We start from the raw sequence: 56,912 nt of genomic DNA on the forward strand, positions 1-56,912 counted from the left end.
TGGCGCTGCCGCTGGCGGACGCGGACGGCTGGGTGGTCGACACCCCGGGCGTACGGTCCTTCGGGCTCGCCCACGTCGATCCGTCCCGTGTGATCCACGCCTTCCCCGATCTGGAGCCGGGCACGGCGGGCTGCCCGCGCGCGTGCAGCCACGACGAGCCGGACTGCGCCCTGGACCAGTGGGTGGCCGATGGCCACGCCGATCCGGCGCGGCTGTACTCGCTGCGCCGGCTGCTGGCCACGCGGGAGCGCGCGGAAGGCGACTGAGGTTCGCGTTGTTTGCCCTCCCCAGGGGCAGGTAAGTGCATAATCGCACCGAGCCGGATCCGGGGCCCGACCAGAGTCTGACGAAGTGGTCACAGAACGTCGCAATGCCGACACGGGGACACAGGAGGACGACACATGGCGTGGCTGCTGGTCGTAGTGGCCGGGTTGCTGGAGACGGGCTTCGCCGTGTGCCTGAAGCTGTCGCACGGCTTCACCCGGCTGTGGCCCACGATCGCCTTCGCGGCCTTCGCCCTGGGCAGCTTCGGCCTGCTGACGCTCTCCCTGAAGAAGCTCGACGTCGGCCCGGCCTACGCGGTGTGGACCGGCATCGGCGCGGCGGGCACCGCCATCTACGGGATGGTGTTCCTGGGTGATCTGGTCTCCACCCTCAAGATCGTCTCGATCAGCCTGGTGATCATCGGCGTGATCGGCCTTCAGCTGTCGGGCTCGGCGCACTAGTGCCGCGGCAGCAACACTAGCGATCCGGGACTGGCCGCCTCACGGCGCCAGCTGCCGCGCGAGGGCGTCCCGTACGAGGCCGGCCACGCCGCCTTCGGCGGGCGGTGCCGCGATGCAGGAGACGGCGAGCCGGACGGCGAGTTCGCAGGCGCGGCCCAGGTCGGCGGTGTCCGGCCGCGCCGCGCCCGGCTGGGACAGGGCGGCCACGGCACGGTCCCGCACGAGGGCCACGAAGTCGCCGGGCGAGGGCAGTCCACCCTCCGCCCGGCGCTGTGCCGGTAAGACGGACGCGGACGGCACCGCTCTCGGCGCGGGCACGGGCAGCCGCTCGTTCCAGCAGCCGGTGAGCATGGCCCGCACCAGCGCGTTCTCACGGGCCGCCGAGGCCGTCCACTCGGCGGTCGCGGTGAGCCGGTCGCGGGGGTCGCTGGGGCCGGCGAGCGCGCGGTCGACGCCGGCGAGGTAGCCGTCGGCCTCCCTGCGGACGAGCGCCCGGGCGAGCCCGTCCTTGCCGCCGAACTCGTTGTACAGCGTCTGCCGGGAGAACCCGGCGGACGCGGCGACGTCCACCATCCGCACGGCGGACCACGGCCGGCGTGCCAGTGCCGCGTAGGCGGCGTCGAGCAGGGCCTTGCGGGCTGCGGACATCATCGCCTCCCTCGGGGCGAGGGGCTCTCGGCCCAGGTTTGACGCGCCCCGGTGCACTGTCAAGGGTTCGCGGAGAGGTGCGGGGCGGCTCCCCAGGAGTCCGGCCATTGAACAATCCGTTTACAACAGTGGGTTGACGCCAGGTCGTGCGTCACGCACCCTGATCCCATGCCGACGCCTCCCGAGCACACCGATCCCTTCACACCCCCTCAGCCCGAACAGGCGCGGGCCCAGCGGGTGTACGCCTCCCTGTTCCGCATCGCCGAGCGCCACGCGGCCACCGATGAGCAGCGCCGGAGGCAGACCCACCCTTCGGTCCTCGCGCCGCACGAGGCCGTCCGCCTCGTGTCGTTCCTGCTGAGCGGCGCCGCCCAGCGGGAGGAGGGCGAACCGGAGGTGGACCAGGCCGACATCACGGCCGCGCTGACCCTCGTCCCGCTGGTCCGCGGCGAGCTCGACGAACTGGAGACCGGGCTGCTCCGGATGGCCCGGGGGCGTGGCATGACATGGCACGAGATCGCTTTCGGGCTGGGCCTGGGCACTCCGCAGGCCGCCCGGCAGCGATACGAACGGCTGGCCAGCCGGGCCGCGACCGACCCGGAGAAGGCCGAGGGCACCGGGGAGGCGAAGGTCACGGAGGGCCCGGAGCGGCAGGACCCGGAGCGGTAGGCCCCCGAGCCCCGGACCATGACCGGCGCGGACGACGCGGACGACGGGGAGGAGCGGACACCACCGGTGACGCGGACGACGCGGACACCCCGGTGACGGGTGCGACACGGACGCCGCGCATCACGCGGGACCGGCCTAACGGGGCCGTCCGGCCCCCGCTGGCCCCGTACCGGCCGTGGCGGATACCGTTCGGTGCATGCCCGACTACCTCGACGACCTCCGCCTCGCCCACGTCCTCGCCGACGCGGCCGACGCGGCGACCATGGACCGCTTCAAGGCTCTGGACCTGAAGGTCGAGACCAAGCCGGACATGACACCGGTGAGCGAGGCGGACAAGGCGGCCGAAGAACTCATCCGCGGCCAGCTCCAGCGCGCCCGCCCCCGCGACGCGATCCTGGGCGAGGAGTACGGCGTCGAGGGCACCGGCCCCCGCCGCTGGGTGGTCGACCCCATCGACGGCACCAAGAACTATGTGCGCGGCGTCCCCGTCTGGGCCACGCTGATCGCGCTGATGGAGGCCGGCGAGGGCGGTTACCAGCCCGTCGTGGGCGTCGTCTCCGCGCCCGCCCTCGGCCGCCGCTGGTGGGCCGCGAAGGGTCACGGCGCCTTCTCCGGCCGCAGCCTCACCTCGGCCTCCCGGCTTCAGGTCTCCCGCGTCTCCCGGCTCGCCGACGCCTCCTTCGCGTACTCCTCGCTCAGCGGCTGGGAGGAACAGGGCCGGCTGGACGGCTTCCTGGACCTGACCCGCGCGGTGTGGCGCACGCGCGCGTACGGCGATTTCTGGCCGTACATGATGGTCGCCGAGGGTTCGGTCGACTTCTGCGCCGAGCCGGAGCTGTCCCTGTGGGACATGGCCGCAAATGCGATCATCGTGACGGAGGCGGGCGGCACCTTCACCGGCCTCGACGGCCGCCCCGGCCCGCACGGCGGCAACGCGGCGGCGTCGAACGGCCTGCTGCACGACGAGTTGCTGGGGTATCTCAACCAGCGCTACTGAGGCGCACGGGATGCGCGTCCGCCCTCGGCGGGCTGCGCGCGCCCTCTTGTTGACCCCCGCTTCACCTGCAACTCTGAGAGTCCCCCCACTTGTGAACTTGTGAATCCGTGAACTATCCCATGGATTCGGCAGGAGGTGGCTCCACCCATGCTCGTTCGCGACGCCATGAGCACGGTCGTCCTCACCATCGGCCCCGCCCACACCCTCCGGCAGGCCGCCGCCCTGATGTCCGCCCGGCGGGTCGGCGCGGCCGTGGTCCACGACCCCGACGCCGGCGGAATCGGCATCCTCACCGAACGCGACATCCTCGACTCCGTCGGCCTGGGCCAGGACCCGGACACCGAGCACGCGCACGCCCACACCACCACCGACGTCGTCTTCGCCACCCCGTCGTGGTCGCTGGAAGAGGCGGCGCACGCGATGGCCAACGGCGGCTTCCGCCACCTCATCGTCCTGGACCGCGGCGAGCCGGCCGGCATCGTCTCGGTCCGCGACGTCATCCGCTGCTGGGTCACGGGCCGGCCCGAGCTCCGGCCGCAAGCGCGGCGCGTACCGGTCTGAGCGACCGGACGGACCCCTCGGGAACACGGACGGGCCGGACCCCCGGCAGGGAGATCCGGCCCGTCCGCCGCGACAAGCGGTCCAGCGCTGGAAGGCGTCAGCCGCGCAGGGCCTGGACCGCGGCCTCCAGACGCTTGCCGTAGTCGGCGTCCGCCTGACGGAAGTTGTTGATCGCGCGCTCGATGATGTCCTCGCGCGAGACCTTCGAGATGAAGCCCGCCAGGTTGTTGATCAGGCGCTCCTTCTCCTCGTCCGACATGAGGCGGTAGAGGTTGCCCGCCTGCACGAAGTCGTTGTCCTCGGCGTGGACCGGGGCCTCCTGGTCGCCGGTGACACCGGTGACCGGAACCGGCTGCCACAGCGGACGGTTCGTCTGGAACGGGCCGCCGAAGCTGTTCGGCTCGTAGTTCTTCGCACCGCCGTGGCGGCCGTCGTACAGGAAGCCGTCCCGGCCGTGCGACCGCGCCTCGGTGGCGTGCGGACGGTTCACCGGCAGGTGGTCGGCGTTGATGCCGACGCGGTAGCGGTGGGCGTCGCCGTAGGCGAACAGGCGGCCCTGGAGCATCTTGTCCGGGGACGGGCCGATGCCGGGCACGAAGTGCGCCGGGGAGAAGATCGACTGCTCGACCTCGGCGAAGATGTTCTGCGGGTTGCGGTTGAGCTCCAGCTTGCCGATCTCGATGACCGGGTAGTCCGCGTGCGGCCACACCTTGGTCAGGTCGAACGGGTTGAAGCGGTAGGTCGCCGCCTCGGCCGCCGGCATGATCTGCACGCCCACGGTCCAGGTCGGGTACTCGCCGCGCTCGATGGCCTCGCGCAGGTCACGCTGGTGGGAGTCGGGGTCCTCACCGGCGAGCTTGTTGGCCTCTTCCTGCGTCAGGCACTTGATGCCCTGGTCGGTCTTGAAGTGGTACTTGACCCAGAAGACCTCGCCGGCCTCGTTGTTCCACTGGAAGGTGTGCGAGCCGAAGCCGTCCATGTGGCGGTAGGACGCCGGGATGCCGCGGTCGCCGAACAGCCAGGTCACCTGGTGGGTCGACTCCGGCGACAGGCTCCAGAAGTCCCAGACGTTGTCCGCCTCCTGCGAGCCGGTGTAGGGGTCGCGCTTCTGGGTGTGGATGAAGTCGGGGAACTTGATGGCGTCCTTGATGAAGAACACCGGGGTGTTGTTGCCGACGAGGTCGTAGTTGCCCTCTTCGGTGTAGAACTTCAGCGCGAAGCCACGCGGGTCGCGGACGGCGTCCGCCGCGCCCAGGTTGCCGGCCACCGTCGAGAAGCGGAGGAAGACCTCGGTCTCCTTGCCGACCTCGGAGAGGAACTTGGCACGCGTGTACTTGGTGACATCGGCGGTGACCGTGAAGGTGCCGTAGGCACCGGCACCGCGGGCGTGCACCACACGCTCCGGGATGCGCTCACGGTTGAAGTGGGCCAGCTTCTCCAGAAGGAGCTGGTCCTGAACGAGCACGGGGCCGCCGACGCCCGCGGTCTCGCTGTTCTGGTTGTCGGCTACCGGAGCACCGGCCTCCGTAGTGAGCGGTCCCTGAGTCACGTGGGCCTCCTGCGCCATTCCTGCTTGTCCTGTCCCTTGGCTAATGCCGAAGGCGATCCTACAATGGACATTGTCTAAGTCAAGTAAAGCTCCAAAGTCACACCGGTTCGGGACCTGGTCCCCTTGCTGTTAGGCTGGTTCGTATGAGTGACCTACTGGAACGGCTGCGCGGACGCGGATGGCGCATGACCGCGCAGCGGCGCGTCGTGGCCGAGGTCCTCGACGGCGAACACGTCCACCTGACGGCCGACGAGGTGCACGCCCGAGCCGTCGCCAAGCTCCCCGAGATCTCCCGGGCGACCGTGTACAACACGCTCGGCGAACTGGTCACACTCGGCGAGGTGATCGAGGTCGCCACCGACAAGCGCGCCAAGCGGTACGACCCCAACGCCCACCGTCCGCACCACCACCTGGTGTGCGCCCAGTGCGGCGCGATTCGTGACGTGCACCCGACGGGCAACCCGCTGGCCGACCTCCCCGACTCGGAGCGCTTCGGCTTCACCGTCTCGGACGTCGAGGTCACCTACCGCGGCGTCTGCCCGAACTGCGTGTCGGCGTAGCGACCACGACTACGCGTCGAGGCCCCGGCACCGATGGTGCCGGGGCTTCGCTCGCTCTGCCCGCGTGCCGCCCCGCCGTACGGCCGCCCGCCGCGCCGGTGCGGCCGCCTCACGATCCGCCCGGAAAGACCCGCCGGAAACCACCGGCCGGAAAACGACCGTCCAACGAAACGACCGAGGGCCGGAACCCTTTCGGATTCCGGCCCTCGGCCTTCAGTAGCGGGGACAGGATTTGAACCTGCGACCTCTGGGTTATGAGCCCAGCGAGCTACCGAGCTGCTCCACCCCGCGTCGGTGAACCCAACGTTACGTCAACCCCCGAGACAAAAGCAAATCACCCCTGCGAGCACGGCCGGGCACGACCGGGTGCGGCCGGGGTCTCCTGCGGCCGGCCACGGCGGCCTCACGCCGACAGCTCCTGCCGCAGCGCGTCCCGCAGCCGGGCGGCCCGCTCCGCCACCTCCGCCGGTCCCAGCTCCACCGCGCGGTCCGCCCACCGCTGCCCTTCGTCCAGCTCACCCCGTCGCGCGTAGACGAGGGCGAGCCGCAGCGCCGCCCGGCCGTGCCCGGCGTCGGCGGCCCGGGCCCACCACACGGCGGCCTCCGGCTCACTGCCCTCCCGGGCGAGCAGCAGCCCCAGGTTGAAGGCCCCGTTGCGGGAGCCGGCCTCCGCCGCCTCGCGGTACCACCGCGCCGCCTCCACCACGTCACCGCGCGCGGCGGCCAGCATCCCGACCCGGACCTGGGCCCGCCGGTGCCCCTGCGAGGCGGCCCGCTCGTACCACTCCTCGCACTCCGTCTTGCGGTGCGCCGACTCGCCCAGCCCGTGCGCGGGCTCCGGCGGCAGGCGCGCGTCGAGCACGGTGGCCAGCCGGTACGCCGCCTCGGCGCTGCCGCCCCCGGCCGCACACCGCAGGTACCGCTCGGCCTCGCGCTCGTCCCCGTCGCGCAGCCGGGCGATCCCGACCTGGAGGGCGGCCTCCGTGTGCCCGGCGGCGGCGGCACGCTCGTACCACCGCAGGGCGGACTCCGTCTCGCCGCGCCCGGCGTACAGGATCCCGAGGTTGAAGGCGGCGTCGACGCTGCCGGCCTCCGCGGCCTTGGAGAACCAGGGCTCGGCCCCCGTCTCGTCCCCGCCGTGCAGCAGCAGGATGGCGAGCGCGTTCGCCGCCTCGCGGTGCCCGGCGTAGGCCGCGCGGCGGTACCACTGCTCGGCCTGCGCGGTCCGCCCCTGTTCGGCGCAGAGCAGGCCCAGGTTGTAGGCGCCGTTGTCGTCCCCCGCGTCCAGCGCGGCCCGGTACCACCGCTCGGCGGTCTGGGTCTCCCCGCGCTCGGCGTGCAGCGCGCCCAGCGCGTTGGCGGCGTTGCCGTCGCCCTCCTGGGCGGCGCGCAGCCACCACACGGCGGCGCTCTCGGAGTCCCCGGCGTCCCGCAGCAGGAATCCCAGCGCGCAGGCGGCGCGCGGCTCCCCGTCCTTGGCGGAGGTCAGGTACCAGCGCCCGGCCTCTTGCAGCTCGCCCCGCCGCTCCAGGATGGTCCCCAGGTGCAGCGCGGCCCGCCGGTGGCCGCGCGCCGCGGCCTGCCGGTACCACTGCTCGGCCTCGTCGGCGGCCTCCGTGCCGCCGTCGGCGCCGGATCTCCGCGCGGCCCGCCCCTCCAGCGCTCGCGCCAGCCGGTAGGCGGCCTCCCGGTGCCCGCGTTCCGCCGCGGACCGCATCCACCGCTCGGCGCCGGAGTCGCCGCGGTGCTCCAGCAGGTCCGCGAGCGCGTAGGCGCCCAGGACGTGGCCCTGCTCGGCGGACTGCCGCAGCCAGTACTCGGCGGCGGGCTCGTCGCCCCGCTCGCGGTGGTACCGGCCCAGCGCGTGGGCGGCCGGGGGGGAGCCCGCGACGGCGGCGACGCGCCACCAGCCGGCGGCCTCGTCGGCGTACCCGCGCTGGTGGAGGAGGACGCCCAGGTTGTTGGCGGCGGCGCGGTCGCCCGCAGCGGTCGCGGCACGCAGATGGGGTTCGGCTCCGTCGAGATCGCCGCGGCGCAGCAGCATCGCCCCGAGGACGCTCATCGCCTCCACATCACCGGATTCCGCCGCGAGGCGCCGGCGCACCTCCTCGGCCGCCTCGTCCGCGGCCTCGCCGGCCTCGTCTCCGGTCTCGTCCAGATCGGACGGCTGCACAAATCGCCCTGTCCCGAACAGATCTGCCTTGTCCCCCATAACGTCCATCGTCGCACCACCTGCAACCTGGGTACACCTGGTATACCGCAGCCAGTGAGGTCACTTCAGCGTTTTGTCGACATGCCCACAGAGAGACAAGTCAAACACAGATCGCCCAACTCGCCCCGTCGGCGCGGCCGTCGACGGCGCCACGCCGATCAGCGCGCCGACACAACACGAAGGCCCGGATCCCTTTCGGGACCCGGGCCTTGCCGTCGTTCGCGTGCCGCGTCCGACTCCAGTAGCGGGGACAGGATTTGAACCTGCGACCTCTGGGTTATGAGCCCAGCGAGCTACCGAGCTGCTCCACCCCGCGCCGTTGTGTTGTCAACCGTACCACGGCGCGGGGCGGGGTGAGTGACCGGCCGGGTCACCCGCCGTCCGAGCCGCCGCCCGCGCTGCCGCTCGGTCGTGGCGTGGGACTGGCCTTGTCCTGCCCGTTCTTCTCGCCGCCGGCGCTCCGGCCGGCCCGGGCCTGGGCCTCCTCGGCCCGGCGCAGCGCGTCCTCCAGGTCCTTCTGCGCCTCGCCGTACGCCGCCCAGTCGTTCTTCTGCAGGGCTTCCTGCCCCGCTTCGAACGCCTTCTGCGCGTCGTTCAGCGCGTCCTGGACCGTCGGGTCGCCCGTCGACGGCGGCGGAGTGGTGCCTTCGTCCCGGTCCTCGTCCGGCGGCTCGGGGGCCGAACCCTCCGCACCGAAGACCTTGTTGAGGGCCTCCTCCAGCGTGTTCTCGAAGGCGGTGTTGCCGCCGTAGGTGACCAGCACCTTGCGCAGCAGCGGGTACTTGAGTCCACCACCGCGTACGTAGACCGGCTCCACGTACAGCAGTCCTCCGTCGAGCGGCACCGTCAGCAGGTTGCCGTACTCGACCTCGGAGTCACCGCCTCTGAGCAGCCTGATGGACTCGGCGATGTCCTGTTCGGAGTTGAACTGGCTCTGCACCTGCTTGGGGCCGTCGACGGTCGTGCTCGTCGGCACCTTCAGGATTCTGATCTTGCCGTAGCCGCTGGTGCCCGCCTCGGCGTCCACCGCCATGAACGCGCTGAGGTTGTCGCGCCCGTTGGGCGTGAACGTCGTCGTCAGCGAGAACGCCTGTTCCTTCTGGTCGGGCATCTTCATGCTCAGGTAGTACGGCGGCACCGCGTCGCCCGACTTGTTGGTCGGGTCGTCCGGCACCTGCCACACCTCGCTGCCGCTGAGGAACGTGTCGGCGTCCTTCACGTGGTAGCGGGTGAGCAGTTCGCGCTGCACCTTGAACAGGTCCTGCGGGTAGCGCAGATGCGCCATCAGGTCGCCGGAGATCTCGCTCTTGGGCTGCACCGTGTGCGGGAACGCCTTCATCCAGGTCTGCAGGACCGGGTCCTCGGTGTCCCACTGGTAGAGCTTGACGTCGCCGGTGTACGCGTCGACGGTCGCCTTCACCGAGTTGCGGATGTAGTTGACCTGGTTCTGCTGGGCCACCACCGCGCGGTTGTCGTTGGCCGCGGTCAGCGAGTCGGCCGTGGTGTCGCCCAGCGTGGTGCGGGAGGCGTACGGGTAGCCGTTGGTGGTCGTGTACGCGTCGACGATCCACTGGATGCGGTCGCCCACCACCGCCGGGTAGGCGTCGCCGTCGATGGTCAGCCACGGGGCGACCGCCTCGACGCGCTCCTTCGGGGTGCGGTTGTACAGGATGCGCGAACCGTCGCCGATCGCGCCCGAGTACAGGATCTGCGGCTCGTTGAACGCCACCGCGTACGCGGCCCGGTTGACCGGGTTGGCGAGGTTGACGCCGCCGCCGCCCTTGTAGCTGGTGGTCTTCTCGCCGCTGTCGTCGGAGTAGTCGATCTCCTTCTGGGGACCGCCGACGATCGAGTACGTGGTGGTCTTCTCGCCGTAGTAGATCCGCTGCTCGTACGTGCCGAGGTCGCCCTTGGAGGGCAGGTCGGACTCCGTGAACACCGGGCGGCCCTCGGAGTCGACCTCGGTGCCCCTGGCCGCGACCACGCCGTAGCCGTGGGTGTAGCGGAAGTGGTTGTTGATCCAGTTCTTCTTGGGGATGCCGGCCAGGTTCAGCTCGCGCAGGCCGACGACCGTGTCCTGGTCCTTGCCGTCCTTCGCGTAGCGGTCGACGTCCAGGTTGGTCGGGAACGCGTAGTAGTTCCGCATCTGCTGGAGCTGCTGGAACGTCGGCGAGACGATGTTCGGGTCCATGATCCGGATGCTCGCCGCGGCGTCGGCGTCGTCGCGGAGCCGGGACTTGTCCTCGGTCTGGCTCCGGCCCGGGTACTCGGTGACCTCGGTGCCGTCGATGCCGTACGCCTCACGCGTCGCGCTGAGGTTCTTCTCGACGTACGGGGCTTCCTTGGCCTGCTCGTTGGGCTGGACCTGGAACTTCTGCACGATCGCCGGGTAGAGGCCGCCGATGAGGATGGCGGACAGCACCATCAGGCCGAAGCCGATCACGGGCAGCTGCCAGGTGCGCCGCCACAGCGTGGCGAAGAACAGCAGCGCGCAGATGACGGCGATGCAGAACAGGATCGTCTTGGCCGGCAGATAGGCGTTGGCGTCGACGTACCTCAGGCCCGTCCAGTTGTCGGTGGCCTTGAAGTCGCTGGACTTGACCGCGAGCCCGTAGCGGTCGAGCCAGTAGGCGACCGCCTTGAAGGCGACGAAGACACCGAGGAGCACCGACAGATGCCCGGTGGCCGCGGCCGTGGCACGGGCGCCGGGGCTGGTCAGGCGCAGTCCGCCGTACAGGTAGTGGGTGATCGCGGCCGCGATCACCGAAATGATCACGGCGGCGAAGCCGAAGCCGAGCAGGAACCGGTACCAGGGCAGGTCGAAGGCGAAGAAGGCGACGTCCAGTTTGAACTGCGGGTCCTTCTTCCCGAAGGAGACGCCGTTGACCCACATCAGCCAGGTCCGCCACTGGCCGGCGGCGGAGGCGCCGGCGATCAGGCCCACCAGGGCGGTGATGCCGAACAGCAGCCACTTTTTGAACGGGGCGATGCCCATCCGGTAGCGGTCGAGGTTCTGCTGCTCCGTCGACATCGCGCTCAGCGGCGGGCGCAGCCGGTGGGCCAGCCAGATGTTGAATCCGACGGCCAGCGCCATCAGCAGGCCGAAGACGAAGAAGAGACCGATCTTGGTCCACAGAGTCGTCGTGAACACCGACGAGTACTTGACCGACCGGTACCACAGCCAGTCCGTCCAGAAGCCCGCGAACATGGTGAACGCCATGCCCAGGACGGCCAGGACGCCCAGTGTCATGAGCAGGGTCCGGGCACGCCGGGACGGGCGGCCCACTCTGATCCGCGGCCCTGTCGGGCCTCCGCCGCGGTCCGGCATCTGGAAAGCCAAGGTGCGCACCTCGAAGTTCGCTGTTGATCCGTCAGGCCCTCGGGTTCGTGGACCTCCCGTGCGCCCTCCTGATCGTGGGCCCACACCTATGCAACTTACTCACCGTTTACTCGGTTCCCGATTCCGGGCCGGAACGAGGCAGGATTGTGACCATGTCCAACACTCCCATGGCGGCGAGCCCGCTCACCCGGGCCGTACTCGAGATCGACGAGTACGTCTCCGGCCTCGGCTGGGACCAGCCCGCCCGCCTCTTCGCCCTCGTCGACACCGCGCGTCTGCGCGCCGAGCAGCCCTCGCTCGCGGACCGGCTCGGTCTCGCCGAGGGGGAGGCCGCCCCCGGCCTCACCCCGATCGAACAGGAGGAGGTCCCGGCGGACCGGCCGCTGGACGAGTTCCTCGCCACCATCGCCTGGCCGGACTCCGTGGCCGGCTGCGCGCTCACGGTGGAGCGACTGATGCTGCCGCCGTCCGCCGAGGCACAGGTCCCCCAGGGCCTGGACGAGGCGAAGCTGGCGCAGTGGGTGGCGGAGCACCCGGAGCGCCAGGAGGTCCGCATGACGGTCGCGGTGCTGCGCGACGGCGCCCGCGAGTCGGCGCTGCGGCTGCGGGAGAAGGACTCCCCCACCGAGGTCCTCACCGGCTCCGGCCTGGTGCCGGGCCTGGCGGAAGCGCTCGCGGCGACCTTCGAGGAGTAGTCGCGCGGACCAGCCGCTAGCGCGCCGTGCAGCGCGGCAGGCCGGCGGTCTTCCCGGAGCGGATGTCCGCGAGCGCGTCCAGGGCGTCGCCGATGGAGCCCACCTTGACGAGGGTGAGCCCCTTCGGGGTGTCCCTGGCGGCCGCGGCGCAGTTGTCGGCGGGCGTCAGGAAGTACCGCGCGCCCTTGCCGCTCGCGCCAACGATCTTCATCTCGATGCCGCCGATCGGCCCGACCCTGCCCTCGTCGTCGATGGTGCCGGTGCCGGCGACGAACGCGCCGCCGGTCAGGCTGCCCGGGGTGAGCTTGTCGTAGATGCCGAGCGCGAACATCAGGCCGGCGCTGGGGCCGCCGACGTCGGCGAGCTTGATGTCGATGGCGAACGGGAAGGTGTGGTCGGTCCCGGCGGAGATGCCGACGATGGCGCGCTTCTCGCCGCCGTCGTCGGATGCCTCGGTGGTGATCGTCACCTTCTCGGTCTTCGTCGCCGTGCGGTTCTCCTTCTCGGCGGCGGCCTGCTCCTTGGCGGGCACGATCGTGAAGACGACGTCTTGGCCGGGCCGGTGCCGGGTGACCAGCTTCGCCACGTCCGCGGGCTGCTTCACCGCCGTGCCGTCGACGGCCTTGATCACATCACCGGCGTGCAGCCTGCCCTGCGCCGGGGATCCCTTGACGACCGTGGAGACGACCACCCAGGACCTCACCGGGATGCCCAGCTCCTTCAGGGCGGCGACCTTTGCGCTCTCCTGGGACTGGCTGAACTCCTCGGCGGTCTCCTGGGAGGACTCCTCCTCGGTCTTGCCGTTCGGGTAGAGCGTGTCGTGCGGTACGACCTTGTTGTCGTGCGCGAGCCAGCCGTAGACGGCCTCCACCAGGTTCATCTTGTAGTCGGCCCTGGTGACCCTGACCGTGGTCATGTTGAGGTGCCCGTCGGCCGGGTAGGTCTTGCGCCCGGTGACGTGCAGCACCGGCTCGCCGTCGTGCTCCCCGAGCGTGTTCACCGTCGGCCCCGGGGTCATCTCCGCGTACGGCACGGGGAGGAACACCCCCGCGCACAGAAGCGCGATCAGCATCAGGGTGGAGGCGAGCATCGTCGCGGTGCGGCGTGGCATGTCACGACAGTAAGGGACGCTTCTGTCGGCGCACTGTCAGGGCCGTCCGCTCAGGTGCGGGAGTGGGACTTCTCCATGGCCGCGCAGAAGCGGGCATATCCGTCGAGCTCCGGACCGTCACCGCGTACCTTCCGGGTGCGGTTGGCCCAGCTGCCCCACAGACCCGCGCCGATCGCGGCCACGAGCGGAATCAGCAACCAGGCAAGCGCCGCCATGCCGACCTCCCAACCCCGATGAGCGTCCGCCACTGACTGATCAGCAGATTAACCCCCCGCAGTGACAACGCTCACGTCCGGGGTGCGGTTACGCAACCCGGGGTGCGGGGAAAGGCTCATGCGGCTCCCGTGACGGCGGGGGTGTCCGGCGCGGACACGCCCGGGGCCGTCAGCAGGCGCCCACCCATTCCTCGGTGCCGTCGGAGAACCGCTGGTGCTTCCAGATCGGCACCTCGTGCTTCAGATCGTCGATCAGCTTGCGGCAGGCGTCGAACGCCTCGCCGCGGTGGGGGCAGGAGACCGCGACGACGACGGCGAGGTCCCCGACCCTGAGGTCTCCCACCCGGTGCACGGCGGCCAGCGCCCGCACGGGGTACTCGGCGGCGACCTTCTCGGCGACGCGCCGCATCTCGGCCTCGGCGCCGGGATGGCAGGAGTAGCCGAGCCCGTCGACCTCCGCGCCCCCGTCGTGGTCGCGCACGGTCCCCACGAACAGCGCGGTCCCTCCGGCCGCGTCGTCCCCGACCGCCCGGAAGACCTCGTCCACGGACAGGGGCGTCTCACGGATGCCGATCAGCTTGACGGGGTCCTGTGCGGCCAGCTCACCGGGGTGGTCGTTCGTGGATGCCATGAGCCCATCGTGCCCCACCGCGGCGGCGGCGCGGAATAGCGTGATCGCCCGGCACGCGCGCGTACGCGTTTGGAGCCTCCTCCAGGGGTACGGCCGGAAGCCTCCCGCGGAGCGAGGGCGGCGCGCGCGGTCCCGCCTCAGATGCGCCGCCGGGCCTTGCGCGCCCGCCGCACCACCGCCGCGGCGCCCAGCAGGGCCACCGTCGCGCCCGCGGCCCCCGCCGCCGTGGCGTCCTTGCGGCCCAGGCGCCGGCCGGCCACCGTGTGCCGCCCGGACACCTCCTCCAGCAGCTCGGCGAGCACCTCCTCGTTGGTGTACTTGGGCCGCCACCCGGCGTCGTGCAGGCGGCTGCCGCTCACCACCCAGGGGTACATCGTGTAGGCCAGGTCCCCGGCCGGGGAGGGTGTGAGCCCGATCCGGTGCAGCCGGGCCGCCGCCCCCAGGGCGACCGCCGACGGCAGCTCCATGCGGCGGATGCCGCTGAGCTCCTCGACCTCCTCCTGCTCCAGCCAGCCCTCGCAGCCGACGGCCAGCTCCCCGTCGACCTTCTCCAGCACGGCGTACTCCAGGGCGCCGCACAGGTCCTCGACGTGGCAGAACTGCCAGGCGGGACGCGACCCGGCCACGACCAGCAGCCGGGGCGACTCGAAGTACCTGGTCAGCGCGGTGTCCGTGCCGCCGATCAGGATGGCCGGCCGGACGACGGTGACGTTGAGCCCGGGGTGGGCGCGCGGGGCCCGGCGGGCCAGCCGCTCGATCTCCAGCAGGTCCCCGACGCCGGTGGCCTCGGCCGTGGCGCGCAGCTCGGCGTCCTCCGACAGCGGCAGCTCGTTGTCGGGCAGCGCGCCGTAGACCATCGCCGAGGTGCACAGCACGACCCGGTGGACGCCGGCCGCCGCCGCGGCGGTGAGCACGGTCTGCGTCCCCCGGACGTTGTAGGCCGTCCGGGCGGCGGCGTCGGTCTCCAGGTCGAGGTCGAGCGCCAGATGCACGACCACGTCCGCACCCCGCAGTCTGTCCGCGATGGCCGGGTCCCGTACGTCCAGCACGTGCCACTGCGCGGCCTCGCACTCGCCGCGCCGCTCGTCGATGGCGACGACCCGCCTGACCTCGGCGGACGCGGCCAGTCGTGCGGTGAGCAGCGCACCGACGCCGGACGCGGCACCGGTGACCGCGACGACGGGCCCGCGTGCGCTCGGGCCGGCGGGACTGGTTGACTGGTTTCGCGCTGCGCGAACCTGCGGATCTGGGGAACTCACCGGGCGTCTCCAGCGGTTGTCTTCTGTACGGGCGCGGGTGACGCGTACGTACCAGGTGGCATCCATCCTGCCGCAGGCCGCCGGCCGGCCAAGCACCGAGGCCCGACGCGCCCCGGGTGTCTACGCTGGGTGGTGTTGTCGGGCAGCCGTGCCGCCGGAAAGAACCGGTGGCCTTACCAGCCGAGGAACCCCGTGAGTGACACCCCATTCGGATTCGGCCTTCCGCCGGAGGAGCCGGACGACGGCGACGAAGGCAAGAAGAAGGACCAGCAGAGCGGCGGTGGGCAGGGACCGGCCAATCCATTCGGTTTCGGGTCGCTGCCCGGCGCCGGAGGCCTGGGTGGCCCCGGAGCGGACAATCCGTTCGCCGCCATGTTCGGTTCGCTGAACCCCACCGATCTGGGCGCCGCGTTCCAGCAGCTGGGCCAGATGCTCTCCTACGAGGGCGGCCCGGTGAACTGGGACATGGCCAAGCAGATCGCCCGCCAGACGGTCGCCCAGGGCGCCCCGGACGGCACCAAGGACGCGAGCGTCGGCCCCGCCGAGCGCTCGGCGGTCCAGGAGGCCGTGCGCCTGGCCGACCTGTGGCTGGACGACGTGACCGCCCTGCCCTCCGGGGCCGGCTCCGCGGTGGCGTGGAGCCGCGCGGAGTGGGTCGAGTCGACCCTGCCCGCCTGGCGGGAGCTGGTCGACCCGGTCGCCGAGCGCGTCGGCACCGCCATGGGCGACGTGCTGCCCGAGGAGATGCAGGCCATGGCCGGCCCGCTGATCGGCATGATGCGGTCGATGGGCGGCGCCATGTTCGGCACGCAGATCGGGCAGGCCGTCGGCGTGCTCGCCGGCGAGGTCGTCGGCTCGTCCGACATCGGCCTGCCGCTCGGCCCGGCCGGCAAGGCCGCGCTGCTGCCGGCGAACATCGAGACGTTCGGCAAGGACCTGGGCGTGCCGAAGGACGAGGTGCGGCTGTACCTCGCCCTGCGCGAAGCCGCCCATCAGCGCCTGTTCGCGCACGTGCCGTGGCTGCGCTCACACCTGTTCGGCGCCGTCGACGGCTACGCCCGCGGCATCAAGGTGGACACCGCCAAGCTGGAGGACGTGGTCGGCCAGTTCGACCCGCAGAACCCCGAGCAGTTGCAGGAAGCCCTCCAGCAGGGCATGTTCCAGCCGGAGGACACGCCGGAGCAGAAGGCGGCCCTGGCCCGCCTGGAGACGGCGCTGGCACTGGTCGAGGGCTGGGTGGACGCGGTGGTGCACGCCGCCGCCAAGCCCCGCCTGGGCTCCGCCGACGCGCTGCGCGAGACGCTGCGCCGCCGCCGTGCCTCGGGCGGCCCGGCCGAGCAGACCTTCGCCACGCTGATCGGCCTGGAGCTGCGCCCGCGCCGGCTGCGCGACGCCTCGCGCCTGTGGGCGTCCCTGACGGACGCGCGCGGGATCGACGGCCGGGACGGCCTGTGGGCCCACCCGGACATGCTGCCGACGGCGACCGACCTGGACGACCCGGACGGCTTCGTCCACCGCGAGCAGCTGGACTTCTCCGAGCTGGACAAGATGCTCGGCGAGGCGGCCGGCAGGAAGCCCGACCTCAAGAAGAAGCCGGACGAGGGCGAGACCAAGGGCGGCGAGGGCGAGACCAAGGGCGACGCCGCCGAGTGAGCCTGCACGACGACGCGGCCCTCGTACTGAAGGCGTACGAGGGCCAGCAGGAGCTGCGGCGGGCCTATCTGGACCACTTGGCGGCCCATCCGGACGGCATGTGGAAGTCCTGTGCGGACGGGCACATCACGGCGAGCGCCCTGGTCGTGGACGCCGAACGCGGGCGGGTGCTGCTCACCCTGCACCGCAAGCTGCGCATGTGGCTCCAGATGGGCGGCCACTGCGAGCCCGGTGACGCGAGCCTGGCGGCGGCCGCCCTGCGGGAGGCGACCGAGGAGTCCGGCGTCGCCGGGCTGACCCTGCTGCCCGGCGGCCCGGCGCGGCTGGACCGCCATCACACGCCCTGTGCCTGGCACCTGGACGTGCAGTACGCGGCGCTGGCGCCGGCCGGGGCCGTGGAGGCGATCAGCGACGAGTCCCTGGACCTTCGCTGGTTCCCGTACGCGCGGGTCGCGGACGTGGCCGACGAGTCGGTCGTACGGCTGGTGGAGGCGACGCGCGAGAAGCTCGGTCACTGACCGGACACGGACGGGGCCGAGGCGCCGGGTAAGGGGCGATCGCAAGGGCGGTCGCCCCTTACCCGTCCGCCCGCGCGGGCGCGTACCGCGCGGAGGGACGTACCTCCGTGGGGCGGAGCGCTCGCGCGGGCGGGTGACCCGGGGTGGTGGTCAGCTGCGGCTGCCGCCGAGCGAGTTCCCGCTGAGTCCGCCGGACCCCATGCCGAACTGGCCGAGCAGCCCCGAGCCGCGCAGGTGCTGCGGCGGCAGCAGCTCGCTCGGCTGCACGAGGACGTACCCGTTGCCCGAGAACTGCATCTCCCACCCCTCACCGGTGGAACCGCGGCGGCGCCACACGGCGGACGTGGAGGTGGGCGCCTGGAGCTGGGTCCGCAGGGACGTGGACCAGGCGATGACCGCGTCGGCGTCGCAGCAGACGTTCTTCTCCGGGGTCGCCTCCAGGACCAGCGGCTCGCCGGAGGTCATCAGGACGACCTGCCCCGAGCCGGACAGTTCCAGGTTGTACGCGCCCGCGGAGGCGATCTCCACGGCGCTGTCCACGGCGACGATCCCCACGTTGAGGGAGCCGTCGAAGGCCAGGACGGCGGAGGAGTCCGCGGTGATGCCGCGGCCGACGTCCATGATGTGCAGGTGCTGCGCGAAGTTGGCCAGGTAGACGACGCCGTTGCCCTTGCAGCGCATCAGCTCCAGCTGCTCGCCGGTCATGCGTTCGACGTTGCGCCAGCCGCGCCCCCGGTACTGGCTGTCGAACTCGATGTGCCCCTCGAAGGCGACCATGGCGCCCTGGCGGGCCAGGACCGGGTTGCCGCCCCGGTCGATGGCGGTCTTGAGCAGCTGCGGATTTTGCAGCGTGTAGCGCCCGGTGGGCTCCACCGGGATGTGCGCGAAGAGTGTGCTGTGCATGTGTGCTGGTGCTCCCCTCAGCCCCGGTCAGCCACGGATCTTGAAGCGGTCGCCGGTGTCCTCGCTGGGCTGGACGACCACGAAGCCCTGTCCCTTGAAACCGACCTGGAACGCCTCGCCGCTGCCCCGGCCGATCAGGGCGCTCGCCTTGATCGTGCGCCGGGCCTTCATGTCGAGGCCCTCGGTCCAGGCGATCAGCGCGTCCGGGTCCACGTAGGTCTCCCGCTCGGCGCAGTCGAGGGAGATCGGCTCGCCCCGGCTGACCAGGGCCACCCATCCGGTCCCCCGGATCACGAGGTTGGTCAGCCCCGAGCCGGACAGCTTCGCCAGGCCCTTGACCGGTTCGATGGCCAGCTGGAGGGAGGCGTCGCACGCCAGCAGCGTGGGACCGTTGACGGACAGGGCCTCGTTGTCCAGATGGACGACGAGGACCTCGCCGCCGTAGTCGGCGAGGTACAGGTCGCCGTCGCCGCGGCAGAGCATCAGCCTGCCGCCCTCGCCGGTCACCATCTCCTCCGCCGTGCGGCGCAGGCCGGCCGGGGCCGCCTCGAACTGGACGTACCCGTCGTAGGCGATCATCGAGCCGGCCTTCGCGTACAGGTCCTGCCCGGTGACCATGGTGACCTTGAGGGTCTTGGAGCTGTGCACGCTCATCCGGACGCCGGTGGCCGCGGGGCGGTGCGCGTTGAGTGTCTGGAGGTCCATGGCCTGCCTCACACCTCGAAGGGCTGGACGACGACGAAATTGCCCGGGGCGCCCCGGAACTGGAGGTTCACGGCCTCCGAGGACTGCCGCGCGTACCCGGAACGGCGCAGCCGCACGGACGTCGTGGTCACGGCCTGCGCTCCCGCGGACCAGGCGATGACGGCGTTGCCGTCGACGTACGTCGCCGGGCCCACCGGCAGCACCACGGGAACGCCGCGCGTCTTGACGACGACGGCGCCGGTGCCGGAGAAGAGCATGCTGAACAGGCCGCCTCCCGGCAGGCCGGCGCCCTCGATGCGGCGGACCTCGGTCTCCAGCCCCTCGTCGAAGGCGAGGACTCCGCGCGCGCTGGTGTAGAGCTGCTCGCCCTGGAGCCGGATCACGAACAGGCGGCTGGCCTCGTCGGCGAGGAACACCTCTCCGTCGCCGGAACACCGCATCAGGGACATGCCCTGGCCGGTGAGCTGCCCGGTCAGCTTGCCGAGCAGTCCCGAGCCCTTGTGGGCGAAGTCGATGTCGCCCTGGTAGGCGACCATGCTGCCCCGCTTGGCGAGGATGCTCGCGCCCTTGGTGAGGGTCGCCCGGACCAGCTGCGGGTTCTGCTCGGTCCAGCGGTCGCCCACCGGGGCTTCGGCGTACTTGGTCAAAACCGCCCGCAGGCCGGCCTCCGGGGGAACGGGCGCGAGCACCACTCCCCCGCCGGAGGCCGGGGCCTGGCCGGGGTAGGCCGGAACACCCGGTGGAGGGGTGAAGGGGCCGCCGGGGGGTGCCGCGGTGCCCGGGGGCGGCGTGAACGGGCCGCCGGGGGGCGTGAAGGGGGCGCCCCGCGGCGCCGGGGCGGGCGGGGGCACGGCGCCGGCGGGCGGAGCCGGCACGCCCGGCGGCGGGGCCGGCGCGGCGTGCGCCGGGGGGCCGGGGGGCGGCGGGGTGGCTCCCGCGGGCCCTGCGTACCCCCGCGCGGCCGGCCGCGGCTCCGGGTGGTTCGGGGCGGGAGCGGGGGGCGGGACGGGGGCCTGCGCGGGAGCGGGCGGGGCACCGAACGCGGGGGGCTCGGGGGCCCGCGCGGGCGGGGCCGAGGCTTGCCGGGGCGGCGCGAAGCCGGGTGCGGCACCCGGCTGGGGCGCGGCGGGGGGCTCCTCCTCGGCGACCTCGCCGCCGAAGTGCTTCAGCAACGCCTCCAGGCCGCCGTCGAAGCCCTGTCCGACCGCCGCGAACCGCCACACGTCCTTCAGGTAGAAGTCGCCCAGCATCACGGCCCGCTCGGTGGAGAACTCCGAGCCGTCGAAGGAGTACCGGGCCACCTCCTCGCCGCCCGCGACGATACGGAGGTGGCCGGGGCCGATCTGCGACATCTGGCCGGCGCCGTCGATCGTCGCCGTGAAGGACAGCTTGTGTATCTGCGGCGGGATCCTGTCCAACGTGACCCGGAAGGACTCGGTGTCGCCCGCCTGGGAGCCCAGGAGACGCACGGACTCCTCGGGGGTCTTGGGCTGGTTGTAGAACACGAAGTACCGGTCGTCCGAGAGCCGCTCGGCGGCGTCGAGGCCGAAGCAACTGATGTCGAAGGCCAGTCCCGGGCCGGAGATCTGCACGCCTACGTACAGATCCGTACCGGCGGTGAGGTCACTGATCCTGGCCTTGTGGCCGCGCTGGAATTCCCTGGACATGCGTGACGACCGTCCCCCATTCGAATGCGAGTGCGTCGCGTCAGGCTAACGGCAAAATCCGGCCACCGGAGGAAGTCGGTACAGACCCGGTACAGAAGGCGCGGCCGGTCCCGCGAGAGCCCGGGCACGCGTGTGTCCGCGGCCGCGCCGGGGGCAGCATGCGCGTGCTCGGCAGCGTCGGCGGACCCTGCGCGCGCCGCGCGCACGTGCGGACGGCGGCGCGCCCGGTGCCGGCCGGCGGCCTACTCTTCGCGCGCGCCGGGGACGTGCGGCAGCCGGCCTGCGGCGACCACGCCTTCCAGGTAGCCCCGGGCCCGCTCGGTCCGCGGGTAGGACTCCAGCAGCCGCCAGAAGCGGGGCCCGTGGCCCGGCACCAGCAGGTGGGCCAGCTCGTGGAGGAGGACGTAGTCGACGACGTACTCGGGCATGCCCTGAAGGCGGTGCGACAGCCGGATGCTGCCCTCGGCGGGGGTGCACGAGCCCCAGCGGGTGTTCTGGTTCGTGACCCAGCGGACCGAACGGGGCCGGGCCCGGCCGTCGAGGTACTGGGCGGACAGCCGCTCGGCGCGCTCGGCCAGCTGGGCGTCGCCGAGGAGCCGCTTGCTCTCCTGTGCGGCCAGTTTGTCGAGCATGACACTCACCCAGCGCTGCTCCTCCGCCTCGGACATCCGGGCGGGGATGAGCACGACGGTGCGATCGCCCTCACGGTACGCGGAGACCGTCCTGCGTCGACGGGTGCTCCTGCGGACCTCGATCGCGCTCGCCGTCGAGCTGTCGGGAAGCGGGCTCGTCGTGCTGCGCTGCGGCGTTCCGGCGCGGTGCAGTGGGTCGGCTGACACGCCCCGACCGTACCGGCTGCGCACGGGGAAGTCCCGGCTCCGGGAGGGTTCGGTGCCGTTGCCGCGGCGAGCGCGCGCCGCGGTACGGCTGATCAGCGCGCCGGGAGCTCACCCAAGCCGCTGGAGCGAACGGGCGATCCAGACAAAATGGGCGCGTTCGACAAAAAAATACGACTATCGCCGCCGCCTGTGGATAACTTTCGGCGCCGGGCGCCCCGTGGCGGGCATGCTGGCTGTCACCGGCGAAGCCGCCGCGACCACGGCGGGCGGTCGCCGGTTCACGGGGAGTCACACGGGGAGTCGGACGAAGTACGGGGGACGGTCATGCATCCGATGGTGAAGCCCGCGCTCAGGCGGGGCTGGCGGGATCTCAACACCGTGCAGTTCGGGATGGCGCCGGCGCACGCGATGACGCTCGGCCCGGTGGACACGGCGACGGGCAGCTTCCTCGACCTGCTCGACGGCACCCGCGGGCTGCCGCTGCTGCGCGAGGAGGCACGCCGGATGGACCTGCCCGACGGCCATGTCGACGGGCTGGTGGAGCGGCTCGCGCGGGCGGGCCTTCTCGACGACGCGCGCGGCGGCGGCCCGGACGCCGACGCCCTGCGCGAGAAGACCGACGTCCTCGACCGGCTCCGCCCGGAGCTGGCCGCGCTGTCCCTGACCACGCCGGACCCGGGTGACGCCCTGCGGCGTCTGGCCGCCCGGCGGGCCCTGCGCGTGCAGGTGCGGGGCGCCGGACGGGTGGGCGCGCTCCTCGCCTCGCTGCTCTCCGCCGCCGGGGTCGGTGAGGTCGACGTGCGCGACGTGGGCCGGGTCGAGGCGTGGGACGTCGCCCCGGGCGGGCTGCCCGCCGACGCCGTGGGCGACCGCCGTGACGAGGCCGCCCGCCGGGCCGTGCGCCGCGCCGCCCCCGGCCGCCCGCCGCGCCGCGGCTCCGCGGCACCGTCCGAGGGCGGTGATGCCGGCTTCTCCCTGGTGGTCCTGGCCTCGCGGGACGATGTCGCCGTGCACGCTCCGGCGCTGCCCGGGGACCTCGTCGCCTCGGGTACCCCGCATCTGTACGCCGGGGTGGTGGAGGCCACGGGAGTCGTCGGCCCGCTCGTCCTGCCCGGCGAGACGGGCTGCGCGGGCTGTCTGCACGAGGCCCGCACCGACCGGGACGCGACCTGGCCCCGGCTGGTCGCCCAGTGGCGCTCGGGCAGACCGCGCCGGGTGGCCTCCTGCGATCTCACCCTGGCCACGACCGTCGCCGGCCTGGCGGCCGCCCACGCGCTCGCCTTCCTGGACGGCCGGATGCCGTCGAGCGCGGGCGCCCGCTGGGAGGCCGCCCTGCCGGCGCTCCACTGGCACGCGCGGCCGGTGTGGCCGCACCCCGCGTGCCCGTGCGGCGCCGGGGAGGAGGGTGCGGTGGAATGGGGGGCCGCCGGGCGAGGAGCCGCGGAGGGAACGGCCGTGCGGGAAGGTAAGGAAGCACACACCTCCGGGGGCGGGGCGCGGCGCGAGACAATGGCGGAGCAACGGCCGTCGGCACGAGTACGCCGTAAGGCAGGGGCTACGCGGCCGGCTGGGACTTGGAGGGCGCATGTCTGATCTTCCCCGGAAGGCGGTCACCCGTACCGCCAAGCTCGCCGCGCTCCCGCTCGGCTTCGCCGGGCGGGCGACCTGGGGACTGGGCAAGCGGATCGTCGGTGAGTCAGCCGAGCTCGTCGGCCAGCAGCTTCAGCAGCGCACGGCCGAGCAGCTGTTCAAGGTGCTGGGCGAGCTCAAGGGCGGGGCGATGAAGTTCGGGCAGGCCCTGTCCGTCTTCGAGTCGGCCCTGCCCGAAGAGGTCGCCGGCCCCTACCGGGCGGCGCTGACCAGACTCCAGGAGGCGGCGCCGCCGATGCCGACGCGGACCGTGCACGGGGTCCTCGCCGAGCGGCTCGGCGAGGACTGGCACGACCTCTTCCTGGAGTTCGAGGACAAGCCCGCCGCGGCCGCCTCGATCGGGCAGGTGCACCGGGGCGTGTGGCACGACGGCCGCGAGGTGGCGGTCAAGGTGCAGTACCCGGGCGCCGGTGAGGCCCTGGTGTCCGACCTGAACCAGCTCAGCCGGTTCGCCCGCCTGCTGGGTCCGCTGGTCCCCGGCCTGGATGTCAAGCCGCTCATCGCGGAGTTGAAGGACCGTGTCTCGGAGGAACTGGACTACGGCCTGGAGGCCCAGGCCCAGCGGGCCCACGCCGAGGAGTTCGCCGACGATCCGGACGTCGTGGTGCCGGACGTGGTCCACCAGTGCGAGCAGGTCCTGATCACCGAGTGGATCGACGGCGTGCCCCTGTCGGAGGTCATCGCGGACGGCACCCGGGAGCAGCGGGACCGGGCCGGCCAGCTGCTGGCCCGCTTCCTGTTCTCCGGCCCGGCCCGCACCGGCCTGCTCCACGCCGATCCGCACCCGGGCAACTTCCGTCTGCTGCCCGGCGGCCCGGACGGCGAGGAGGACTGGCGACTGGGCGTCCTCGACTTCGGTACCGTCGACCGCCTCCCCGGCGGTCTGCCGGCGCCCATCGGCCGGTCCCTGCGCATGACGCTGGACGGCGAGGCGGAGACCGTCTACGCGCTCCTCTGCGAGGAGGGATTCGTCAAGGAGTCCATAGAGCTGGACCCCGACGCCGTGCTCGACTACCTCCTGCCGATCATCGAGCCGGCCCGGGTCGACGCGTTCACCTTCACCCGGGGGTGGATGCGCAGCCAGGCGGCCCGGATCGCCGACCCCCGCTCCCCCGCCTACCAGCTCGGCAAGCAGCTCAACCTGCCCCCGGCGTACCTGCTGATCCACCGGGTGACGCTGAGCACCATCGGAGTGCTGTGCCAGCTGGGGGCGACGGTGCGCCTGCGCGAGGAGTTGCAGGACTGGCTGCCGAGGTTCGTCGTCGGCGAGGAGGAGCCCGAGGACTCGGCGGCACACGCGTGAACAGGGCGGCGGGCCGGCCCGCCCGGCACTGACCGGGTCCCGGCCGCCGGGGGCGGATGAGCGGGACACGCCGTGGGGGCCGGTCCGTCCGGACGGACCGGCCCCCTGGAGAAGGCTTCGCCTTCCCCTGAGCCGGGAGGCCGCCGCTTCGGCGTGGCCCGGTCGGTTCCGGTCGGTTACTGCATGACCGCCATGGCGAGCGCCCGGCGGGCGCGCATCGAGGCGCGTTCCGCCCGGCGCTGCATCCGGCGGGCGGTCGCCAGGCGTACCGCCCGGCGTTCCCGCTCCGCCTCGTACAGGCGGTCGTGCATATGCGCACGTGCCAAAGCTTCTGGGATGAGTTGCATCTCTCGGGTCCTGTTCTGACGCGAGTCCCTCGCGTCGCTGGTGGTGAAGTCCTCGGGCGTGGAGCCTGCGGGTTCGTGGGTGGACGGCTTCATCGGGGCCTGCTTCTTGGGGTCGTGCGTGAGGGGACGGTCGATCGTTCCTGCGGTGTTCATGCGGAGACCGGGTTCTTGCGCGGGCGGCCGCGGGGCCGCTTCCGGGCGACGACGACGCCCTGGACGAACAGCTCGCCGCCCCAGACGCCCCAGGGCTCACGCCGCTCCTTGGCGCCGGCGAGGCAGGCGTCCATCAGCGGACAGGTGCGGCAGAGGGACTTGGCGTACTCCACGTCCGCCGGCGACTCGGCGAAGAAGACCTCCGGGTCGTAGGAGCGGCAGGGGACGGGTACACCGAGGTTCTCGATGGCGTCGTCGAGCGCGGTGAGCGCGGTCAGCGGGGTCAAGGCGGGGTCCTCCGTGGGGCCGGGCTTGGGGATCGTGCCGGAAGGCGGTACGGACGGGGCGTGCGCTTCGAGTTGCACGGATTCGTCTTCCTCGTCTGGTCGTTCCAGCCGGTTGGCCGGGGGCGGCTGGGTACCGGGTTCTCTTGATGTCCCGAGGCTCCCTCGCGCTGCTCTCCCCGTTGAGGGAAAACAGAAGGGCCGCGGATCCCGGGTGGGGTTCCGCGGCCCTGAAGGCGCCGGCCTGATCGGCGATCAGGCTGGATCACTCCAGGGTTCTGGCCCACGGAAGGCCCACATCAGGTGGTGGTGCGTCGTCTGCTTCCGGAATCCGGCACCGGTCGCCGCAAAGGCATAGGCCTGGGCCTGCGCCGCTACTGCTTCCCGTGCCTTGGTCGGTCGCTCGTTGCACTCGCGGACGCGAAGGTCCGAGAGGGCGACGGAGGACGCCGGACGCACGGCGGGAATGCCGGACAGACCGGTGCCCAGGGCGGAAACGCCGAGCATGCGCAGGGAGACGGCCGAGCGATCGGTCAGTTTGGCGGTGGTGCTGGTGTTGATCGTGATCACTGGACTCGCCTCCTCTCGGCGTCTCGGGGGACTGGGGTGAACCAGTCCGCGGATATGCAAGTACAACACGGAATCAGGGCCTCCGGGAAGGCCGCTGTCCCGTGCCCAAGAACCTATGGGGATTGCTGGGGCATGCGCAAACTATTTTTTCGACGCGTTCGCATCAGTCCCGTCATTCCGGCCCGTGGACTTCCCGGCCCGCGCAGATGGCGAGGACATCGGATCCGTAGCGGGTGAGCTTGCGCGCGCCGACGCCGGGAATCCGCGCGAGTTCGCGTTCGTCCTCGGGCACGTACTCGGCGATGGCCATCAGCGTCTTGTCGGTGAAGACGCAGAAGGCGGGCTGCCCGCTGCGCCGCGCCTGGACCTCACGCCACTCCCGCAATCGCTCGTAGACGCCTTCGTCCATGTCCGAGGGGCAGTCCTCGCAGCGCATCAGTTTCATCTCGCCCCCGTCGGTGAGGGGACGGCCGCAGACCCGGCAGCGGGCAGGGGTGCGCTGGGTCCGCCGCGGGGCCGCGGCGGAGGCGGGAGGACCGCCCGGGCGGCCGCGCTCCACACCGCCGGAGCCGCCGGCGGCCGGGCGGCCGCCCGCGGCGGGCGAACCGGGACGCAGCCCGTTCAGGAAGCGGCTGGGGCGGCGGCTGGGACGGCCGCCGGGCGAGCGCGACAGCGCCCAGGAGAGGTACAGCCGTTCGCGCGCGCGGGTGACGCCTACATAGAGGAGGCGGCGCTCCTCCTCTATCTGCTCATCGGTCTTTGCGTAGGTGATCGGCATCATGCCCTCGGCGACACCGACCAGGAAGACGACGTCCCACTCCAGGCCCTTGGCCGAGTGGAGGGAGGCGAGGGTGACGCCCTGCACGGTCGGCGCGTGCTGGGCGCCGGCCCGCTCGTCGAGTTCGGTGACGAAGTCGCCGAGGGTGGCGCCGGGGCGGACGGCGGCGAGGTCCTGCGCGAGGTGCACCAGGGCGGCCAGGGACTCCCAGCGTTCCCGGACGGCACCGGAGCCGGCCGGGGGCTGCGGTGTCCAGCCCTCGCCCGACAGTACGGCCCGCACCTGGGAGGGAAGGTCCACGGCATCGTCGAGCAAGGAGTCGTTGCCTCCGAAGCGGGCCGCGCCGCGCAGGGCGACACCGGCTCTGCGCACCTCGGGGCGGTCGAAGAACCGCTCGGCGCCCCTCAGCTGGTAAGGGATCGCGGCGTCGGCGAGGGCCTGTTCGTAGGTTTCGGACTGGGAGTTGGTGCGGAACAGGACCGCGATCTCGCCCGCCGGGACGCCCGAGTCGATCAGCTCGCGGATGCGGCGGGCGGCACCCTCGGCCTCGGCGGGCTCGTCGGAGTACTCGGTGCAGACCGGCTCGGGGCCCGGCCGCCGCTGGGAGACGAGCTCCAGGCGGTGGTCCGCGGCCCGGCCGCGGGCCTGGGCGAGCAGCGCGTTGGCGAGCCGGACGACCTGCGGGGTGGAGCGGTAGTCGCGGACCAGCTTGATGACGGTGGCGTCCGGGTGACGGACGCGGAAGTCGAGCAGGTGATCGGGGGTTGCTCCCGTGAACGAGTAGATCGTCTGGCTGGCGTCGCCGACCACGCACAGGTCGTCCCGGTCGCCGAGCCACAGCTCCAGCAGCCGCTGCTGGAGGGGGCTGACGTCCTGGTACTCGTCGACCACGAAGTGCTGGTACTGGGCGCGGACCTGTTCGGCGACGTCCTGCCGGTCCTGGAGGACGGCCACCGTCAGCAGCAGGACGTCCTCGAAGTCGATGACGCCGCGCCCGCGCTTGAGGTCTTCGTAGGCGGCGTACACCTGGGCGATCTCGGCCGGGTGGCGGGGCGCCTCCCGGCCGGCCCGGGCCGCGGCGAGAGCGTAGTCGGCGGGGACGGTCTGGGTGACCTTGGACCACTCGATCTCGGCGGTGACGTCGCGCAGCTCTCCCCGGTCGAGCCGGAAACCGCAGGAGGCCGCCGCGTCGGCGACGAGCTGGACCTTGCGGTCGACGAGCCGGGGCAGGGCGCCACCGATCGCTTTCGGCCAGAAGTACTGGAGCTGGCGCAGCGCCGCCGAGTGGAAGGTGCGGGCCTGGACCCCGACGGCACCGAGCTGTCGGAGCCGGCCGCGCATCTCCCCGGCGGCACGGCTGGTGAAGGTGACGGCGAGCACGCTGGAGGGCTGGAGGATGCCGGCCCGTACCCCGTAGGCGATGCGGTGGGTGATCGCCCGGGTCTTGCCCGTGCCGGCGCCCGCGAGCACGCACACCGGGCCGTGCAGGGCGGTGGCCACCTCGCGCTGCTCGGGGTCGAGCCCTTCGAGCACCGCGTCGGCCGAGTCCGGTACCTGCGGGAAGAGGGTGGAACGCGTTGCTGCTGTCACACAGCCATGCTGCCAGGTCGCGCGAGACGGGTGCGCCGGCTGTCCACAGGCGCGGTACGACAGTCGTACTGATACGGCCGGGGCCGGGCGGACGGCGGCGGGGCGGGAATGGTGACGCCGCGCGAGACGTTCCTCTCCAGCGAGCACCATCCCCGTCGCTTAAGGAGCGCGAGACACATGCCGGGCACTGTGACGATGTACAGCACCACGTGGTGCGGCTACTGCCGTCGGCTGAAGAGCCAGCTGGACCGGGAGGGCATCGAGTACACCGAGATCAACATCGAGCAGGACCCGGAGTCCGCCGCGTTCGTGGAGAAGGCCAATGGCGGAAACCAGACGGTGCCGACGGTCCGGATCGTCCCCACGAGCGGGGGCGACGAGGTCGTCATGACCAACCCGAGCCTCGCTCAGGTGAAGCAGGCGCTCGCGGCCTGACGCCGCTCGCGGCCGCGCCCCCTCCGGTGGAGTCACCGGAGGGGGCGCGGCCGTGTTCAGGGCCTCCGGGCGGGGCATACCCGGAGCGGAAGCGTGCCCACAGCGGAGGCGTGCGGAGCCGGCCCGGACGGCGCGCGCCCCGCTCAGACGCTTCGGGTCGGCAGCGGCTTGCCGTACCACAGCTCGATCAGACGGGCCGCGATGGAGATGCCGTAGGGCGGCAGCACCTCGCCGGACTCGAAGGCGGCGGCGAGCTCGTCGCGGGAGAACCAGCGCGCCTCGTGGATCTCGTCGCCGTCGACGTCGATGTCGGTGGAGACGGCACGGGCCATGAAGCCCAGCATGAGGCTGGAGGGGAAGGGCCACGGCTGGCTGGCGACGTACTCGACGGGGCCGACGGCGATGCCGGCCTCCTCGTGGACCTCGCGGCGCACCGCCTGCTCGATGGACTCCCCGGGCTCCACGAACCCGGCGAGGGTCGAGAAGCGGCCCTCGGGCCAGTGCACCTGGCGGCCGAGCAGGATGCGGTCGTCCTCGTCCGTGACGGCCATGATCACCGCGGGGTCGGTGCGCGGATAGTGCTCGGCGCCGCAGGCGGGGCAGCGGCGGATGTGGCCGGCGGCGGCGATGACGGTGCGCTCGCCGCAGCGGGAGCAGAAGCGGTGGGTGCGCTGCCAGTTCTCCAGACCGACCGCGTGCACCATCAGGCCGGCGTCCCGCGGGGACAGCAGCAGCCCCGCCTCGCGGAGCCCCGCCGGGCGGGCGGACTGGTCGATGCGCCCGGGCAGGCCGTCCTTCTGGAGGGCGAAGTAACTCACGCCGTCCTCGTCGATGCCGAGGAAGTAGCGGTGCGCCTCGGTGAGGGGGGCCTCGAAGGAGGGGGTCATGACGAGCTCGGTCCGCCCGTCGGGCGTCTCGTCGATGAGCACCTGGCCGCCGGAGACCACGAAACAGCGCGTCGAGGGGTGGCTCCACGCCGCCGCGAGCCATGCCTCGTCGAGCCGGTGGTGCGCGGCGCGGTCGATACCGCTGGGCGCGGTCAGCGAGATGGGACGGTCGGCGGTGCGGTCGTCGGTCCAGGTGGTCACGGGTGCTTCCAACTCCCCCGGTGCGGCGGTCGTGGTTCGGCGGCGGTTCTGCGTGATGTGCGGGGAGGCGATCGGGCCCGGCCGGGCAGGGCGGTACGGGGCGGTTCTTCCAGTGTGCCCCGCCCCCAGGGCCCCTCCGGCGGGCGCCGCGGGCTCAGGGCGCACGGCGCCAGTGCTCCGCGAGGTCGCCCCACAGGTGCGCGGAGGTTTCGACGCCTTTGAACAGCAGATCGAGTTCCACCTTCTCGTTGGGGGCGTGCCAGCCGTCGGAGGGGACGGAGATGCCCAGGAAGAGCACCGGTGCGCCGAGGACCTCCTGGAGGTCGGCGGCCGGTCCGGACCCGCCCTCGCGGGTGAAGCGGACCGGCTGGCCGAAGGCCCGGCCCATGGCGCGGACCACCGACCGCAGCGCCGGGTGGTCCAGCGGCGTCAGGCACGGGCGCGTGGCCGCGCCGAACGTGATCTCGTGCCGGATCCCGGCGGGGAGCTGGTCGGCGGCCCAGGCGCGGACGGCCTTCTCGATGTGGCCGGGGTCCTGGCCGGCGACCAGCCGGAAGGAGAGTTTCACCATCGCCGAGGACGGGATGATCGTCTTGCTGCCGGGGCCCTGGTAGCCGCCGCCGATGCCGTTGACCTCGGCGGTGGGGCGGGCCCAGACGCGCTCCAGGGTGGTGTGCCCCGCCTCGCCGTGGGCCGCGTGGGACTTCGCCGTGCGCAGCCACCGCTCCTCGTCGAAGGGCAGCTCGGCGAAGAGCGCCCGTTCGCGGTCGGTGAGCTCGATCACCCCGTCGTAGAAGCCGGGGATCGCCACGCGCGCGTGCTCGTCGTGCAGGGCGGCGACCAGGCGGGCCGCGGCGGTGGCCGGGTTGGGCACCGCGCCGCCGAAGGACCCGGAGTGGATGTCCTGGTCGGGGCCGTACAGCCGGATCTCGCACTCGGCGAGACCGCGCATGCCGGTGCACACCGTGGGGGTCTCCTCGGACCACATGCCGGTGTCGGAGACGATCACGGCGTCGGCGGCGAGACGTCCGGCGTGCTTCTCGACCAGGGCGCGGAAGTGCGGGGAGCCGGACTCCTCCTCGCCCTCGATCAGCAGTTTCAGGTGCACGGCGGGCGCGGTGCGGCCGGTGGCGGCCAGGTGGGCGCGGACACCGAGGGTGTGGAAGAACACCTGCCCCTTGTCGTCGGCCGCCCCGCGCGCGTAGAGGCGGTTCTCGCGCACCACGGGCTCGAACGGCTCGCTGTCCCAGCCGTCCTCACGGGCGGCCGGCTGCACGTCGTGGTGGCCGTAGACGAGGACGGTGGGCGCCGCGGGGTCGGCGGCGGGCCACTCGGCGAAGACGGCCGGGGCGCCCGGTGTCTCCCAGACCTCGGCGACCGGGAAACCGGTCTCCCGCAGCTTGGCGGTGAGCCAGTCGGCGCTGCGCCGCACGTCGGGCGCGTGGACGGGCTGCGCCGACACGGACGGGATGCGCAGCCACTCGGCGAGGTCGTCGAGGAAGGCGGCGCGGTGCCGCGCGATGTACGTACGGACGGCGCTGACGGCACTGTCAACGGGCTGGCTCATAGCCACGAGCCTATCCGCCCGCACCGGCGGTCCGGCCGTGCGGTTCGTCACCGCGCGGATCGCCCAGCAGCAGGCGTTCCAGCGCGGGCCGGTCCGGGAGCCCGTCGGGACGTACGACGTCACCGGTGCGCACGTACAGGAACGCGGCCGTCACCGACTCCAGGGGCACCCCCTGCTGCTCGGCCCAGGCCAGCCGGTACACCGCGAGCTGGAGCGGGTCGCCGGTGGGGGCCCGGCTGGTCTTCCAGTCGATGATCTCGTACGTCGCCTCCGGGCCGTCGCCCTCCTTGTAGACGGCGTCGATACGGCCCCGTACGACGCGTCCGGCCAGCGAGAGCTGGAAGGGGGCCTCGACGCGGTAGGGCGTGCGGTGGGCGTACTCCGTGCGCTCGAAGGCGTCCTTGAGTGCCTCCAGGTCGCGTTCATCGGCGATGTCGGCGTCGCCGCCGGGCGGCTCCTCCAGGGCGGGCAGGGGCAGCGTCAGCTCCTCGAAGCGGGCCTCGACCCAAGCGTGGAACCGGGTGCCGCGGCGGGCGGCGGGCTGCGGCGGACGCGGCATGGGGCGGGCCAGCTCCTGGGCGAAGCCGTCGGGGTCCTCGGCCAGCCGCAGCAGCTGCGAGGCGGTCAGCGACGCGGGCAGGGGCACCTCGGTGACGCTGCTGCGGGCGCGCAGGAGCTCGCCGGTGAGGGCGTCGAGGTCGCGGTCCCAGGAGGCGACGGTGCGGGCCTCCTCCGGGGTGAGTCCGGACGGTTCGGGCAGCCGGCGGCGGGCCGGGCCCGGCTCCGGGTGGGGCGGGTGAGGACGCGGAGCGTCGCCCCCGCGGCGCTGTTCGGGAGCCGTGGCCTGGTGCGGGACGGCCGGGCGGGCGGTGACCCGGGGGCCCCGGCCGGCCGGGTCCTGCCCGGGGACGTCGTCACCGGCGAAGAGGTCGTCCTCGGGCGGGGCGTCCGCGACCGGGCCGTCCCGGAGGAAGGGGTCCTGCCGGAGGAACGGGTCGTCCTCGGTCAGGGGATGCCCGTCCGCCCGGGCGGCGTACTCCTCGTCGGGGAACGCGTGGTCGTAAGGGGCTTCACCCTCGTCCGGGAACGCGTGGTCGTAAGGGGCTTCATCCTCGTACGGCTCTGAGGGGGCCGCGTCGAGGATCTCGTCGTCGGACGGGGGTTCGTCCTCGTCCGGCGGGGGCCAGTCCGGGTGGGCGTGGGTGTCCACGTCGGGTGCGTCGGCCGGGCGGCCGTCCGGGTGGGCGGCGAGCTCGTCCAGGTGGGCCAGGACCGTCTCCGCGGCGGCCCGGCGCCGGGCGAGGGAGACCTCGTCCAGGGGCAGCGGCCAGACCTGGTCGGCGGCCGCCTGGTGCAGGGCGGGGTTCTCCTCGCCCTCGGCGGGTTCGTCCGCCCAGACCTCGACCTCGCCGTATCCGGCGGCGCAGTGGTCGTACAGGGCCCGGAGGAAGGCGGACGGTCCGCGGGGCTTCTTCTGGGTGGGTCCCCACCAGTGCCCGGAGCCCAGGAGGAGGGAGCGGGGGCGCGTGAAGGTGACGTAGCCCAGGCGCAGCTCCTCGGTGTGCTGGTGGTCCTTCATGGCCTCGTGGAAGGCCTTGATCCCCTTGGCGTCCCAGGAGGGGACGTCGGGCAGGGTGTCGGCGTCGCCGCGCAGGCCGTGCGGCAGCACCTTGCCCTGGGCCGTCCACTTCTCGCGCCCCTGGGCGCTGGGGAAGGTCCCGGTGACGAGGCCGGGGACGGCGACGACGTCCCACTCCAGGCCCTTGGACTTGTGGGCGGTGAGCACCTTGACGGTGTTCTCGCCGCCGGGGAGGGCGTTGTCGAGGCCCTTCTCGTACTGGGCGGCGGTGCGCAGGAAGCCCAGGAAGGCGAGCAGGGTGGCCTCGTTGTCGCCTGCGGCGAAGGAGGCGGCGATGTCCAGGAAGTTGGACAGGGTCTCCCGGCGGCGGGCGGCCAGGGCCTGCGGGGACGCCGACAGCTCGACCTCCAGGCCGGTGACGGCGAGGACCCGGTGCAGCACGTCCATCAGCGGGTCGGACAGGGAGCGGCGCAGGTCGCGCAGTTCGGCGGCGAGGCGGGCGAACCGCACGCGCGCGTCCGGGGAGAACGGCAGCCCGTCGTCGTCCCCCGTGCCGTCCAGCGGTGTCTCCAGGAAGGTGTCGAGGGCGTCGGCGAGCGAGATCACCTCCGCCGGATCGACGCCCTCGACGGCCTCGGCGAGCCGGCGGTCGGGGTCGTCGTCGCCCTCCACGCGCGCGTGGGACACGAGGAGCCGGGCGCGGCGGCCCAGCAGGGCGAGGTCGCGCGGGCCGATGCGCCAGCGCGGACCGGTGAGCAGGCGGACGAGGGAGGCGTTGGCACCGGGGTCCTGGAGGACCTCGCAGACGGCGACCAGATCGGCCACCTCGGGCAGGTGCAGCAGCCCGGACAGGCCCACCACCTCGACGGGCACGTCCCGGGCCACGAGGGCGCCCTGGATCTCCGCGAAGTCGGTCGCGGTGCGGCACAGGACGGCGATCTCGCCGGGTGCCGTCCCGGTCCGTACGAGGTGGGCGACGGAGTCGGCGATCCAGTCGATCTCCTCGGCGTGGGTGCGCAGCAGGGCGCAGCGCACCGTGCCGTCGCGTTCGGCGCCGGGGGCGGGACGGAGGGCCTCCACGCCCGCGTGCATGGCGCGCAGCGGCTCGGCCAGGCCGTTGGCGAGGTCGAGGAGGCGGCCGCCGCTGCGGCGGTTCTCGCTGAGCGCCCTGCGGGTGGCGGGGGCGCCGCCGGCCTGCGGGAAGTGCTCGGGGAAGTCGTCGAGGTTGGCGACGGAGGCGCCGCGCCAGCCGTAGATGGCCTGGCAGGGGTCGCCGACGGCGGTCACCGGGTGGCCGGTGCCGCCGCCGAAGAGGCCCGCGAGGAGGACCCGCTGGGCGACCGAGGTGTCCTGGTACTCGTCGAGGAGGACGACGCGGAACTCGTCGCGCAGGATGCGGCCCACGTCGGGGAGGGCGGCGAGCCGCGCCGACAGGGCGATCTGGTCGCCGAAGTCGAGCAGATCGCGTTCCCGCTTGGCCGCCCGGTAGCGGATCACCAGGTCGGCGAGTTCGCGGCGGGCGGCGGCGGCCTCGGGGACCTTGCGCAGGCCGGCGTTGGTGAGCTTGACGCCGTCGAGGGTGCGCAGCAGCTCGGCGTCCCACGCGCGCAGCTCCTCCGGCCGCACCAGGTGTTCGGACAGCTCGGCGTCGAGCGCCAGGAGGTCGCCGACCAGGTCGGGGAAGGACCGGGTCAGTGCCGGGTAGGGGCCGGGCGCCTCGCGCAGCACCCGCGCGGCGAGCTGGTAGCGGGTGGCGTCGGCGAGCAGGCGGGAGGCCGGTTCCAGCCCCAGGCGCAGGCCGTGGTCGGTCAGGAGGCGGCCCGCGAAGGCGTGGTAGGTGGAGATCACCGGCTCGCCCGGCGGGTTGTCCGGGTCGATGACGTCCGGGTCGGTGACGCCGGCCTTGACCAGCGCCTTGCGCACGCGTTCGGCGAGCTCGCCGGCGGCCTTGTTGGTGAAGGTGAGGCCGAGTACCTGCTCGGGCGCGACCTGGCCGGTGCCGACCAGCCACACCACGCGCGCCGCCATCACCGTGGTCTTGCCGGAGCCGGCTCCGGCCACGATCACCTGCGGGGCGGGCGGCGCGGTGACGCACTCCGTCTGCTCCGGGGTGAACGGGATGCCGAGGAGCTCTTTGAGCTGCTCGGGATCGGTGATACGAGCGGGCACGTCGAAGAGGCTAACGGCGGCCACCGACAGCGCGGGCCCGATCGGCCGCCGGAACGGAAGAAGCGCAGGTGGCCGGGGGTGGTGCGGTCGGTCACACCGGCTTGTGTCACACCGGCTCACGTCCCAGCGGCTTATGTCACACCGGCCCACGTCCCAGCGGCTTATGTCACAGCTCACGCGACACCGTGAACGCCGTCCCGCGAGCGTCACGCCCGCGTACCCCGATTCCGGGCGGGCGCCAGCCCCGCCTACGTCGCACCCGCGTACGCCGTCTCCGGCGGGCGCCGGGCCCACCCCCGTCGCACCGGCGTACGCCGAAGTCGCGTACGTCGCACCGACGGGCGCGGAGCCGCGTTACGTCCCGCCGGCGTCACTCCACCACGTGCCGCCCCTCGGGCCGCGCACTGCACGACGCCCGGAACGCGCAGTGGGCGCAGTGCTGGCCGGCCGTGGGGCTGAAGCGTTCGTCGAGGACCTTCCCGGCGGCCGTGGCCAGCAGTTCGCCGATCCACTCCCCCGGCTGCCCCGGCGTCCCGTCGAGGGGTTCTTGCGCCTGCACCTTCGGCAGCGTCTCGCCGCCGTCCCGCTTGGCCGCGCCCAGGCGCAGCTGCACGAGTTCGGCGCCGCCCGGCTCGGGCCGCACGCCGTCGAACACGGCGTCGACTGCGCCTTCCCGGACGGCGAGCTGGTAGACGGCGAGCTGCGGGTGCCGGGCCACCTCCGCCGCGCTGGGCGCCTGTTTGCCGGTCTTGAAGTCGACGACGTAGGCGCGGCCCTCCCCGTCGGCCTCGACGCGGTCCATCTGGCCGCGGACGCGCACCTCGTAGTCGCCCGCCCGCAGGGTCACGTCGAAGTCGTGCTCGCTGGCGACCGGAGTGCGCCCCGCGCGGGCCCCGTGGGCGTCCACATGCCACTTCAGGAAGCGTTCGAGCGCCAGGCGCGCGTTCTCCTTCTCCTGCGCCGACTTCCACGGCGCGTCGAAGGCGAGCGCGTTCCACACGGAGTCCAGGCGCTCCATGAGGACGTCGAGGTCGGCCGGGGTGTGCCCGGAGGCGACCTCGTCGGCCAGGACGTGCACCACGTTGCCGAAGCCCTGGGCCGCGGTCGCCGGCGCGTCGGCCTTCACCTCGCGGCCCAGGAACCACTGCAGGGCGCAAGTGCCGGCGAGCTGTTCCAGGGCGCTGCCGGAGAGCACGACGGGCTTGTCGCGGTCGCGCAGCGGCACCTTGCTCTCGGTCGGCTCGAACATGCCCCACCAGCGGTAGGGGTGGGCCGACGGCACCAGGGGACGGCCGTCCTCGTCGGCGAGCGCGGCCAGGCGGGCCAGCCGGCGGGCGGCCGCCTCCCGCAGGGCGTCGGACGCCTGCGGGTCGACCGTGGTGGCGCGCAGCTCGGCCACGAGCGCCGCGACCGACAGGGGCCGGCGGGGGCGGCCGGTGACGTCCTTCGGCTCGGTCCCGAGTTCGGCCAGGAAGCGGGAGGGCTGGTCGCCGTCGTCGGCCGGCGCCTTCACGGCCGTGACGACGAGCCGCTCACGCGCGCGCGTGGCGGCCACGTAGAACAGGCGGCGTTCCTCGGCGAGCAGCGCCCCCGGGGTGAGCGGTTCGGCGAGCCCGTCCCGGCCGATGCGGTCGGCCTCCAGCAGGGAGCCGCGGCGGCGCAGGTCCGGCCACAGGCCCTCCTGGACGCCCGCGACGACGACCAGGCGCCATTGCAGGCCCTTGGAGCGGTGCGCCGTCATCAGGCGGACCGCTTCGGGGCGCAGGGCACGCCGGGTGAGGGTGTCGGCGGCGATGTCCTCGGCTTCGATCTCCTCCAGGAAGTTCAGGGCGCCCTGGCCGCCGGTGCGCTCCTCCGCGCGCGCGGCGGTCGCGAACAGGGCGCATACGGCGTCCAGGTCGCGGTCGGCGTTGCGTCCGGCCGCGCCGCCGCGCCGGGCGGCCCGCTCCAGGCGCGCGGGCCACGGTGTGCCCTCCCACAGGTCCCACAGCGCCTCCTCGGCCGTACCGCCGCCCGCGAGGCGCTCACGGGCCCGGCGGAGCAGCGCGCCCAGGCGCTGGGCGCCGCGCGCGTAGGCGGGGTCGTGCACGGCGAGGCGCTCGGGTTCGGCCAGCGCCCGCGCGAGCAGTTCGTCCGAGGGCGGCGGCAGCGGATTGCCCGCGGCCCGCTCCTCCTCGCGCAGCGCCCGCCCCAGGCGGCGCAGGTCGGCGGTGTCCATTCCGGCGAGGGGGGAGGTGAGCAGGGTCAGGGCGGTCTCGGTTCCGAGCCAGCGGGCGCCGGTCCCGGAGGCGGGGCCGCCGGTGCCGGGCCGCTGCCGGGCCGCCTCCGCCGTCGCCACCGCGCGCAGCGCCGTCAGCAGCGGTGCCACCGCGGGCTCGTGGCGCAGGGGCAGGTCGTCGCCGTCCACGTCCAGCGGGACGCCGGCCGCCGTCAGGGCGCGGCGGAGCGTCGGGATGGTGCGGGAGCCGGCCCGGACCAGGACGGCCATCTCGCTCCACGGAACGCCGTCCTCCAGGTGCGCCCTGCGGAGGATGTCGGCGATGTTGTCCAGCTCCGCACCGGATGTCGGGTAGGTGTACACCTCGACGCGGCCCCCGTCCCGTACGGGGGCCAGCTCGCGGTGGGCGCGTACCCGGTCGGCGGGCAGCCGGGGCAGCGGCATGCGCCGGGCCAGCCGGCGGGTGGCGTCCAGCAGGACCGCGCCGGAGCGGCGGGAGGTGCGCAGGACCTGGACGGGGGCGGGGCGGCCGTCCGCGCGCGGGAAGGTGTGCGGGAAGTCCAGGATGCCGTTGACGTCGGCGCCCCGGAACGCGTAGATCGACTGGTCGGGGTCGCCGAAGGCGACCAGGGTGCGGCCGCCGCCGGCGAGCGCCCGCAGCAGCCGTACCTGGGCCGGGTCGGTGTCCTGGTACTCGTCGACGTAGACGGCGTCGTACCGCGCGGCGAGCCGCTCGGCGACCTGGGGGCGGCCGGCGAGGAGCACCGCGCGGTGGACCAGCTCGGCGTAGTCGAGGACGCCTTGCAGGTCGAGGACGTCGAGATACTCGGCGAGGAAGGCGGCGGCGGCACGCCAGTCGGGGCGGCCGATGCGGCGGGCGAAGGCGTCCAGGGCCTCGGGGCCGAGGCCGAGCTCGCGGCTGCGGGCGAGGACCGCGCGGACCTCGTCGGCGAAGCCTCGGGTGGTCAGGCAGGCCCGCAGCTCGTCGGGCCAGCGCACGTGCGTGAGCCCGAGCCGCTCCAGGTCGGCCTGGCCGGCCAGCAGCCCGCGCACGGTGACGTCCTGCTCGGGGCCGGACAGCAGCCGCAGCGGCTCGGTGAGCCGGTCGCCGTCCTGGTGGGCGCGGACCAGCGCGTAGCCGAAGGAGTGGAAGGTGGTCGCCTGGGGGGCGCGTGCCGCGCCGATGCGCAGGGCCATGCGGTCCCGCAGTTCGACGGCCGCCTTGCGGCTGAAGGTCAGCACCAGGATGCGCTCCGGGTCGCCGCCCCGGTCGATCCGGGCCGCGACGGACTCGACGAGCGTGGTGGTCTTCCCGGTACCCGGGCCGGCCAGGACGAGCAGGGGCCCGGTCCCATGGTCAACCACGGCTCGCTGCGCTGCGTCCAGACGAGGGGGAACCCTCCGCGCGGGCGGGGTACGGACCAGACGGTAGGCGCCACGGCTCCCCTGCCGCACCGGTGGGTGCGGCGGGCGCCTGGTGGTGGAGGAGGAGCTCACGTGGTTCGCCGGTCCTGGTGGGTGTGCTGGGAGTGCGACCGCCTCTCGGGGAGTGCGGTGGCTTCGGGGTGAGGGAGGCACGCGCAGCCGACGCTACGCCGGGGCCCGGATCGGAAGCAGGGGTTCCCCTTCTTCCCTCCGGTCCCCCGGGGCACATGCGTCCCTCGACCCACGAACGTACGTCATGCCACGAACGTCTCCGAAATGCCCCGATTCCCTCATACGGATCACGGGTCACACACCGGCCGGTCCGATGGCGGAAGCTGTCAGGTGTGACCCTCCGCGCCCGCAGCACCGTCCCACCGCGCGCGTCTCAGGTCGAGGCGCGGCAGAGGGCCCTGCGCGGCCCCGCCCGCCTCCTTCAAGGGGGTCCCCTCCACGCGGTAGCGGTCGAGTGCCTCCAGTTCGTGGCCCGGAAGGAGCACGCCGTCGGCGCGGACGACGCGCCACCACGGGACGGCGCCGCCGTAGAGGGCCATCACGCGGCCCACCTGGCGGGGACCGCCCTCCCCCAGCCATTCGGCGACATCGCCGTAGGTCATGACCCGGCCGGGCGGAATCAGTTCGGTGACCTCGAGGACCCGCTCGGCGTAGTCGGGCAGGGAGCCCGCGTGGTCCGCGCGGGCGTCGTCCGGAAGGCGCTCCTCATTCATCCGCCCCATCCTGCCCCACTCCACCGACAACGCGGCGCGTCCGCCGCCACGACGGGCTCTCGCCCGGGAACGGCGCTTCGGGCAGACTGTGCGGCCCCGCGTTCGCACCCTGATGCCCCCGTGTGTCGGTGCGGCATGCCACCATCGTGCGGGCGGTGACCAGTGATACGAGAGCAAGAAGAGACGATGAAGCAGCAGGGAGTGCAGCCCGGCGACCCCGGGGACCCAGAGGGCACCTCTGACGCTTCGCCGCGTCCCGCCACCGCCGGGACGACCGGCGGCCGGGCCCCCGAGGGCGGGACCGCACCGGACGCCGACCCCGCGACCACGACCCACATCGACGAGGTCGAGGGCGACGAACCACTGCTCCCCGCGCGCGTGCACCGCCCCTCCGACCTCATGCGACTGCTGATCGGCGTGCTCGCCGTCGCCCTGCTGCTGGGCATCGCCGCGTTCGCGCACGGCACCACCTCGGGCCTCGAACAGGACATCACCAAGAGGACCGGGCAGGCACCCGACCTGCTGATCAAGATCGCGGGCCTGGCCTCCAGCATCGCGATCCTCCTGGTACCGGTCGCGTTCGCGATCGAACGCCTGGTCAAACGGGACGGGCTGCGGATCGCCGACGGCGTGCTCGCGGCGGTCCTCGCCCATGGTGTGACCCTCGCCACCGACCTCTGGGTCGCCAAGGCGGCGCCCGGCTCCATCCAGGACGCGCTCACCCAGCCCTCGCCCGGAGACATCCACGCCCTCACCGACCCCGTGCACGGCTACCTCGCCCCCGTCATCGCCTATATGACGGCGGTGGGCATGTCACGCCGGCCGCGCTGGCGCGCGGTGCTGTGGATCGTGCTCCTCCTCGACGCCTTCTCGATGCTCGTCACCGGCTACACCACACCGTTCTCGATCATCCTGACGGTGCTGATCGGCTGGACGGTCGCCTACGGGACGCTGTACGCGGTCGGCTCGCCCAACGTCCGCCCCACCGGCCGCACCCTCATGGCCGGCCTGCGGACCGTCGGATTCCACCCGGTGACCGCCTCCCGCGTGGAGGCGGTGCCGTCGGACACGGCCGAGAGCGGCGACCGCGGCCGGGGCTACTTCGTCACGCTCGAGGACGGGCCTCCGCTGGACGTGACGGTCGTCGACCGGGAGCAGCAGGCGCAGGGCTTCTTCTACCGCGCGTGGCGCAACCTGACCCTGCGCGGCTTCGCCACCCGCAGCAGCCTCCAGTCGCTGCGCCAGGCCCTGGAGCAGGAGGCGCTGCTCGCCTACGCGGCGATCGCGGCCGGCGCCAACGCGCCCAGACTGATCGCCACCTCCGAGCTCGGCCCCGACGCCGTGATGCTGGTCTACGAGCACACCGGCGGACGCACCCTGGACTCCCTGGCGGACGACGAGATCACCGACGACCTGCTGCACGACACCTGGCATCAGGTACGGGCTTTGCAGTCCCGGCGCATCGCACACCGCAGGCTGGTGGGCGACGCCATTCTGGTGGATCGTTCCGGCACGGTGATCCTCACCGACCTGCGCGCCGGCGAGATCGCCGCCGGTGATCTGCTGCTGCGCATGGACGTCTCCCAGCTGCTGGTCACCCTCGGCCTGCGGGTGGGGGCGGAGCGGGCGGTGGCCTCGGCGGTGAGCGTGCTGGGCCCCGACGCCGTGGCCGACTGCCTGCCGATGCTCCAGCCCATCGCGCTCAGCCGCTCCACGCGCGCCACGCTGCGCAGACTGGCCCGGGAACGGGCGCAGCGCGAGCGGGACGCGGTCCTGGAGGCCTCGCGGCAGGCCAAGCAGGCCCGCCTGGAGGCGGCCGGCGCCGACACCGGGACCGGCCTTTCGGAGAAGCCGGACAAGAAGGCCGTACGCGCCGAGCAGCGGGCCGAGAAACGGGCCATCGACGAGGCGCTGGAGGAGGCCCGCGAGGAGGACCTGCTCACCCAGATCCGGCACGAGGTGCTGCGGATCAGGCCGCAGGCGCCGATCGAGCCGGCCCGGCTGGAGCGGGTGCGTCCGCGCACGCTGATCAGTTTCATCGCCGGCGCGATCGGCGCGTACTTCCTGCTGACACAGCTCACGCACATCGAGTTCGGGCCGCTGATCGCCAACGCCGAGTGGGGCTGGGTGATCGCGGCGGTGCTGTTCTCGGCGGGAAGCTACTTCGCGGCGGCGATGGCGCTGCTGGGGTTCGTCCCGGAGCGGGTGCCGTTCCTGCGGACCGTGGCGGCGCAGGTCGCCGGGTCGTTCGTGAAGATCGTCGCTCCGGCCGCGGTCGGCGGCGTCGCCCTCAACACGCGCTTCCTTCAGCGCGCGGGGGTGCGGCCGGGGCTCGCGGTCGCCAGCGTCGGCGCCTCGCAGCTGTTCGGCCTCGGCTGCCACATCCTGATGCTGCTGGCCTTCGGCTACCTGACCGGCACCGAGAAGACGCCCTCCCTGTCGCCGTCCCGGACGGTCATCGCGGGCCTGCTGACGGTGGCGGTCCTGGTCCTCGTCGCGACCTCGGTGCCGTTCCTGCGCAAATTCGTCGTCACGCGCGTGCGGTCGCTGTTCGCCGGGGTCGTGCCCCGCATGCTCGACGTGCTCCAGCGCCCGCAGAAGCTGATCACCGGCATCGGCGGCATGCTGCTGCTGACCGCCTGCTTCGTGATGTGCCTGGACGCCTCGATCCGCGCGTTCGGCGACGAGTCCACGTCCATCAGCATCGCCAGCGTCGCCGTGGTCTTCCTCGCGGGCAACGCGCTCGGTTCCGCGGCGCCGACCCCGGGCGGCGTGGGCGCGGTGGAGGCGACCTTGACGGTCGGCCTGATCGCCGTCGGCCTGCCCAAGGAGGTCGCCGCACCGGCGGTGCTGCTGTTCCGCCTGCTGACGCTGTGGCTGCCGGTGCTGCCGGGGTGGCTGGCCTTCAACCATCTGACCCGGAAGGAAGCCCTGTGACGCGGGCGTCCGCGCGGGTCTCCCGCAGCCGCTGACGCCGTCCCACGTACGGCCCCGGCCCCGCGCGCCCGGCCGTGCCCGGCGGCACGATGGACCCATGCCGCACCACTCCCGGCCGAGCGCCGCCGCCCTCGCCGCCGTCGCCGTCGTGCTGTCGTCCCTGGCGGCGGGCTGCGGCGCCGACGCGGGGGACGAGGACCTGACACGGCAGCGGCTCGACTGGAGGGACTGCCCCTCCCCCTCACCGGCCCAGGGCGGAGGCAGCGCCCCCTCGCCCCTGCCGGACGGCGACGCGTGGCAGTGCGCCACCCTGAAGGCCCCCCTCGACTGGGACCGGCCCGACGGCGACACCATCGGCCTGGCACTCATCCGGGCCAGGGCGAGCGGCCCGGACAGCGGGCGGATCGGCTCGCTCGTCTTCAACTTCGGCGGACCCGGCGGCTCCGGCGTGACCACGCTGCCCGCGTTCGGCCAGGACTACGCGCATCTGCGCACCCGCTACGACCTGGTCGGTTTCGACCCGCGCGGCGTCGGCCGCAGCGCCCCGGTGCGCTGCCTGAGCGACCGGCGGCTCGACGCCTACTTCCAGCAGGACGCCACCCCCGACGACGGCGCCGAACGCGCCGGGCTGCTGGCGAACACCCGGGAGTTCAACGCGGCCTGCGAGAAGAACTCCGCGAAGATCCTCCCCCATGTGGGCACCACCGACGCGGCCCGCGACATGGACCTGATGCGCCAGGTCCTCGGCGACGGCAAGCTGCACTACTTCGGCATCTCCTACGGCACCGAACTCGGCGGGGTGTACGCGCACCTGTTCCCGAAGAACGTCGGCCGTGCCGTCTTCGACGCGGTCGTCGACCCCACCCAGACCTCCGAGCAGGGATCGCTGGCCCAGGCCGAGGGCTTCCAGCGGGCACTCGACAACTACGCCGAGGACTGCACGTCGAAGGCCGAGGACTGCCCCGTCGGCGACACACCCCAGGACGTCAAGGACCGCATCGCCCGGCTGCTGAAGAACCTCGACAGCCAGCCCCTCCCCGGCCTCTTCCCCCGCGAGCTCACCCAGACCGCCGCGACGAACGGGATCGCGCAGGCGCTGTACTCGAAGGACTTCTGGGAGTACCTCACCGAAGGACTCAAGCAGGCGTACGACGGTGACGGGCGGGTGCTGATGGTGCTGTCCGACGCCCTGAACGGGCGCGGCGAGAACGGCACGTACAGCAACCTCGCCGCGGCCAACACCGCGATCAACTGCGCCGACGACAAGCCGCGCTACGACACCGCGCACGTGCGGCGCGAGCTGCCCGAGTTCCGCGGGGTCTCCGCGGTGTTCGGCGACTTCCTCGCCTGGTCCATGCTCGGCTGCACCGACTGGCCCGTGGCCGGAGCCGCCGCCCGCCCCGACGTCAGCGCGCCCGAAGCGCCGCCCATCCTGGTGATCGGCACCACCGGGGACCCGGCCACCCCCTACGAGGGCGCCCGGAGGATGGCGGACGCGCTCGGCAAGGGGGTCGGCGTGGAGCTGACGTACGAGGGCGAGGGACACGGTGCCTACAACGGCGGGAACAAGTGCGTGCGGAACGCGGTGGACCGCTATCTGCTGGACGGGAAGGTGCCGGCGAGCGGCACCGTGTGCTCCTGACACGGAAGCCTCACGCCCACAGCACCGACGAAAAATAGCAGGTCGCAGCGTTATCCACAGGCCGAGGAAGGCGTCTGCCGGGCGGCCTACGATGGCAGGACCGCCATCCGCGGCACGGCGGACGGCCTGTGAGGGGGAGAAGTCCATGGCGCGTCTCGTTCGGTGGACGGCGGGGGCGGTCGCCGCCGCGCTGCTGGTGACGGGCTGCGGCTCAGGCTCGCGCGGCGGCGCGGACGGCGGGGCCGACGGGACCAAGAGCGGCCGGAGTACGGAGAAGCCGCGGACGCCGTCCACCGCACCGCCCGGGCTTCCCCCTTCCCTGACCTCGCAGAAGCTCGACTGGGGGCGCTGTGAGGCCGGTGCGGGCGCCCCGGCGCCGGGGCGCGGCTGGAGTTGCGCCACGCTCAGGGTGCCGCTGGACTGGTCCCGTCCCGACGGCGAGACGATCGGGCTGGCGCTGATCCGGGCCGAGGCCCGCGGCGACGACCGCATCGGCTCCCTGCTGTTCGACTTCGGCGGCCCGGGCGGCTCCGGCCTGTCGACGATGCCCTCCTACGCCGGCACCGCCGACCGGCTCCGCGAGCGGTACGACCTGGTGAGCTGGGACCCGCGCGGGGTCGGCGCCAGCGAGGGCGTCCGCTGCCGCGGCGACAAGGAGATCCAGGCCGCCGAATCGGTGGACGCCACGCCGGACACCCCGGCGGAGGAGCGGCGGTTCGTGCGGGACGCCGCGGACTTCGGCCAGGGCTGCCAGCAGGCCGCCGGGGCCCTGATGGCGCACGTCTCCACCACGGACACCGCCCGCGACATGGACCTGATGCGGCATGTCCTGGGCGACGCCCGGCTCCACTACTTCGGCATCTCCTACGGCACCGAACTCGGCGGGGTGTACGCCCACCTGTTCCCCAGGAACGTGGGGCGGATGATCCTCGACGCGGTCGCCGACCCCACCGCCGACACCATCGGGCACGCCGAGAACCAGACCCGGGGCTTCCAGCGCGCGCTCGACGACTATCTGGAGTCCACCGGCCAGGACCCCCGCCGGGGGACCCGGAAGATCGCGGACCTGCTCCAGCGGATCGACACGAATCCGCTGCCGACGTCCACCCCCGGGCGCGAGCTGACCCAGACGCTCGCCCTCATCGGCATCGTCCTGCCGCTGTACGGCGAGGACGGCTGGCCGCTGCTCACCAGCGCGCTGGAGGCCGCCGAAAAGGGCGACGGTTCCGAGCTGCTGGCACTCGCCGACGGCTACAACGAGCGGGACGCGTCCGGCCGCTACGGCACGGGCTCCCACGCGCAGCGCGTCATATCGTGCCTGGACGACAAGCAGCGGCCGACCCTGGCGGAGGCGAAGAGGCTGCTGCCGAGGTTCGAGAAGATCTCGCCGGTCTTCGGGGCCTACCTGGGCTGGGACACGGCCGGCTGGTGCCGCGACTGGCCGGTGCCCGGACAGTACGACACACCGGAGGTGAGCGCACCCGGCGCGCCGCCCATCCTGGTGGTCGGCAACACCGGCGACCCGGCGACGCCCTATGAGGGCGCGCGCCGGATGGCGGACGAGCTGGGCGAGGACGTCGGTGTGCTGCTCACCTGGCGGGGCCACGGGCACGGGGCGTACGGGAAGGGCAGCGACTGCGTCGATGCGGCGGTGGACGCCTATCTGCTGAAGGGAGCGGTCCCGAAGGACGGCAAGGTCTGCTCCTGACCCACTGCCTCACCACGGCCCCACTCGCCACGACCGCGCTCAACCCGCTGACCAGCCCACTCCCTTGACTTCGTCCACAGACCGCCCGACGCGCCGGAAGCTTACGGGACCATGATCACTCGCCCCGAAAACAGCTCCACCGGCCTCGCAGGCCAGCGCTACCGTATGTGGAACTACTGCCGGGAGGGAAGCGTTGCCCACAGAACGCATAGGTGCCGCTACAGGACATCCACACGCCGAGGCCACCAGTACACAGCGCGATGCCAAGTTCCAGCTCATCGCCAACGCTGATCAGGTCACGCATATCGTGTGCTGCCGTGACGTCTCGTGGCAGACCACGTTCTGCGGCATCAGCGGCGCGGACAGCATCAACCCAGCAGCCGAGGTGTTCTGCACCATGTGCCTCGAAGCGATGGAGGCGATGTCACCCGGATGCGTGTCGGCCCTGGTGAAGGTGTGCCCTGTCGACAACCTTAGGTGCCCGGACGAGCACGACGTCCTTCTGCGCTCGGCCAGAGAGACGGACCCCATCGCCTAGCTGTGCCGTCCGAACAGGTCGGTGACGCGGGTTCGAAGGCGATCCGCCGGCAGGGCCGATCGCACAGGGTGCTGTCTTGAAACGATGGCGGACGCACGACTACAGGGCGCAGGTCCACCCGGCCAGGCTGTGCGCGCGTCGCGACTTGGTAACCGCGCCGGGCGGATGGATGGCGCTGCCCTCCTCGGAGGACACGAGTCTGCTCATGGCCCTCAACGCGGTCAGTACCGGATGGTTCATCGAGGAATGCGGTCCGCTGTACCGCAAATGGCCGGACAGAGCACGGCGCAGAGCGAGCATCACGACGACGTTGAGCGACGTGCCCGTATGAAGGTCATTGAGGAGCGCGCCGAGGCTCTTGGCAAGCTCAGCCGTGGCACCTCTGACTGCGCCCACGGTACGCGGTAGAACTTCCTCTACTTCATCAAGTCGGCTCGCTCCGCTCGCCGCGCGCGGCCCGGCCCCCGGCCGGGCCTGCGCTCCTGTCTCCGCCCCGCTCCAGCCCGGCCGACGCCCGTGCCGCGCACACAGCAATCAGCCACCTGACGCCAGAGAGGGGGTACGTCGTGGCTGGGGCGGCCGGCTCCACGGCTTTAGGCAGCCACTTTGGCGCGAGCCTCGCAGATCATGGCCCCAACGTCGTGCTTTACCGGGCAGGTCCACTACCTGCCCGACGCGCCGGAAGCTTACGGGGCCATGATCACTCGCGCCAAAGCAGCTCCAGCCCAAAGCCGCTCCACCGACCTGGAGGGCGAGGCTGGTGCCCCGACAGCATCGGGGGCCTAGCGAGACACCGGCATGCGGTGTCCCAAACTCCTAGGCCGTCGGCCCGTATTGCCAGCCTCGCTTTTCAGCCTTATCCCGCAAGGCGCTGGCTCGCCGTTTCTGCTGCTTTGTGCTGGGCACGCCCTTGAAGTCAATGAAAGAATGCCCCGGAGGGCGTTCCTCGCCGTCATCGACTTGAGAGTCGTCTACGACGGTGAGGTCAACATCCTGAACGTCGGCGACGTCAACGCAGTAGACGCCGATCGACTTAAGACCCATGACCTCAGTATGGTGCCGGTGAGCAGCCTCGGCTGTGACGACCGAAGCCCTCGTCACAGACAGTTCACCCGAGTCTTTGGGTGTGGGGCTGAAAAGTTGACTGGTGACTCGCCCTTCATGGATCCAGATCGGATGAACTTGGCGCCATAGCCTCTCTTCTTGATCCGTTATCTCGAATTCACCAGGGCGAAGGTTCGAGCCATCAGTCGGCATATTCAGCGATCCCCCCGATCACGAACTCTGCAATCTCGTTCAGCTGACGCCAATGGAATGTCTTATCGCACTCCCGGTCGTCTTGCTTCGAGAAAGAATAAGCTTCTACCTTATCGTCAGGCGTAACAGTAAGCGTTACCTCGCCCGCTGAATACGGCCACTCTAGCTGCACGCCTCCGTCTTCCGTCGGGTAGATGTAAGGGCGCTGTACCTGCTCGTCTAGGAACTCGAGCAGAAGCGACTCCACTTCACGCAAAACCTTGCGGCTCACCGGCTGGCCCACCCCATCCAGCCAGCCGGCTTCCAGGTCGTGCAACTCCGACAGACGATCTGACCAATCTGCCGGGAGTACCGGCTCGATGGACAGGACGTCCTGAATCTCGATGATATCCTCGTTAATCGACTGAATAGCCACTGCGTTAATGGCGACAGTCGGTGCCATCGTTGAGCGGTCGAGGTACTGCTTTAGATCAGCGACGATATCATCCGAGGAAAAGCGCCCAGGGACCACCTTCTCGCCCCGGGTCAGGCGGAATTCGAAGATACCCTTATCCGCACTAACTCCGACTACTTGACCCGAGACTAGTGTCTCAATCTCGAACCTTTCAAGGCGTGCCTGTTCGTGAATCTGTCGACGAACGGATTGCGAGTAAATGACAGAATTGGGCGTGCCGCTGTCGAACTCGATAATCTCATCGTCTCGCAGGCTTCTCCCAAAACGCGAGAACTCGCGTAGGGCATGCGGTGGGAAGTTTCGAGGGATCCCTGAGCCTGCCTGAATTGACCTGAGAGCGTCCTGGATTACTACTCGCGCCTCATCAAAGATACCGGCATCTCGATCATCGAAGAGGACGTCGGCGTCAACAGTGGTCCGCTCTAGGACAGGAATTACGCTACCCCGGCGAATGTCTGAAAGGCGAAGCGAGAAGGAAGAGGCAAATCCCCTGGGGACGCGCTGACGCGATGCATGGCGCTGCTTGTACAGTCCCCGAGCGACATCTATCACCAATCGCTCATACCTGGCAAATTCGGCCAACACCTCGACAGGCAGGCCAGGCTCCTCGTAGCGCCCGCCCTGCAAACGCCATGATCCAAATGCCCGACTGATCTCGCCCATGCCCCCCACCCTACTGAGACCGCGCCAGGACCCCCGGTTTCGCACTCCAGCGCAGATCAATTTTGCCCTGATGCACCATCAGAAGCAATCGAACAACATCACCAGATTGACCCGCTCGTCTTGCGGCGTCTGCCCATGCAGTACGCAAGCATGCGGCACAGTGCATGCGCCAATCGTGTGGATCTTGGGTGTCCAACTAGGCGCCGCGCCCCTCCTCGACGGCGACAGTGCAGGCAATGACCAGCGGCGGCCGGGTTGGCGCAGGACCAATCGGGGGTGGCGTAGTGCGTGATTCTGCGAAGTGAGGGGGGAATGCACCTCTGGTAAGCCAAGCCAGGGGAGGGCTAGCAGGTGGCGCAGCGGGGTAGCGGCCGAGGCAACGAGTACCAGCGGCAGGAGCAGGCTTTGCGGCGGGCCAAGGAGCAACAGGCCCGCCAAGCGGAGCGGGCCTGTAAGGCTGCTGAGGCGGCCAGCAAACGGCGGGAGCAAGCGCGGAAAGCTGCGTATCAAGAGCAGCAAGCCGAGCAGGCCAGGGTGCAGACGATCGGGGTCGAGCACGAGGTCGAGCAGTTGAGCCTGTTGCTGCGTGATGCTCTGGTCGGTGACCCGCCTACGACGTTCGAGCGCCGGCGGAGGACTCATACGCCGACGGTGTTAGATGAACGCCCTTGGTCCCGCCCGGAGCCTTCACCGCGGTGGGAAGACTTCGCGCCTCCCGAGCCCGGCGGGCTCGCTGCCGTCCTGGGCTTTGGCAGGAAGCGATACGAGGCAGAGGTAGCCGAGGCCCGTAAGCGATTCAGCGAAGCGCAGGAGCGGCATGCGCGAGCTGAGGAGAAGCGCCGGGCGATGCTGGAGCAGAAGCGCGCGGAGCACTGCCGGGCGGAGGAGCGAGCCGCTGAGGAGGTCGAGGCCTTCAACAGACAGTTGGACAAGCAACGCAAGGCATACCGCGCTGGCGATCCGGACGCAGTGGAAGCGCACCTGGGGGCCATCCTCGATGCCTCGTCGTACCCGATGGGCTTCCCGCACGAGCACCGCATCGCCTTCCGTCCTGCTACGGGGGACGTCCTTGTCGAGATTCAGCTGCCTCCAGAGACGATCGTGCCCGCCGCACGCGGCTACAGGTACGTGAAGAGCCGGGACGAGACGACTGTGGTGCCTCGGCCGGAGAAGGAGCGCAAGGAGATCTACTCGTCCGTCTTGGCGCAGGTCGCTCTGAGGACCGTCCACGAGATCCTGACCGGCGATCCGGACCGAGTAGTCAGCGGGGTCATTCTGAACGGTCGCGTCAAGACCATCGACCGAGCTACAGGTCAGGAAGTCTCACCCTGTCTCGTCACGCTGAGCGCCAGCAGGGAACAGTTCGGCAAGCTGCGCCTCAGCCAGGTCGATCCGGCTGCCTGTCTCAGGGGACTCAGCGCGCTCGTCTCTCCCAACCCCTACGACCTCGAACCCATTCGGCCCATCATCGAGTTTGATCTGACCAAGTACCGCCTGATGGACAGCATGGACGTCGTAGCTGACCTTGACAGTAGGCCCGTACTGGTCAAGCTGACCCCCACCGAGTTCGAGCACTTGATCCGCCAACTCTTCGAGGCGATCGGGATGGAGGCGTGGAACACCCAGGCTTCGAAAGACGAAGGTGTTGACGCGGTGGCCGTCAGCAAGGACCCGGTGTTCAACGGTGAGTGCATCATCCAGGCCAAGCGTTACAGCAAGCTCGTTGGTGTTGAGGCTGTCCAGGCGCTGGCCGGCGTCGTGGAGCACAAGCGCGCCGCCAAAGGCATCCTGATCACCACCTCGTGGTTCGGTAGGGCCAGCCACGACTTCGCCCGTCAGCATGGTCGGCTCCAACTCATCGAAGGCCCGGAGCTCAAGTACCTGATCAAGGAACACCTAGGCAAGGACGTGATCCCGGGACCGGTCCCTCCAAAACGTCCGTCGCGCTGAGATCAAGTGGCCTACACGGGTCCAGTCGAGCCGTGATCCGGGCCGTCTCTGGGCCGTCCGAGGCCACTCAACAGTGGCCAATGACGACCAACGACGACCACCAGGCGCACGAGCCCATCGCCCCAACCCAGCAAAAACCCAGCTCTCCAAGATCTCCGGCAAGACCCAGGGCAAGAAGAGGTGGGCGCTCGCCAGAGACAGAAGCCACAGCATCTGCTGTTCAGAGCCGGGGACCTCTTCAGGGCCGCTGGTCAGCGCTGAGGCCTATCTGAGCCGGACTGCACGGGTACGCACGATGTCCTCTAGGCAGAACCTCAGCCTTCCAGCAAGGTGAAGACGGCGGGCTGGCGAGTTGGTCAGGTAGTCGTTCATACGATCCCAGTCCCTACGATCCCTGGGAAGAGCTTCGTACCAGGCAACGCCCCGAGCATTGCACCCACTGCAAAGCAAGCCTCGAACGCACCCTCCGCAGATGGACCATGCGGCGTCTGACGGCTCGCAGCAGTCGTGATCATGGTCGATGTGCCAGTAAGACGAGCCTGCGTCCCCCTCGGGTCCGTTGCCGCACAAGGCACACACGCCGCCCTGCAACTCCAGGATGGCCCTCACATCGCCTGCCGTCAGGTTGTATCGGCGCCCTTGGCGAGCCATCCGGCTACAGCTAAGGCAGTGCCCCGAACGCCGGCCCGCTTCCCTGTACTTGATGATGACGCCACACCCCTCGCAGCCCTGCAAGGTGTCGCGCGTCAACGGGATTCCGTAGTGACCTCGCATCCCTCGACGGTAGCGGGAACTACTGACATCGCTCTGGGCATGCAGCGCCCATTCCTCTCAGCCGCATGCAGGGAGCCCCGGAGGTGAGCTATATCAACTCAGCTCACCTGCGAGGCGATTAAGGCCCTGGAGCCGTCGGTGTACGGGCCGACTTGACTCTGAACGTCTCCACAGCGGGCAGGCACTGCAGCCCAAGACCGAGCACCCAGCCAGGTCGCTACGGGACGAAGAGCTCGTGCCAGATCCGTGCCAGATAGTGCGGGAAACCACGGGCAACACCGGGTATCAAGCCGACAGTCGGCCCGGCCGTAGCGCTCCTCCGCCGCACGTCAGCCTCGCAACCCACGATGGAAGACCCAAGCTTCCCAAGCCGAAGTTCCCGATACGCCAGCGCAGACGGAACCCGAAGGTTGCCCGCATGGTGACTGCGACTGTCCGTGAGTGGCGAGACGAGGAAGGGTGGGGCGTGCTCGACTCCCCGGAGACACCCGGCGGTTGTTGGGGCCACTACTCCCACATCCAGGTGGAAGGGTTCCGCACGCTGTCGCCGGGACAGCGAGTAGACCTCCAGTGGGAGGCCCCTGGCTTCAAGCAAGACGGGTACGACTACCGGGCGGTGAACATCGTGCCGCGGCCAGCCTGACATCCAGACCTGACATCAACGACGGCAGACAAAAGCAGCTACGAGCAGTCCGTGACAGCCTTGCTTCCCAGGTACTGGATGTCACGGCTGACTCTGGTCGCCATCGAACCCCGATGGCGTGGCGGAGGCCAGTGAAAGTGCAGCGAGGCGCACGCGCGCATGGTCGATCAGGGTGTCTGCACGAGCTGTCGGCGGGGTGGCATGGCGCAACGAGGAGAGGAGCTCGGGCCCTTCCCGAGCTCCTCTCCGGGCGTTGAAGAGAGCCTTATGCGAGCTGCCGTCGTCGGAGGTCGCGACCTTAAAGTTCGTGAGGTTCGTCAGCCGCCAGTCGGAAGCCACGGCTGGTCGCGACGCGGAGCGTGCCTCGTACAGCTTCGGTCAGCTCCCTGGCCAGCCGTCGCAAGTCTTCCGGGGCCGTGTCCTTGTCTTCGAGGACTTCCGAGGCTTGGTCCAGCAGTTCGGTCGCCGTGCCGAGTAGTGCTTCTTCGATGTCGTCTGCCAGGCGGGACATGCGACTGTGTCTGTCATCCGTGCTGAGGTAGCAGGGCTTTCCCCTTGTTCCCAGCCACGGGAGCAGCCGCAGTTTTTTCGGACTGTCATGCTTGCGTTCGCCTCTCGTCGATCACGTGGCGGGTGGTGAAGACGGCGTCGGCGCGATCACCCGGGAACACCAGGAACCCGGCTTCGAGGACTCGTCCAGCCGTATCGGCGGCGATGCGTGTGATCGCCAGCACCGCCACGGCGGTGCTGATCCGGAGGGTTGTTGCCTCTTCCAGTGTCGGGAGGCGGGTGCATACGGTCTCTCGGATGTCGATCGCCTCAGGGCTGAGCACGGCGAATCCATTGGACGCCTCTCCACGCGATGTCTGCTCGTCGGGTGCCGTGGCCGGCGCCAGGTCGCACGGGATGTACAGGCGCGCCAGGCTGTGCGGTGACTCGCCCTCGTGGCTGACGCAGAGGAATTCGGTCAGCGGAGTGTCACTCGGCGTTCGCAGCAGGGCTGCCAGATGTCCCCGCGCCAGGACCGTGCTGGTGCGGATCGTCACCCGCAGAGCCGTGTCTGCCGCTGTCCACGGATCCAGCGTTCCCCAGCCACCGACGTACGTGATTTTGCGGAGCGGCCGGCGGACGAAGTTCCCCTTCCCTGAATCTTCTCGACGAGACCTTCCCCTGGAGTGCGGCGAGGGAACTCCGCAGCGTCGCTGTGCTGACCTTGTACCGGTCGGCCAGGGCGGTTTCAGACGGCAGACGTCGCCGGGGTTGACCCTTCCGGTCGTGATCTGGTGGCGGAGGTCGTCAGCGATGTCGTGGTGTCGTGGAGGCATGAACCCGATCACCGCCTTCTCAGCATACGTACGGCGAGGAGCCTCGTCCGCGTGTGCATGGTCAGCAGCTCGCCCGACTCGGAGAGAAGCTGTTTGGCCCCGTGGGACAACTGGAAAAGATCGCTCACCTGGCACGGCCGGCCGCCGACCTGGATGATGTCGCCGCGCCGCACGGTGGTTGAGGTGATCTCGATGTTCGTGACGACCGTGCCGCGGGGCACATGTCGGTTCATCGTTCCTCCACTGCTGGGGCGGGGCGGTCGGGCGCCGAATGGCAAGGACAGTCGCACGCTTCGTAGACCACGGGCAGGTCGATCGGCGCCATGGCCGGAGAGGACTCGGTGCAGGTGTGATGGGTGCCGATCCGGCATGCGGTCGACCGGTAGGGAGCAGCCGTGGCATCCATGTGGTGAGGCTGGTGGCGGGGAGGCATAGCGGGCTCCCGCGAGGATCGTCCATGCCTCAGTCGGCAGATGGGAAACCACGACCATCGAACGCGGACGCCTGCGCCGCTCCCAGGCCAGCACATACGGGCGGACGAGCGCGATGTCCTCCCCCGCGAGCGGGTACGCACGGTCGGGGACCGGCTCGTGGAAAGACGTTGATCTGTCGACGGGCGCCGCAGGGGGCACGGCGGCAGCCGTCGGTCGGGATGACGTCAAGGGGCGGCGGTGCCTGCCCCTCGGGAAGTACCGTCCTCCCGGCGGCCGTCGTGCCGAGGCCGTCCCTGGGCCGTGCGAGGTCAGCCGGCGCCGATCGACAACGACAGAGGCCCACGGCGTCTGAGCAGGTCAGAGCCGTGGGCCTCGTCAGTCCCGCTGGTCAGCGGAAGGGCCGATCAGTACACCGGCTTGTGCGGCTCGATCTGGTTCACCCAGCCGATGACGCCGCCGCCGACGTGCACGGCGTCCGCGAAGCCCGCGTTCTTCAGGACGGCCAGGACTTCCGCACTGCGGACACCCGTCTTGCAATGCAAGACGATCTTCTTGTCCTGCGGCAGCGACTCCAGGGCCGTGCCCATGAGGAACTCGTTCTTCGGGATCAGCCGGGCGCCCGGGATGGAGACGATCTCGTACTCGTTCTGCTCGCGGACGTCGATGATCTCGATGTTCTCGCCGTCGTCGATCCACTCCTTGAGCTGCTTGGGAGTGATCGTCGAGTCGGCGGCCGCCGCCTGGGCCTCCTCGGAGACGACGCCGCAGAAGGCCTCGTAGTCGATGAGCTCGGTGACGGTCGGGTTCTCGCTGCAGACCGCGCAGTCGGGGTCCTTGCGGACCTTGACCTGGCGGTACTGCATCTCCAGGGCGTCGTAGATCATCAGACGGCCGACCAGCGGCTCGCCGATGCCCGCGAGGAGCTTGATGGCCTCGTTGACCTGGATGGAACCGATGGACGCGCACAGCACGCCGAGCACACCGCCCTCGGCGCAGGAGGGCACCATGCCGGGGGGCGGGGGCTCCGGGTAGAGGCAGCGGTAGCAGGGACCGTGCTCGGACCAGAAGACGGAGGCCTGGCCGTCGAAGCGGTAGATCGAGCCCCACACGTACGGCTTGTTCAGCAGCACACAGGCGTCGTTGACCAGGTAGCGGGTCGCGAAGTTGTCCGTACCGTCGATGATCAGGTCGTACTGGCTGAAGATGTCCATCACGTTGTCGGCTTCGAGCCGCTCCTGGTGAAGGACCACGTTCACGTACGGGTTGATGCCCTTGACGCTGTCGCGGGCGGACTCCGCCTTGGAACGGCCGATGTCGGACTGGCTGTGGATGATCTGGCGCTGCAGGTTCGACTCGTCGACCTCGTCGAACTCCACGATGCCGAGCGTGCCGACGCCCGCGGCGGCCAGGTACATCAGTGCCGGCGAGCCCAGGCCGCCGGCGCCCACACAGAGCACCTTGGCGTTCTTCAGCCGCTTCTGCCCGTCCATCCCCACATCGGGGATGATCAGGTGGCGGGAGTACCTGCGGACCTCGTCTACGGTGAGCTCGGGGGCCGGCTCGACCAGGGGTGGCAGCGACACGGGGACTCCGTTGGTCGGTCAGTCATTACGGTTGTTCTCCCCGTAACACTGCCACGCGCTTTTTCATTCCGAGACACCTGTTCCACTGCGCGAGACGATGTCGTCCCAGTAGCCGGGCAGGGGGTGCGCCAGAGCGGGGACGCCGAGGCCGACCCGGGCGGCGGCCGTCGGCGTGCCCGTTCCCGTGTTGGTCAGATACGGCATGCCGCCTCCATCCAGATGTCGGCGAGGGACTCCTCCAGATTGATGCGGGGCCGCCAGCCCAGTCGGTCGCGCGCGGTGCGCACATCGGCCTGCTGCCAGCTGCCGCAGCCGTCCGGGTAGGGGTAGGCGACCGGGGGTGCGGGCGGGTGGTCGGCGTCGGGGCGGGCCGCGGCGGAGTGGCCCGGGTGCCCGGGGTGTCCCGCGTGCCCCTGGTGGCCGAGGTGACTGAGGAGTTCGCCACGGGGGTGAGCCAGGGCGTCGGCGCGGTGGCTCAGGGATTCGGCGCGCGGGTGGCCGATGGCCGGCCTGTGCGGCGTGCCGTGCGGGCCGTCCAGCTCGTGCAGGGTGCCGCCGTAACCGGCCACGCGGGCGAGGGTGGCGGCGGCGTCGCGGAGCCGGACGGCGCGGCCCGAGCCGATGTTGATGACGCCCTGCGCGGCGGAGAGGGAGGCCGCGTGGACGGCGCGGGCCACATCGCGGACGTCGACGAAGTCGCGCTGGACGCCGAGGCCGCCCAGCCGCAGCTCTCCGTCGCCGGACTGCATGGCGCGGCGCATGGCCTCGGCCAGGCGGCCCAGCGGGGAACCGGCGGGCGTGCCCGGGCCGGCGGGTGAGAAGACGCGGAGGACGACGGCGTCCAGGCCGGAGCCGAGAACCAGTTCCGTCGCGGCGAGCTTGCTCACACCGTAGGGGCCGCCGGGGCGGGGGACGGCGTCCTCGGCGGTGGAGGAGCCGGGCTGGCTGGGGCCGTACTCGGAGCCGCAGCCGATCTGCACCAGGCGGGCGCTGCAACTGCTGCGGCGCAGGGCCTCGCAGACGGTGGCGACCGCGACCGTGTTGTGCCGGGTCAGTTCCCGGGCGCCCCCGCGGGTCGCGCCGGCGCAGTTGATGACGACGCCGGGCTGGACCGCGTCGAGGAAACGGGTGAGGGCGCCGGGGCTGCCGGTGGCGAGGTCGAAGCGCACGTCGGCGTCGTCGCCGCGGCCGAGGGCGGTGAGCTGGACGGCGGGGTCGGCGAGGAGGCGGTCGGCGACGAAGCGGCCGATGTAGCCGTTGGCTCCGATCAGCAGGACTCTCATCGGGCGGCTCCCCGGGGGACGGCCGTGAGCGTGGGGAGGGACGGGGTCATGTGGGTTCTCCTAAGGGAGGGGGTGCGGAGTGCGGGAGGTGACAGGTCTGTGGGGGCGGGGAAACGGGCCGGCGTGCGGCGTACCCGCGGCCCGTGCGAGGGGCCCGGTGGAGATGGCCGTCGCGGCTGCGGGCTTCGGGAAACCGGTGCCGCGCCGCTTCCAGGACCACCGTGCGGCTCAGGCCCCGGTCGTCGTAGGTCACCGCGATGGCGACGGGTGCGCGCTGCGCCGGGGCACGGTCCTCGCGGGACGGCGCGTGGACCGCCGAGCGGGCCGTCCTGCGGGTGCCTGGGTTCAGCATGCGGGCTCCGTTCGGGCGTGGGCCGATGCCT

Annotated in this window: 49 protein-coding genes, 2 tRNA genes and 1 pseudogene (2 of these 52 cut by a window edge); 18 read left to right on the plus strand and 34 right to left on the minus strand. The window is 71.6% G+C overall.

The window, feature by feature from the left end:
* Positions 1–266 carry the final stretch of a ribosome small subunit-dependent GTPase A gene (rsgA, locus tag AB0L74_RS02670; protein WP_365644812.1) on the plus strand. It extends 745 nt beyond the left edge of the window, so only the last 266 of its 1,011 coding nucleotides appear in the window; the start codon falls outside the window, past its left edge; it ends in the stop codon at positions 264–266.
* Between the two features lie 135 nt (positions 267–401).
* A complete protein-coding gene (locus tag AB0L74_RS02675; protein WP_365644814.1) occupies positions 402–725 on the plus strand; it encodes a multidrug efflux SMR transporter in 324 nt (107 codons plus the stop codon).
* Between the two features lie 39 nt (positions 726–764).
* On the opposite strand, the gene AB0L74_RS02680 is transcribed toward AB0L74_RS02675, so the two are convergent.
* A complete protein-coding gene (locus tag AB0L74_RS02680; protein ID WP_365644816.1) occupies positions 765–1,376 on the minus strand; it encodes a TetR family transcriptional regulator in 612 nt (203 codons plus the stop codon).
* Positions 1,377–1,541: 165 nt separating this feature from the next.
* Between AB0L74_RS02680 and AB0L74_RS02685 the strand changes: the two genes are divergently transcribed.
* The 3 genes from AB0L74_RS02685 (at position 1,542) to AB0L74_RS02695 (ending at position 3,600) form a co-directional block, all read left to right on the plus strand.
* Positions 1,542–2,042 (plus strand): DNA-binding protein, encoded by a 501-nt coding sequence (locus AB0L74_RS02685; RefSeq protein WP_365644818.1) that lies wholly within the window; start codon positions 1,542–1,544, stop codon positions 2,040–2,042.
* A 196-nt stretch (positions 2,043–2,238) separates the two neighbouring features.
* Entirely contained in the window at positions 2,239–3,039 is an 801-nt protein-coding gene (gene hisN, locus AB0L74_RS02690; protein ID WP_365644820.1) for a histidinol-phosphatase, read from the plus strand.
* 147 nt (positions 3,040–3,186) lie between these two features.
* The gene (locus AB0L74_RS02695) at positions 3,187–3,600 is read left to right on the plus strand and encodes a CBS domain-containing protein (protein ID WP_365644822.1); all 414 of its coding nucleotides are present in this window, start codon (positions 3,187–3,189) and stop codon (positions 3,598–3,600) included.
* Positions 3,601–3,697: 97 nt separating this feature from the next.
* Here AB0L74_RS02695 and AB0L74_RS02700 read toward each other — a convergent pair whose 3' ends face one another.
* A complete protein-coding gene (locus tag AB0L74_RS02700; protein ID WP_365644824.1) occupies positions 3,698–5,149 on the minus strand; it encodes a catalase in 1,452 nt (483 codons plus the stop codon).
* Positions 5,150–5,292: 143 nt separating this feature from the next.
* Here AB0L74_RS02700 and AB0L74_RS02705 point away from each other — a divergent pair, with 143 nt between their 5' ends.
* Positions 5,293–5,709 carry a Fur family transcriptional regulator gene (locus AB0L74_RS02705; protein WP_365644826.1) on the plus strand — a complete coding sequence of 139 codons (417 nt, stop codon included), beginning with the start codon at positions 5,293–5,295 and terminating at the stop codon, positions 5,707–5,709.
* Positions 5,710–5,926: 217 nt separating this feature from the next.
* On the opposite strand, the gene AB0L74_RS02710 is transcribed toward AB0L74_RS02705, so the two are convergent.
* The 4 genes from AB0L74_RS02710 to AB0L74_RS02725 all read right to left on the minus strand — a co-directional run bounded on the left by AB0L74_RS02710 (position 5,927) and on the right by AB0L74_RS02725 (position 11,249).
* Positions 5,927–6,000, minus strand: a tRNA-Met gene (locus AB0L74_RS02710).
* Positions 6,001–6,112: 112 nt separating this feature from the next.
* Positions 6,113–7,930 carry a tetratricopeptide repeat protein gene (locus AB0L74_RS02715; RefSeq protein ID WP_365644828.1) on the minus strand — a complete coding sequence of 606 codons (1,818 nt, stop codon included), beginning with the start codon at positions 7,928–7,930 and terminating at the stop codon, positions 6,113–6,115.
* A gap of 233 nt (positions 7,931–8,163) precedes the next feature.
* Positions 8,164–8,237, minus strand: a tRNA-Met gene (locus AB0L74_RS02720).
* 54 nt (positions 8,238–8,291) lie between these two features.
* On the minus strand, positions 8,292–11,249 hold the full coding sequence (locus tag AB0L74_RS02725; protein WP_365645081.1) for a UPF0182 family protein: 2,958 nt from the start codon (positions 11,247–11,249) through the stop codon (positions 8,292–8,294).
* Positions 11,250–11,413: 164 nt separating this feature from the next.
* Here AB0L74_RS02725 and AB0L74_RS02730 point away from each other — a divergent pair, with 164 nt between their 5' ends.
* The gene (locus AB0L74_RS02730; protein WP_365644830.1) at positions 11,414–11,956 is read left to right on the plus strand and encodes a PPA1309 family protein; all 543 of its coding nucleotides are present in this window, start codon (positions 11,414–11,416) and stop codon (positions 11,954–11,956) included.
* A 16-nt stretch (positions 11,957–11,972) separates the two neighbouring features.
* On the opposite strand, the gene AB0L74_RS02735 is transcribed toward AB0L74_RS02730, so the two are convergent.
* From AB0L74_RS02735 to AB0L74_RS02750, 4 genes are all read right to left on the minus strand, one after another.
* A complete protein-coding gene (locus tag AB0L74_RS02735; protein WP_365644832.1) occupies positions 11,973–13,067 on the minus strand; it encodes a PDZ domain-containing protein in 1,095 nt (364 codons plus the stop codon).
* A gap of 50 nt (positions 13,068–13,117) precedes the next feature.
* Positions 13,118–13,282 (minus strand): hypothetical protein, encoded by a 165-nt coding sequence (locus AB0L74_RS02740; protein ID WP_365644834.1) that lies wholly within the window; start codon positions 13,280–13,282, stop codon positions 13,118–13,120.
* Positions 13,283–13,451: 169 nt separating this feature from the next.
* Positions 13,452–13,913 (minus strand): molybdenum cofactor biosynthesis protein MoaE, encoded by a 462-nt coding sequence (locus tag AB0L74_RS02745; protein WP_365644836.1) that lies wholly within the window; start codon positions 13,911–13,913, stop codon positions 13,452–13,454.
* Positions 13,914–14,050: 137 nt separating this feature from the next.
* On the minus strand, positions 14,051–15,172 hold the full coding sequence (locus AB0L74_RS02750; protein ID WP_365644838.1) for an SDR family oxidoreductase: 1,122 nt from the start codon (positions 15,170–15,172) through the stop codon (positions 14,051–14,053).
* A 192-nt stretch (positions 15,173–15,364) separates the two neighbouring features.
* On the opposite strand from AB0L74_RS02750, the gene AB0L74_RS02755 reads away from it, so the two are divergent.
* On the plus strand, positions 15,365–16,825 hold the full coding sequence (locus AB0L74_RS02755) for a zinc-dependent metalloprotease (protein WP_365644840.1): 1,461 nt from the start codon (positions 15,365–15,367) through the stop codon (positions 16,823–16,825).
* Positions 16,822–17,343 (plus strand): NUDIX hydrolase, encoded by a 522-nt coding sequence (locus AB0L74_RS02760; protein ID WP_365644842.1) that lies wholly within the window; start codon positions 16,822–16,824, stop codon positions 17,341–17,343. The genes AB0L74_RS02755 and AB0L74_RS02760 overlap by 4 nt, the downstream gene beginning before the upstream one ends.
* A gap of 150 nt (positions 17,344–17,493) precedes the next feature.
* On the opposite strand, the gene AB0L74_RS02765 is transcribed toward AB0L74_RS02760, so the two are convergent.
* The 4 genes from AB0L74_RS02765 to AB0L74_RS02780 form a co-directional block, all read right to left on the minus strand.
* Positions 17,494–18,246 (minus strand): AIM24 family protein, encoded by a 753-nt coding sequence (locus AB0L74_RS02765; RefSeq protein WP_365644844.1) that lies wholly within the window; start codon positions 18,244–18,246, stop codon positions 17,494–17,496.
* Between the two features lie 27 nt (positions 18,247–18,273).
* Complete coding sequence (locus AB0L74_RS02770) at positions 18,274–18,951, minus strand: AIM24 family protein (RefSeq protein WP_365644846.1); 678 nt, start codon at positions 18,949–18,951, stop codon at positions 18,274–18,276.
* 8 nt (positions 18,952–18,959) lie between these two features.
* Positions 18,960–20,618: a TerD family protein gene (locus AB0L74_RS02775; protein WP_365644848.1), complete on the minus strand. Its 1,659-nt coding sequence runs from the start codon at positions 20,616–20,618 to the stop codon at positions 18,960–18,962.
* Positions 20,619–20,860: 242 nt separating this feature from the next.
* The gene (locus tag AB0L74_RS02780; protein WP_365644850.1) at positions 20,861–21,457 is read right to left on the minus strand and encodes a M48 family metallopeptidase; all 597 of its coding nucleotides are present in this window, start codon (positions 21,455–21,457) and stop codon (positions 20,861–20,863) included.
* 324 nt (positions 21,458–21,781) lie between these two features.
* Between AB0L74_RS02780 and AB0L74_RS02785 the strand changes: the two genes are divergently transcribed.
* Together AB0L74_RS02785 and AB0L74_RS02790 are read left to right on the plus strand one after the other, a co-directional pair.
* Positions 21,782–23,050, plus strand: a complete 1,269-nt coding sequence (locus AB0L74_RS02785) for a TOMM precursor leader peptide-binding protein (RefSeq protein WP_365644853.1) — start codon at positions 21,782–21,784, stop codon at positions 23,048–23,050.
* Complete coding sequence (locus AB0L74_RS02790; RefSeq protein WP_365644855.1) at positions 23,043–24,410, plus strand: AarF/ABC1/UbiB kinase family protein; 1,368 nt, start codon at positions 23,043–23,045, stop codon at positions 24,408–24,410. Before AB0L74_RS02785 ends, AB0L74_RS02790 begins: the two co-directional genes overlap by 8 nt.
* 176 nt (positions 24,411–24,586) lie before the next feature.
* Here the strand turns inward: AB0L74_RS02790 and AB0L74_RS02795 are convergent, their stop codons facing one another.
* From AB0L74_RS02795 to AB0L74_RS02810, 4 genes are all read right to left on the minus strand, one after another.
* Entirely contained in the window at positions 24,587–24,910 is a 324-nt protein-coding gene (locus AB0L74_RS02795; protein WP_365644857.1) for a hypothetical protein, read from the minus strand.
* Entirely contained in the window at positions 24,907–25,275 is a 369-nt protein-coding gene (locus AB0L74_RS02800) for a WhiB family transcriptional regulator (protein ID WP_365644859.1), read from the minus strand. Before AB0L74_RS02800 ends, AB0L74_RS02795 begins: the two co-directional genes overlap by 4 nt.
* Positions 25,276–25,449: 174 nt before the next feature.
* Positions 25,450–25,764 (minus strand): hypothetical protein, encoded by a 315-nt coding sequence (locus tag AB0L74_RS02805; protein WP_365644861.1) that lies wholly within the window; start codon positions 25,762–25,764, stop codon positions 25,450–25,452.
* 172 nt (positions 25,765–25,936) lie between these two features.
* Positions 25,937–28,132 carry an ATP-dependent DNA helicase UvrD2 gene (locus AB0L74_RS02810; RefSeq protein WP_365644863.1) on the minus strand — a complete coding sequence of 732 codons (2,196 nt, stop codon included), beginning with the start codon at positions 28,130–28,132 and terminating at the stop codon, positions 25,937–25,939.
* Between the two features lie 177 nt (positions 28,133–28,309).
* On the opposite strand from AB0L74_RS02810, the gene AB0L74_RS02815 reads away from it, so the two are divergent.
* Positions 28,310–28,567, plus strand: a complete 258-nt coding sequence (locus tag AB0L74_RS02815) for a mycoredoxin (protein ID WP_365644865.1) — start codon at positions 28,310–28,312, stop codon at positions 28,565–28,567.
* 143 nt (positions 28,568–28,710) lie between these two features.
* Here the strand turns inward: AB0L74_RS02815 and nudC are convergent, their stop codons facing one another.
* The 5 genes from nudC to AB0L74_RS02840 all read right to left on the minus strand — a co-directional run bounded on the left by nudC (position 28,711) and on the right by AB0L74_RS02840 (position 39,338).
* Entirely contained in the window at positions 28,711–29,655 is a 945-nt protein-coding gene (gene nudC, locus AB0L74_RS02820; RefSeq protein WP_365644867.1) for an NAD(+) diphosphatase, read from the minus strand.
* Positions 29,656–29,809: 154 nt separating this feature from the next.
* Positions 29,810–31,222: a dipeptidase gene (locus tag AB0L74_RS02825; protein WP_365644869.1), complete on the minus strand. Its 1,413-nt coding sequence runs from the start codon at positions 31,220–31,222 to the stop codon at positions 29,810–29,812.
* Between the two features lie 10 nt (positions 31,223–31,232).
* Positions 31,233–34,970, minus strand: coding sequence for an ATP-dependent DNA helicase (locus AB0L74_RS02830; protein WP_365644871.1), 3,738 nt, complete (start codon positions 34,968–34,970; stop codon positions 31,233–31,235).
* A gap of 370 nt (positions 34,971–35,340) precedes the next feature.
* On the minus strand, positions 35,341–38,685 hold the full coding sequence (locus AB0L74_RS02835) for an ATP-dependent DNA helicase (RefSeq protein WP_365644873.1): 3,345 nt from the start codon (positions 38,683–38,685) through the stop codon (positions 35,341–35,343).
* Positions 38,686–38,951: 266 nt separating this feature from the next.
* Positions 38,952–39,338 carry an MGMT family protein gene (locus AB0L74_RS02840; protein WP_365644875.1) on the minus strand — a complete coding sequence of 129 codons (387 nt, stop codon included), beginning with the start codon at positions 39,336–39,338 and terminating at the stop codon, positions 38,952–38,954.
* 186 nt (positions 39,339–39,524) lie between these two features.
* On the opposite strand from AB0L74_RS02840, the gene AB0L74_RS02845 reads away from it, so the two are divergent.
* From AB0L74_RS02845 to AB0L74_RS02860, 4 genes are all read left to right on the plus strand, one after another.
* Positions 39,525–42,275 carry a lysylphosphatidylglycerol synthase domain-containing protein gene (locus AB0L74_RS02845; protein WP_365644877.1) on the plus strand — a complete coding sequence of 917 codons (2,751 nt, stop codon included), beginning with the start codon at positions 39,525–39,527 and terminating at the stop codon, positions 42,273–42,275.
* A gap of 97 nt (positions 42,276–42,372) precedes the next feature.
* Positions 42,373–43,917 carry an alpha/beta fold hydrolase gene (locus AB0L74_RS02850; RefSeq protein ID WP_365644879.1) on the plus strand — a complete coding sequence of 515 codons (1,545 nt, stop codon included), beginning with the start codon at positions 42,373–42,375 and terminating at the stop codon, positions 43,915–43,917.
* Positions 43,918–44,062: 145 nt separating this feature from the next.
* Entirely contained in the window at positions 44,063–45,625 is a 1,563-nt protein-coding gene (locus AB0L74_RS02855; protein ID WP_365644881.1) for an alpha/beta fold hydrolase, read from the plus strand.
* Between the two features lie 193 nt (positions 45,626–45,818).
* On the plus strand, positions 45,819–46,163 hold the full coding sequence (locus AB0L74_RS02860; protein WP_365644883.1) for a hypothetical protein: 345 nt from the start codon (positions 45,819–45,821) through the stop codon (positions 46,161–46,163).
* A gap of 99 nt (positions 46,164–46,262) precedes the next feature.
* On the opposite strand, the gene AB0L74_RS02865 is transcribed toward AB0L74_RS02860, so the two are convergent.
* From AB0L74_RS02865 to AB0L74_RS02875, 3 genes are all read right to left on the minus strand, one after another.
* Entirely contained in the window at positions 46,263–46,559 is a 297-nt protein-coding gene (locus tag AB0L74_RS02865) for a hypothetical protein (RefSeq protein ID WP_365644885.1), read from the minus strand.
* Positions 46,560–46,979: 420 nt separating this feature from the next.
* Positions 46,980–47,420, minus strand: a complete 441-nt coding sequence (locus AB0L74_RS02870) for a hypothetical protein (protein ID WP_365644887.1) — start codon at positions 47,418–47,420, stop codon at positions 46,980–46,982.
* A complete protein-coding gene (locus AB0L74_RS02875; RefSeq protein WP_365644889.1) occupies positions 47,410–48,537 on the minus strand; it encodes a hypothetical protein in 1,128 nt (375 codons plus the stop codon). Before AB0L74_RS02875 ends, AB0L74_RS02870 begins: the two co-directional genes overlap by 11 nt.
* Before the next feature lie 405 nt (positions 48,538–48,942).
* Between AB0L74_RS02875 and AB0L74_RS02880 the strand changes: the two genes are divergently transcribed.
* The gene (locus AB0L74_RS02880; RefSeq protein ID WP_365644891.1) at positions 48,943–50,487 is read left to right on the plus strand and encodes a restriction endonuclease; all 1,545 of its coding nucleotides are present in this window, start codon (positions 48,943–48,945) and stop codon (positions 50,485–50,487) included.
* Positions 50,488–50,751: 264 nt separating this feature from the next.
* On the opposite strand, the gene AB0L74_RS02885 is transcribed toward AB0L74_RS02880, so the two are convergent.
* Positions 50,752–51,261, minus strand: coding sequence for an endonuclease domain-containing protein (locus AB0L74_RS02885; RefSeq protein WP_365644893.1), 510 nt, complete (start codon positions 51,259–51,261; stop codon positions 50,752–50,754).
* A 418-nt stretch (positions 51,262–51,679) separates the two neighbouring features.
* Between AB0L74_RS02885 and AB0L74_RS02890 the strand changes: the two genes are divergently transcribed.
* Positions 51,680–51,904, plus strand: a complete 225-nt coding sequence (locus tag AB0L74_RS02890; protein ID WP_365644895.1) for a cold shock domain-containing protein — start codon at positions 51,680–51,682, stop codon at positions 51,902–51,904.
* 298 nt (positions 51,905–52,202) lie between these two features.
* On the opposite strand, the gene AB0L74_RS02895 is transcribed toward AB0L74_RS02890, so the two are convergent.
* The 7 genes and pseudogenes from AB0L74_RS02895 to AB0L74_RS02925 form a co-directional block, all read right to left on the minus strand.
* Positions 52,203–52,415, minus strand: a complete 213-nt coding sequence (locus AB0L74_RS02895) for a hypothetical protein (protein ID WP_365644897.1) — start codon at positions 52,413–52,415, stop codon at positions 52,203–52,205.
* 85 nt (positions 52,416–52,500) lie between these two features.
* A pseudogene (locus AB0L74_RS02900) lies at positions 52,501–53,229 on the minus strand (GntR family transcriptional regulator).
* An 8-nt stretch (positions 53,230–53,237) separates the two neighbouring features.
* Positions 53,238–53,462 (minus strand): hypothetical protein, encoded by a 225-nt coding sequence (locus AB0L74_RS02905; protein ID WP_365644899.1) that lies wholly within the window; start codon positions 53,460–53,462, stop codon positions 53,238–53,240.
* Positions 53,463–54,067: 605 nt separating this feature from the next.
* Positions 54,068–55,246: an adenylyltransferase/sulfurtransferase MoeZ gene (gene moeZ, locus AB0L74_RS02910; RefSeq protein WP_365644901.1), complete on the minus strand. Its 1,179-nt coding sequence runs from the start codon at positions 55,244–55,246 to the stop codon at positions 54,068–54,070.
* A 63-nt stretch (positions 55,247–55,309) separates the two neighbouring features.
* Positions 55,310–55,450: a hypothetical protein gene (locus AB0L74_RS02915; protein WP_365644903.1), complete on the minus strand. Its 141-nt coding sequence runs from the start codon at positions 55,448–55,450 to the stop codon at positions 55,310–55,312.
* Positions 55,438–56,529 carry an NAD-dependent epimerase/dehydratase family protein gene (locus AB0L74_RS02920; protein WP_365644905.1) on the minus strand — a complete coding sequence of 364 codons (1,092 nt, stop codon included), beginning with the start codon at positions 56,527–56,529 and terminating at the stop codon, positions 55,438–55,440. Before AB0L74_RS02920 ends, AB0L74_RS02915 begins: the two co-directional genes overlap by 13 nt.
* A 345-nt stretch (positions 56,530–56,874) precedes the next feature.
* On the minus strand, positions 56,875–56,912 hold the 3' portion of the coding sequence (locus AB0L74_RS02925; RefSeq protein ID WP_365644907.1) for a hypothetical protein. It continues 1,297 nt past the right edge of the window; 38 of the gene's 1,335 nt are visible here — the last part of the coding sequence; its start codon lies off the right edge, out of view; its stop codon occupies positions 56,875–56,877.

The sequence above is a fragment of the Streptomyces sp. NPDC052020 genome, assembly GCF_040680575.1.
Taxonomy (GTDB): Bacteria; Actinomycetota; Actinomycetes; order Streptomycetales; family Streptomycetaceae; genus Streptomyces.

Excerpts from the sequence above, each read along its gene's own strand:
- AB0L74_RS02675 (WP_365644814.1), top strand. The coding sequence starts at position 402 with ATGGCGTGGCTGCTGGTCGTAGTGGCCGGGTTGCTGGAGACGGGCTTC.
- AB0L74_RS02680 (WP_365644816.1), bottom strand. The coding sequence starts at position 1,376 with ATGATGTCCGCAGCCCGCAAGGCCCTGCTCGACGCCGCCTACGCGGCA.
- AB0L74_RS02685 (WP_365644818.1), top strand. The coding sequence starts at position 1,542 with ATGCCGACGCCTCCCGAGCACACCGATCCCTTCACACCCCCTCAGCCC.
- hisN (WP_365644820.1), top strand. The coding sequence starts at position 2,239 with ATGCCCGACTACCTCGACGACCTCCGCCTCGCCCACGTCCTCGCCGAC.
- AB0L74_RS02695 (WP_365644822.1), top strand. The coding sequence starts at position 3,187 with ATGCTCGTTCGCGACGCCATGAGCACGGTCGTCCTCACCATCGGCCCC.
- AB0L74_RS02705 (WP_365644826.1), top strand. The coding sequence starts at position 5,293 with ATGAGTGACCTACTGGAACGGCTGCGCGGACGCGGATGGCGCATGACC.
- AB0L74_RS02715 (WP_365644828.1), bottom strand. The coding sequence starts at position 7,930 with ATGGACGTTATGGGGGACAAGGCAGATCTGTTCGGGACAGGGCGATTT.
- AB0L74_RS02725 (WP_365645081.1), bottom strand. The coding sequence starts at position 11,249 with ATGCCGGACCGCGGCGGAGGCCCGACAGGGCCGCGGATCAGAGTGGGC.
- AB0L74_RS02730 (WP_365644830.1), top strand. The coding sequence starts at position 11,414 with ATGTCCAACACTCCCATGGCGGCGAGCCCGCTCACCCGGGCCGTACTC.
- AB0L74_RS02735 (WP_365644832.1), bottom strand. The coding sequence starts at position 13,067 with ATGCCACGCCGCACCGCGACGATGCTCGCCTCCACCCTGATGCTGATC.
- AB0L74_RS02740 (WP_365644834.1), bottom strand. The coding sequence starts at position 13,282 with ATGGCGGCGCTTGCCTGGTTGCTGATTCCGCTCGTGGCCGCGATCGGC.
- AB0L74_RS02745 (WP_365644836.1), bottom strand. The coding sequence starts at position 13,913 with ATGGCATCCACGAACGACCACCCCGGTGAGCTGGCCGCACAGGACCCC.
- AB0L74_RS02765 (WP_365644844.1), bottom strand. The coding sequence starts at position 18,246 with ATGCACAGCACACTCTTCGCGCACATCCCGGTGGAGCCCACCGGGCGC.
- AB0L74_RS02770 (WP_365644846.1), bottom strand. The coding sequence starts at position 18,951 with ATGGACCTCCAGACACTCAACGCGCACCGCCCCGCGGCCACCGGCGTC.
- AB0L74_RS02775 (WP_365644848.1), bottom strand. The coding sequence starts at position 20,618 with ATGTCCAGGGAATTCCAGCGCGGCCACAAGGCCAGGATCAGTGACCTC.
- AB0L74_RS02785 (WP_365644853.1), top strand. The coding sequence starts at position 21,782 with ATGCATCCGATGGTGAAGCCCGCGCTCAGGCGGGGCTGGCGGGATCTC.
- AB0L74_RS02790 (WP_365644855.1), top strand. The coding sequence starts at position 23,043 with ATGTCTGATCTTCCCCGGAAGGCGGTCACCCGTACCGCCAAGCTCGCC.
- AB0L74_RS02795 (WP_365644857.1), bottom strand. The coding sequence starts at position 24,910 with ATGAACACCGCAGGAACGATCGACCGTCCCCTCACGCACGACCCCAAG.
- AB0L74_RS02815 (WP_365644865.1), top strand. The coding sequence starts at position 28,310 with ATGCCGGGCACTGTGACGATGTACAGCACCACGTGGTGCGGCTACTGC.
- AB0L74_RS02825 (WP_365644869.1), bottom strand. The coding sequence starts at position 31,222 with ATGAGCCAGCCCGTTGACAGTGCCGTCAGCGCCGTCCGTACGTACATC.
- AB0L74_RS02840 (WP_365644875.1), bottom strand. The coding sequence starts at position 39,338 with ATGAATGAGGAGCGCCTTCCGGACGACGCCCGCGCGGACCACGCGGGC.
- AB0L74_RS02845 (WP_365644877.1), top strand. The coding sequence starts at position 39,525 with ATGAAGCAGCAGGGAGTGCAGCCCGGCGACCCCGGGGACCCAGAGGGC.
- AB0L74_RS02850 (WP_365644879.1), top strand. The coding sequence starts at position 42,373 with ATGCCGCACCACTCCCGGCCGAGCGCCGCCGCCCTCGCCGCCGTCGCC.
- AB0L74_RS02855 (WP_365644881.1), top strand. The coding sequence starts at position 44,063 with ATGGCGCGTCTCGTTCGGTGGACGGCGGGGGCGGTCGCCGCCGCGCTG.
- AB0L74_RS02870 (WP_365644887.1), bottom strand. The coding sequence starts at position 47,420 with ATGCCGACTGATGGCTCGAACCTTCGCCCTGGTGAATTCGAGATAACG.
- AB0L74_RS02875 (WP_365644889.1), bottom strand. The coding sequence starts at position 48,537 with ATGGGCGAGATCAGTCGGGCATTTGGATCATGGCGTTTGCAGGGCGGG.
- AB0L74_RS02885 (WP_365644893.1), bottom strand. The coding sequence starts at position 51,261 with ATGCGAGGTCACTACGGAATCCCGTTGACGCGCGACACCTTGCAGGGC.
- AB0L74_RS02890 (WP_365644895.1), top strand. The coding sequence starts at position 51,680 with ATGGTGACTGCGACTGTCCGTGAGTGGCGAGACGAGGAAGGGTGGGGC.
- AB0L74_RS02895 (WP_365644897.1), bottom strand. The coding sequence starts at position 52,415 with ATGTCCCGCCTGGCAGACGACATCGAAGAAGCACTACTCGGCACGGCG.
- AB0L74_RS02905 (WP_365644899.1), bottom strand. The coding sequence starts at position 53,462 with ATGAACCGACATGTGCCCCGCGGCACGGTCGTCACGAACATCGAGATC.
- AB0L74_RS02915 (WP_365644903.1), bottom strand. The coding sequence starts at position 55,450 with ATGCCGTATCTGACCAACACGGGAACGGGCACGCCGACGGCCGCCGCC.
- AB0L74_RS02920 (WP_365644905.1), bottom strand. The coding sequence starts at position 56,529 with ATGAGAGTCCTGCTGATCGGAGCCAACGGCTACATCGGCCGCTTCGTC.